Source organism: Bradyrhizobium ganzhouense, from assembly GCF_049949285.1.
GTDB lineage: Bacteria > Pseudomonadota > Alphaproteobacteria > Rhizobiales > Xanthobacteraceae > Bradyrhizobium > Bradyrhizobium ganzhouense.
In genome coordinates, this window is record NZ_CP181318.1 from 8,701,180 (window position 1) to 8,756,291 (window position 55,112).

General features: G+C 64.2%; 55 protein-coding genes (2 of these 55 only partly in view). 26 read left to right on the forward strand and 29 right to left on the reverse strand.

The window, feature by feature from the left end:
* The 6 genes in view from cyoB to ACLFLU_RS40525 are tightly spaced (each overlapping or abutting the next) and all read left to right on the forward strand, a layout consistent with a single transcriptional unit that may run on beyond the window.
* On the forward strand, positions 1 to 161 hold the 3' portion of the coding sequence (gene cyoB / locus ACLFLU_RS40500; RefSeq protein ID WP_426410206.1) for a cytochrome o ubiquinol oxidase subunit I. 1,837 nt of this gene lie to the left of the window's left edge; only the last 161 of its 1,998 coding nucleotides appear in the window; its start codon lies beyond the left edge, outside the window; it ends in the stop codon at positions 159 to 161.
* Positions 162 to 791: a cytochrome o ubiquinol oxidase subunit III gene (cyoC, locus tag ACLFLU_RS40505; protein ID WP_426410207.1), complete on the forward strand. Its 630-nt coding sequence runs from the start codon at positions 162 to 164 to the stop codon at positions 789 to 791.
* A complete protein-coding gene (gene cyoD, locus ACLFLU_RS40510; RefSeq protein ID WP_426410208.1) occupies positions 788 to 1,168 on the forward strand; it encodes a cytochrome o ubiquinol oxidase subunit IV in 381 nt (126 codons plus the stop codon). Before cyoC ends, cyoD begins: the two co-directional genes overlap by 4 nt.
* Positions 1,165 to 2,013 carry an SURF1 family protein gene (locus ACLFLU_RS40515; RefSeq protein WP_426410209.1) on the forward strand — a complete coding sequence of 283 codons (849 nt, stop codon included), beginning with the start codon at positions 1,165 to 1,167 and terminating at the stop codon, positions 2,011 to 2,013. The genes cyoD and ACLFLU_RS40515 overlap by 4 nt, the downstream gene beginning before the upstream one ends.
* The gene (locus ACLFLU_RS40520) at positions 1,985 to 3,370 is read left to right on the forward strand and encodes an ATP-binding protein (protein WP_426410210.1); all 1,386 of its coding nucleotides are present in this window, start codon (positions 1,985 to 1,987) and stop codon (positions 3,368 to 3,370) included. Before ACLFLU_RS40515 ends, ACLFLU_RS40520 begins: the two co-directional genes overlap by 29 nt.
* Positions 3,360 to 3,893 (forward strand): response regulator transcription factor, encoded by a 534-nt coding sequence (locus tag ACLFLU_RS40525; protein ID WP_426410211.1) that lies wholly within the window; start codon positions 3,360 to 3,362, stop codon positions 3,891 to 3,893. Before ACLFLU_RS40520 ends, ACLFLU_RS40525 begins: the two co-directional genes overlap by 11 nt.
* A 98-nt stretch (positions 3,894 to 3,991) precedes the next feature.
* Here the strand turns inward: ACLFLU_RS40525 and ACLFLU_RS40530 are convergent, their stop codons facing one another.
* Positions 3,992 to 4,882: a LysR substrate-binding domain-containing protein gene (locus tag ACLFLU_RS40530; protein ID WP_426410212.1), complete on the reverse strand. Its 891-nt coding sequence runs from the start codon at positions 4,880 to 4,882 to the stop codon at positions 3,992 to 3,994.
* Positions 4,883 to 5,009: 127 nt separating this feature from the next.
* Between ACLFLU_RS40530 and ACLFLU_RS40535 the strand changes: the two genes are divergently transcribed.
* On the forward strand, positions 5,010 to 5,681 hold the full coding sequence (locus ACLFLU_RS40535; RefSeq protein ID WP_426410213.1) for a hypothetical protein: 672 nt from the start codon (positions 5,010 to 5,012) through the stop codon (positions 5,679 to 5,681).
* Positions 5,682 to 5,800: 119 nt separating this feature from the next.
* Here the strand turns inward: ACLFLU_RS40535 and ACLFLU_RS40540 are convergent, their stop codons facing one another.
* The 5 genes from ACLFLU_RS40540 to ACLFLU_RS40560 all read right to left on the reverse strand — a co-directional run bounded on the left by ACLFLU_RS40540 (position 5,801) and on the right by ACLFLU_RS40560 (position 12,642).
* On the reverse strand, positions 5,801 to 6,616 hold the full coding sequence (locus ACLFLU_RS40540) for a CarD family transcriptional regulator (RefSeq protein ID WP_426410214.1): 816 nt from the start codon (positions 6,614 to 6,616) through the stop codon (positions 5,801 to 5,803).
* Positions 6,617 to 6,965: 349 nt separating this feature from the next.
* Positions 6,966 to 7,304, reverse strand: coding sequence for a ferredoxin FdxA (gene fdxA, locus ACLFLU_RS40545; protein WP_426410215.1), 339 nt, complete (start codon positions 7,302 to 7,304; stop codon positions 6,966 to 6,968).
* Positions 7,305 to 7,440: 136 nt separating this feature from the next.
* Positions 7,441 to 7,668, reverse strand: a complete 228-nt coding sequence (locus ACLFLU_RS40550; protein ID WP_426410216.1) for a S4 domain-containing protein — start codon at positions 7,666 to 7,668, stop codon at positions 7,441 to 7,443.
* A 111-nt stretch (positions 7,669 to 7,779) separates the two neighbouring features.
* Positions 7,780 to 11,199: a helicase-related protein gene (locus ACLFLU_RS40555; protein WP_426410217.1), complete on the reverse strand. Its 3,420-nt coding sequence runs from the start codon at positions 11,197 to 11,199 to the stop codon at positions 7,780 to 7,782.
* Between the two features lie 633 nt (positions 11,200 to 11,832).
* Entirely contained in the window at positions 11,833 to 12,642 is an 810-nt protein-coding gene (locus ACLFLU_RS40560; RefSeq protein WP_426414176.1) for a DUF3108 domain-containing protein, read from the reverse strand.
* Positions 12,643 to 13,190: 548 nt separating this feature from the next.
* Here ACLFLU_RS40560 and rpmB point away from each other — a divergent pair.
* From rpmB to ACLFLU_RS40575, 3 genes are all read left to right on the forward strand, one after another.
* Complete coding sequence (gene rpmB / locus ACLFLU_RS40565; RefSeq protein WP_148751926.1) at positions 13,191 to 13,496, forward strand: 50S ribosomal protein L28; 306 nt, start codon at positions 13,191 to 13,193, stop codon at positions 13,494 to 13,496.
* 432 nt (positions 13,497 to 13,928) lie between these two features.
* Positions 13,929 to 14,531 (forward strand): hypothetical protein, encoded by a 603-nt coding sequence (locus ACLFLU_RS40570; protein WP_426410218.1) that lies wholly within the window; start codon positions 13,929 to 13,931, stop codon positions 14,529 to 14,531.
* Between the two features lie 18 nt (positions 14,532 to 14,549).
* Complete coding sequence (locus ACLFLU_RS40575; RefSeq protein WP_426410219.1) at positions 14,550 to 15,929, forward strand: hypothetical protein; 1,380 nt, start codon at positions 14,550 to 14,552, stop codon at positions 15,927 to 15,929.
* Between the two features lie 97 nt (positions 15,930 to 16,026).
* Here the strand turns inward: ACLFLU_RS40575 and ACLFLU_RS40580 are convergent, their stop codons facing one another.
* The 3 genes from ACLFLU_RS40580 to ACLFLU_RS40590 form a co-directional block, all read right to left on the reverse strand.
* On the reverse strand, positions 16,027 to 16,305 hold the full coding sequence (locus ACLFLU_RS40580; RefSeq protein ID WP_426410220.1) for a DUF1488 domain-containing protein: 279 nt from the start codon (positions 16,303 to 16,305) through the stop codon (positions 16,027 to 16,029).
* Between the two features lie 260 nt (positions 16,306 to 16,565).
* Positions 16,566 to 16,862, reverse strand: a complete 297-nt coding sequence (locus tag ACLFLU_RS40585; protein ID WP_426410221.1) for a hypothetical protein — start codon at positions 16,860 to 16,862, stop codon at positions 16,566 to 16,568.
* Entirely contained in the window at positions 16,855 to 17,121 is a 267-nt protein-coding gene (locus ACLFLU_RS40590) for a hypothetical protein (protein ID WP_426410222.1), read from the reverse strand. The genes ACLFLU_RS40585 and ACLFLU_RS40590 overlap by 8 nt, the downstream gene beginning before the upstream one ends.
* Positions 17,122 to 17,274: 153 nt before the next feature.
* Here ACLFLU_RS40590 and ACLFLU_RS40595 point away from each other — a divergent pair, with 153 nt between their 5' ends.
* The 3 genes from ACLFLU_RS40595 to ACLFLU_RS40605 all read left to right on the forward strand — a co-directional run bounded on the left by ACLFLU_RS40595 (position 17,275) and on the right by ACLFLU_RS40605 (position 19,650).
* Positions 17,275 to 17,490 carry a hypothetical protein gene (locus ACLFLU_RS40595; protein ID WP_426410223.1) on the forward strand — a complete coding sequence of 72 codons (216 nt, stop codon included), beginning with the start codon at positions 17,275 to 17,277 and terminating at the stop codon, positions 17,488 to 17,490.
* Between the two features lie 264 nt (positions 17,491 to 17,754).
* Positions 17,755 to 19,077 (forward strand): DUF2235 domain-containing protein, encoded by a 1,323-nt coding sequence (locus ACLFLU_RS40600; RefSeq protein ID WP_426410224.1) that lies wholly within the window; start codon positions 17,755 to 17,757, stop codon positions 19,075 to 19,077.
* Between the two features lie 327 nt (positions 19,078 to 19,404).
* On the forward strand, positions 19,405 to 19,650 hold the full coding sequence (locus ACLFLU_RS40605) for a PilZ domain-containing protein (RefSeq protein WP_187437594.1): 246 nt from the start codon (positions 19,405 to 19,407) through the stop codon (positions 19,648 to 19,650).
* Positions 19,651 to 19,834: 184 nt separating this feature from the next.
* On the opposite strand, the gene ACLFLU_RS40610 is transcribed toward ACLFLU_RS40605, so the two are convergent.
* From ACLFLU_RS40610 to cobS, 6 genes are all read right to left on the reverse strand, one after another.
* Positions 19,835 to 20,245: a hypothetical protein gene (locus tag ACLFLU_RS40610; RefSeq protein ID WP_426410225.1), complete on the reverse strand. Its 411-nt coding sequence runs from the start codon at positions 20,243 to 20,245 to the stop codon at positions 19,835 to 19,837.
* Positions 20,246 to 20,486: 241 nt separating this feature from the next.
* The gene (locus ACLFLU_RS40615; protein WP_426410226.1) at positions 20,487 to 21,599 is read right to left on the reverse strand and encodes an NADH:flavin oxidoreductase/NADH oxidase; all 1,113 of its coding nucleotides are present in this window, start codon (positions 21,597 to 21,599) and stop codon (positions 20,487 to 20,489) included.
* A gap of 315 nt (positions 21,600 to 21,914) precedes the next feature.
* Positions 21,915 to 22,610, reverse strand: a complete 696-nt coding sequence (locus tag ACLFLU_RS40620) for a hypothetical protein (protein ID WP_426410227.1) — start codon at positions 22,608 to 22,610, stop codon at positions 21,915 to 21,917.
* A gap of 36 nt (positions 22,611 to 22,646) precedes the next feature.
* Positions 22,647 to 23,726: an esterase-like activity of phytase family protein gene (locus ACLFLU_RS40625; protein WP_426410228.1), complete on the reverse strand. Its 1,080-nt coding sequence runs from the start codon at positions 23,724 to 23,726 to the stop codon at positions 22,647 to 22,649.
* Complete coding sequence (gene cobT, locus ACLFLU_RS40630) at positions 23,723 to 25,627, reverse strand: cobaltochelatase subunit CobT (RefSeq protein ID WP_426410229.1); 1,905 nt, start codon at positions 25,625 to 25,627, stop codon at positions 23,723 to 23,725. Before cobT ends, ACLFLU_RS40625 begins: the two co-directional genes overlap by 4 nt.
* 162 nt (positions 25,628 to 25,789) lie before the next feature.
* A complete protein-coding gene (gene cobS, locus ACLFLU_RS40635) occupies positions 25,790 to 26,788 on the reverse strand; it encodes a cobaltochelatase subunit CobS (RefSeq protein WP_091966104.1) in 999 nt (332 codons plus the stop codon).
* A 297-nt stretch (positions 26,789 to 27,085) separates the two neighbouring features.
* Here cobS and ACLFLU_RS40640 point away from each other — a divergent pair, with 297 nt between their 5' ends.
* Positions 27,086 to 27,742, forward strand: coding sequence for a DedA family protein (locus tag ACLFLU_RS40640; RefSeq protein WP_426410230.1), 657 nt, complete (start codon positions 27,086 to 27,088; stop codon positions 27,740 to 27,742).
* Here the strand turns inward: ACLFLU_RS40640 and ACLFLU_RS40645 are convergent.
* A complete protein-coding gene (locus ACLFLU_RS40645) occupies positions 27,726 to 28,967 on the reverse strand; it encodes a citrate/2-methylcitrate synthase (protein WP_426410231.1) in 1,242 nt (413 codons plus the stop codon). The two genes, ACLFLU_RS40640 and ACLFLU_RS40645, sit on opposite strands and share 17 nt — an antisense overlap.
* A gap of 80 nt (positions 28,968 to 29,047) precedes the next feature.
* On the opposite strand from ACLFLU_RS40645, the gene ACLFLU_RS40650 reads away from it, so the two are divergent.
* The gene (locus ACLFLU_RS40650) at positions 29,048 to 30,142 is read left to right on the forward strand and encodes a citrate synthase/methylcitrate synthase (protein ID WP_426410232.1); all 1,095 of its coding nucleotides are present in this window, start codon (positions 29,048 to 29,050) and stop codon (positions 30,140 to 30,142) included.
* A 112-nt stretch (positions 30,143 to 30,254) separates the two neighbouring features.
* Here ACLFLU_RS40650 and ACLFLU_RS40655 read toward each other — a convergent pair whose 3' ends face one another.
* A complete protein-coding gene (locus tag ACLFLU_RS40655) occupies positions 30,255 to 30,890 on the reverse strand; it encodes a J domain-containing protein (protein WP_426410233.1) in 636 nt (211 codons plus the stop codon).
* On the opposite strand from ACLFLU_RS40655, the gene ACLFLU_RS40660 reads away from it, so the two are divergent.
* Positions 30,889 to 31,047, forward strand: coding sequence for a hypothetical protein (locus ACLFLU_RS40660; RefSeq protein ID WP_426410234.1), 159 nt, complete (start codon positions 30,889 to 30,891; stop codon positions 31,045 to 31,047). The genes ACLFLU_RS40655 and ACLFLU_RS40660 overlap by 2 nt on opposite strands.
* Before the next feature lie 8 nt (positions 31,048 to 31,055).
* Positions 31,056 to 31,325 carry a BolA family protein gene (locus ACLFLU_RS40665; protein ID WP_426410235.1) on the forward strand — a complete coding sequence of 90 codons (270 nt, stop codon included), beginning with the start codon at positions 31,056 to 31,058 and terminating at the stop codon, positions 31,323 to 31,325.
* 137 nt (positions 31,326 to 31,462) lie between these two features.
* On the opposite strand, the gene ACLFLU_RS40670 is transcribed toward ACLFLU_RS40665, so the two are convergent.
* From ACLFLU_RS40670 to ACLFLU_RS40680, 3 genes are read right to left on the reverse strand one after another with little or no spacing between them, the layout of a single operon-like run.
* A complete protein-coding gene (locus ACLFLU_RS40670) occupies positions 31,463 to 32,767 on the reverse strand; it encodes an HlyC/CorC family transporter (RefSeq protein ID WP_426410236.1) in 1,305 nt (434 codons plus the stop codon).
* Between the two features lie 42 nt (positions 32,768 to 32,809).
* Positions 32,810 to 33,958, reverse strand: coding sequence for a 3-dehydroquinate synthase (aroB, locus tag ACLFLU_RS40675; RefSeq protein ID WP_426410237.1), 1,149 nt, complete (start codon positions 33,956 to 33,958; stop codon positions 32,810 to 32,812).
* Positions 33,955 to 34,566 carry a shikimate kinase gene (locus tag ACLFLU_RS40680; RefSeq protein ID WP_426410238.1) on the reverse strand — a complete coding sequence of 204 codons (612 nt, stop codon included), beginning with the start codon at positions 34,564 to 34,566 and terminating at the stop codon, positions 33,955 to 33,957. Before ACLFLU_RS40680 ends, aroB begins: the two co-directional genes overlap by 4 nt.
* A gap of 169 nt (positions 34,567 to 34,735) precedes the next feature.
* Here ACLFLU_RS40680 and ACLFLU_RS40685 point away from each other — a divergent pair, with 169 nt between their 5' ends.
* From ACLFLU_RS40685 to ACLFLU_RS40700, 4 genes are all read left to right on the forward strand, one after another.
* Positions 34,736 to 34,882, forward strand: coding sequence for a histidine kinase (locus ACLFLU_RS40685; protein WP_426410239.1), 147 nt, complete (start codon positions 34,736 to 34,738; stop codon positions 34,880 to 34,882).
* 17 nt (positions 34,883 to 34,899) lie between these two features.
* Entirely contained in the window at positions 34,900 to 35,868 is a 969-nt protein-coding gene (xerD, locus tag ACLFLU_RS40690) for a site-specific tyrosine recombinase XerD (protein WP_426410240.1), read from the forward strand.
* Between the two features lie 188 nt (positions 35,869 to 36,056).
* Positions 36,057 to 37,019: an acetyl-CoA carboxylase carboxyltransferase subunit alpha gene (locus tag ACLFLU_RS40695; protein WP_426410241.1), complete on the forward strand. Its 963-nt coding sequence runs from the start codon at positions 36,057 to 36,059 to the stop codon at positions 37,017 to 37,019.
* A 452-nt stretch (positions 37,020 to 37,471) separates the two neighbouring features.
* Positions 37,472 to 38,965: a L,D-transpeptidase family protein gene (locus ACLFLU_RS40700; protein WP_426410242.1), complete on the forward strand. Its 1,494-nt coding sequence runs from the start codon at positions 37,472 to 37,474 to the stop codon at positions 38,963 to 38,965.
* Positions 38,966 to 38,991: 26 nt separating this feature from the next.
* Here the strand turns inward: ACLFLU_RS40700 and ACLFLU_RS40705 are convergent, their stop codons facing one another.
* From ACLFLU_RS40705 to ACLFLU_RS40735, 7 genes are all read right to left on the reverse strand, one after another.
* Positions 38,992 to 39,687: an ABC transporter ATP-binding protein gene (locus tag ACLFLU_RS40705; protein ID WP_426410243.1), complete on the reverse strand. Its 696-nt coding sequence runs from the start codon at positions 39,685 to 39,687 to the stop codon at positions 38,992 to 38,994.
* Positions 39,680 to 40,411: an ABC transporter ATP-binding protein gene (locus tag ACLFLU_RS40710; protein WP_426410244.1), complete on the reverse strand. Its 732-nt coding sequence runs from the start codon at positions 40,409 to 40,411 to the stop codon at positions 39,680 to 39,682. The genes ACLFLU_RS40705 and ACLFLU_RS40710 overlap by 8 nt, the downstream gene beginning before the upstream one ends.
* Positions 40,401 to 41,504: a branched-chain amino acid ABC transporter permease gene (locus ACLFLU_RS40715; protein ID WP_426410245.1), complete on the reverse strand. Its 1,104-nt coding sequence runs from the start codon at positions 41,502 to 41,504 to the stop codon at positions 40,401 to 40,403. Before ACLFLU_RS40715 ends, ACLFLU_RS40710 begins: the two co-directional genes overlap by 11 nt.
* Positions 41,505 to 41,510: 6 nt before the next feature.
* Positions 41,511 to 42,725 carry a substrate-binding protein gene (locus ACLFLU_RS40720; protein WP_426410246.1) on the reverse strand — a complete coding sequence of 405 codons (1,215 nt, stop codon included), beginning with the start codon at positions 42,723 to 42,725 and terminating at the stop codon, positions 41,511 to 41,513.
* A 4-nt stretch (positions 42,726 to 42,729) separates the two neighbouring features.
* Positions 42,730 to 43,587 carry a branched-chain amino acid ABC transporter permease gene (locus tag ACLFLU_RS40725; protein ID WP_426410247.1) on the reverse strand — a complete coding sequence of 286 codons (858 nt, stop codon included), beginning with the start codon at positions 43,585 to 43,587 and terminating at the stop codon, positions 42,730 to 42,732.
* Positions 43,588 to 43,686: 99 nt separating this feature from the next.
* Positions 43,687 to 45,201: an amidase gene (locus tag ACLFLU_RS40730; protein ID WP_426410248.1), complete on the reverse strand. Its 1,515-nt coding sequence runs from the start codon at positions 45,199 to 45,201 to the stop codon at positions 43,687 to 43,689.
* Between the two features lie 176 nt (positions 45,202 to 45,377).
* The gene (locus ACLFLU_RS40735; protein ID WP_426410249.1) at positions 45,378 to 46,562 is read right to left on the reverse strand and encodes a substrate-binding domain-containing protein; all 1,185 of its coding nucleotides are present in this window, start codon (positions 46,560 to 46,562) and stop codon (positions 45,378 to 45,380) included.
* A 179-nt stretch (positions 46,563 to 46,741) separates the two neighbouring features.
* Here ACLFLU_RS40735 and ACLFLU_RS40740 point away from each other — a divergent pair, with 179 nt between their 5' ends.
* Positions 46,742 to 47,176 carry a MarR family winged helix-turn-helix transcriptional regulator gene (locus tag ACLFLU_RS40740; RefSeq protein ID WP_234684745.1) on the forward strand — a complete coding sequence of 145 codons (435 nt, stop codon included), beginning with the start codon at positions 46,742 to 46,744 and terminating at the stop codon, positions 47,174 to 47,176.
* 384 nt (positions 47,177 to 47,560) lie between these two features.
* Here ACLFLU_RS40740 and secA read toward each other — a convergent pair whose 3' ends face one another.
* Entirely contained in the window at positions 47,561 to 50,401 is a 2,841-nt protein-coding gene (gene secA, locus ACLFLU_RS40745) for a preprotein translocase subunit SecA (protein ID WP_426410250.1), read from the reverse strand.
* Positions 50,402 to 50,754: 353 nt separating this feature from the next.
* Here secA and ACLFLU_RS40750 point away from each other — a divergent pair, with 353 nt between their 5' ends.
* From ACLFLU_RS40750 to ACLFLU_RS40760, 3 genes are all read left to right on the forward strand, one after another.
* Positions 50,755 to 51,696, forward strand: a complete 942-nt coding sequence (locus ACLFLU_RS40750; RefSeq protein WP_426410251.1) for a peptidylprolyl isomerase — start codon at positions 50,755 to 50,757, stop codon at positions 51,694 to 51,696.
* A gap of 114 nt (positions 51,697 to 51,810) precedes the next feature.
* The gene (gene argJ / locus ACLFLU_RS40755; RefSeq protein ID WP_426410252.1) at positions 51,811 to 53,052 is read left to right on the forward strand and encodes a bifunctional glutamate N-acetyltransferase/amino-acid acetyltransferase ArgJ; all 1,242 of its coding nucleotides are present in this window, start codon (positions 51,811 to 51,813) and stop codon (positions 53,050 to 53,052) included.
* A 5-nt stretch (positions 53,053 to 53,057) separates the two neighbouring features.
* Positions 53,058 to 53,468 carry a (deoxy)nucleoside triphosphate pyrophosphohydrolase gene (locus ACLFLU_RS40760; protein WP_426410253.1) on the forward strand — a complete coding sequence of 137 codons (411 nt, stop codon included), beginning with the start codon at positions 53,058 to 53,060 and terminating at the stop codon, positions 53,466 to 53,468.
* 27 nt (positions 53,469 to 53,495) lie between these two features.
* Here the strand turns inward: ACLFLU_RS40760 and ACLFLU_RS40765 are convergent, their stop codons facing one another.
* Positions 53,496 to 54,344: a methyltransferase domain-containing protein gene (locus ACLFLU_RS40765; RefSeq protein WP_426414177.1), complete on the reverse strand. Its 849-nt coding sequence runs from the start codon at positions 54,342 to 54,344 to the stop codon at positions 53,496 to 53,498.
* Positions 54,345 to 54,408: 64 nt separating this feature from the next.
* Between ACLFLU_RS40765 and ACLFLU_RS40770 the strand changes: the two genes are divergently transcribed.
* A protein-coding gene (locus ACLFLU_RS40770) for a ComF family protein (protein ID WP_426410254.1) crosses the window boundary here: on the forward strand, positions 54,409 to 55,112 show its 5' portion. It continues 94 nt past the right edge of the window; only the first 704 of its 798 coding nucleotides appear in the window; its start codon is at positions 54,409 to 54,411; its stop codon lies off the right edge, out of view.

Below are 55,112 nucleotides of genomic sequence, written 5' to 3' on the forward strand. Positions count from 1 at the left end.
TGATCTGGTACATCTGGTGGCTGGCAGCTGCGAGCTTCATCGCGATGCTCGCCGTCGGGATCGGTCACACCTTCAACTATCACCGCGACTTCGACATTCCGGCTGACGACGTCATCCGGACCGAGGACGCGCGCACCAAACTGCTCGCCGGAGCCAAGTAAATGACTGTCGCTGTCAATCCCGCACAAACCGGCGAGCCGGTCTTCTACCTCGCCGACGAACATCCGCATCCGGAAGGCTACAGCACCTCGCTCGGCTTCTGGATCTACCTGATGAGCGACTGCCTCATCTTCGCGATGCTGTTCGCCGCCTTCGGCGTGCTCGGCGCCAACTACGCCGCCGGGCCCGCGCCGAAGGACCTGTTCGACCTCAACCTGGTCGCGGTGAACACCTCGATGCTGCTGCTGTCGTCGATCACCTATGGTTTTGCGATGCTGACGATGCAGCAGAACAAAATCGCGCAGACCCAGATGTGGCTGGCGATCACCGGCCTGTTCGGCATCGCCTTCATCAGCATCGAGCTCACCGAGTTCGCCCACATGATCCATGAGGGCGCCACGCCGCAGCGCAGCGCCTTCCTGTCCTCCTTCTTCACCCTGGTCGGCACCCACGGCCTGCACGTCTCCTGCGGCCTGATCTGGCTGGTGACCTTGATGGTGCAGGTCTGGCGCTTCGGCCTGATCGAGGCCAACCGCCGTCGCCTGATGTGCCTGTCGATGTTCTGGCACTTCCTCGACGTGGTCTGGATCGGCGTCTTCACCTTCGTCTATCTCCTGGGAGTTCTGCGATGAACACCGACACCCACGCCGCCCACGCGCACGATCATCACCACGACGACGGCCACGCCCACAGCACGTTCTCGGGCTACATGCTCGGCTTCGTGCTCTCGGTGGTGCTCACCGCGATCCCGTTCTGGCTGGTGATGAGCGGCACGCTGCCGAGCAAGCAGATCACCGCGCTGGTCATCATGGCCTTCGCGGTCGTGCAGATCGTCGTGCACATGATCTACTTCCTGCACATGAGCCCCAAATCCGAGAACGGCTGGAGCATGATGGCGCTGATCTTCACCATCGTGATGGTGGTGATCGCGCTGTCCGGTTCGCTGTGGGTGATGAACCACCTCAACAGCAACATGATGCCGATCCACGAGATGACGGGAATGAAGTGAGCGATCTCGCGAGCCCAAAGGATAACGAAGCGCGCAGCCCCGCGAGGGCTGCGCGTCCGTCCCTGTGGCTCACGATCCTTTCACTCGCCGCCTTCGTCGTTCTGATCGGCCTCGGCGTCTGGCAGGTCGAGCGCCGCACCTGGAAGCTCGCCTTGATCGACCGCGTCGAGCAGCGCATTCATGCCCCGGCACAACAGATCCCCGCGCGCGCAGCTTGGCCCACGATCTCCGCCGCAGGCGACGAATACCGGCATGTCAGCGTCTCCGGCCGCTTCCTGCACGACCGAGAGACCCTGGTTCAGGCCGTCACGGAAGAAGGCCCCGGCTATTGGGTGCTGACGCCGCTTCAGCGCGCCGACGGCACAACGATCCTGATTAACCGCGGCTTCGTGCCGTCCGAGCGGCGCGATCCATCGACGCGCAAGGCCGGCAATCCGGACGGCCAGGTCGAGGTCACCGGGCTCCTGCGCATCACCGAGCCGAAGGGCGGATTTCTCAGGGACAACGTCCCCCAGCACAACCGCTGGTATTCGCGGGATGTCGCCGCGATCGCGGCCGCGCGTGATCTCCAGAACGTTGCGCCCTTCTTCGTCGATGCCGATGCCGGATCACAATCCGGTAGCGGTCCCATCGGCGGATTGACCGTGGTCCGCTTTCCCAATAACCACCTGATCTACGCGCTGACGTGGTTTGCCCTGGCTTTCATGCTGGCCGGTAGACTTTTCGTCACATTCCGCGGCGGACTGTTCCGCCGCACACGCTTCGTCCACGAACCGGCCGGGGGCTCGGCTGCCTCCGCCCGCAGGACGGGATCAGATGCTGGAACGATCGTCGAACCGACCTGACGACGGGAACACTTACGGCGAGCTCGCCGTCACGCTGCAATCGCAGGCGGACGCGCGCAGCGAGCTGATCGGCGCTGCCCCCACCGACGACGAGACCAACCGCAAGAACATGGCGCTGCTGATCCAGCTGCGCTGGACCGCGGTGGTCGGCCAGATCGTGACCATCGGCGGCGTGCATTTCTGGCTTGGCATTCCCCTGCCCCTCACCCGCATGGGCGCGGTGATCGGCGCGCTGGTGCTGCTCAATGTCTCGAGCCTGGTCTGGGTGCGCCACCGCGCCGCGATCACCAACAACGAGCTGCTGGTTGCGCTGATGCTCGATGTCGCCGCACTGACCGCGCAGCTCTATCTCAGTGGCGGCGCCACCAATCCGTTCACCTCGCTGTTCCTGCTCCAGGTCACGCTCGGTGCGGTACTCCTCGATGCCCGCTCGACCTGGTCGCTGGTGGCGCTGAGCTGCGCGAGCTTCGTGTGGCTGACCATGGCCTACCGGCCGCTCGACCTGCCGCCCAATCCGCTGAGCGAGACCTACACGCTCACCGTGACCGGCATGCTGCTGGGCTTCATCCTCAACGCCGTGCTGCTGGTCGTGTTCGTCACCCGGATCAACAGGAATTTGCGCGAGCGCGACGCGCATCTGGCGGCGCTGCGCCAGCACGCTGCCGAGCAGGATCACATCGTCCGCATGGGCCTGCTCGCCTCCGGCGCGGCGCATGAGCTCGGCACGCCGCTGGCCTCGCTCTCGGTCATCCTCAGCGACTGGCGCCGCATGCCGGATCTCGCCGCCGATCAGGAGCTCGCCGAGGACCTCACGGAGATGGAAACCTCGCTGCAACGCTGCAAGACCATCGTGACGGGCATCCTGGTGTCGGCCGGCGAAGCGCGCGGCGAAGGATCCTCGCCGACGACGGTGACCGCCTTCGTCACCGCGCTGGTCGAGGAGTGGCGCGACGCCCGCTCGGCGCGGACGCTCTATTTCGTCAACACCTTTGGCGAGGACGTCGCGATCGTCTCGGATATCGCACTGAAGCAGGTGATCTTCAACGTCCTCGACAACGCCTATGAAGTCTCTCGCGAGTGGGTCGAGCTGCTCGCCGAACGCGAGGGCGACAATCTAGTGCTCTCGATCAGCGACCGCGGCCCGGGCTTCGCACCGGAAATGCTGGCGCAGCTCGGAAAGCCCTATCAGTCGAGCAAGGGCCGCGCCGGCGGCGGGCTCGGCCTGTTCCTGGTGGTCAACGTGGTGCGCAAGCTGGGTGGCAGCGTGACGGCCGAGAACCACAGGAAACGCGGCGCCACCGTGCGCCTGACGCTGCCGCTTGCGACACTCGCGATCGGAGGCAGCTTTGACGCCTGACCGTTCGCTCATCGTCGTCGAGGACGACGATGGTTTTGCGCGCACGCTGAAGCGTTCGTTCGAGCGCCGCGGCTACGAGGTCGTGCTCGCCGCCTCGATCGAAGACGTCCGGAAGGTTCTGGAGGAACGATCCTTCGGCTATGCCGTGGTCGACCTCAAGCTCGGCGGCGCCTCCGGCCTTGCCTGTGTCGAGCTGCTGCATGCTCATGACGAGGAGATGCTGATCGTGGTGCTGACCGGCTTTGCCAGCATCTCGACCGCCGTCGAGGCCATCAAGCTCGGCGCCTGCCACTACCTCGCAAAACCCTCCAACACGGACGACATCGAAGCCGCCTTCAACAAGGCCGAAGGCAACGCCGAGGTCGCGCTGGACGTGCGGCCCACCTCGATCAAGACGCTGGAATGGGAGCGCATCCACCAGACGCTGATCGAGACGGATTTCAACATCTCGGAAGCGGCAAGACGGCTGGGCATGCACCGGCGCACGCTGGCGCGAAAGCTCGAGAAGCGGCCGGTGAAGTAAGCCTAGAGCGTTTTCGAGCGAAGTGGGTACCGGTTCGCGTAAAGAAAACGCGTCAAAACAAGAATCTAGGGCCCCGTTCCGATTCCATCGGAGCGGATCTAGGACGACACCGTCGCGAGCTTGCCGACCTCGGAGAGAAGCAACTTCAGGATCGGGGATTTGTTCGCCTTGTGATAGGCGACGACGAGATCGAGCTTGGGTGCTTCTCCCCGCACCGGCCGGGTGGTGATCGTCTCCGGCAGATATCGCTTCGTGTAGGCCGGCAGCATCATGACGCCGCGCATGGACGCGATCATGGAGATCGCGTGGACGACGTTGTGCACTTCGCGGTCGGGCTTGAGGTCGATTCCGGCCCGGCTGAAATAATCCAGAACGATACGGCGAACCGCGGGAGCGGATTTGGACGGTAGGTAGAAGGTCTCGTCCCTGATCTCCTCGGGCGCCACCGTGGCTTGCGATGCCAGCCGATGGTCGCTCGGAAAGACGAAGACCAGCGGATCGGTGCGCACGCGCCGGTAGACCAGATCTTCCATGTGCTCTTCCGGCCGGATAAAGGCAGCATCGAGCTTCCGCCGCATCAGGGCCTTGGCAAGCGAGGGCGAGTAATCGCTCGACAGGCGGATGTCGATGCCGGGAAATGCGTCGCGCAGAACGCGATCCACCTCGGGCAGCAGGTCGATTTCGGCGCCCGACAGAAAGCCCAACGAGAAAGCGGGCTGCGGGGGCTGCGCGGCACGAAGCGCCGCTTCCTTGGCAGCCTCCGCCTGAAGCAGCGCCATCCTGGCGTGCTCGATAAAGGCCCTGCCGGCTGCCGTCAGCGCGATGCCTTGGGCGCTGCGGTTCATCAAGGGAACGCCGACCTCCCGTTCGAGGTCCCGGATTTGCCGGCTGAGCGACGGCTGCGACGTGTGCAGCTTCTGCTCGGCCGCGACAGTCAAACTGCCTGCATCGGCAACGGCCACGAAATAGCGGAGATGACGAAGCTCCATCACGATCTCCCATATCTCGCAAGCATGGGGCCAGCTTACAAAGTCTTTTTCCGGGCGACCAGCTGCCTCTATAGCGGGCGTGAAGAGGTCTGCCTGGCAAGCAGGGGCGCACGGGAGCGAGCTTCACATGCTCAAGAGCATTCAAACATCGCTGCTGATCCTCGCGCTGGCGGGATCTGGCGAAGCGGCTGCGCAATCCTCCAACACGCAAGCGAAGGCGAACAGCATGGAACTGGATGTGACAGGACTGAAGCAGGCGTTGCTCGGCGACTGGGAAAGCATCGCACCGGAGGTGCGCCCGAGCGCGGCGAAGAACGCCGATGGCACGCTCAAGCCGTTCTATCTCAAGCGGGCCTTCAAATATCTCCCCTCCGACCGTTTCGAGCTCGATATCGTCAACTCGGCCGATCCCTATGGGGCCGTGCCGCTCGCGCGGATCAGGATCGGCGGGCACATGCAGTGGCAGGGTGCGCACCCGATCGCGCCGGGCGCGCAGAAGGTCGACTTCGTCGCGGACGAGGCCTACGAGGTCACGCCGCTGGCGCAGGGATTTGCCGATGTACTCAACAAGGTTGCGGCCGCCGGGTACGCGCCTTGGGCCGTCAACGCGCCCCAAAGCATCTTTGGCAAAAGCTTCGTCCCGTTCGGTCTCAAGGAAGGGACGAACTTCATGGAATACGACTTGGTCTATCTCAGGGGCGATCTCCTGTTCTGGGGCGCCCGCAATATCGATGGCCGCGGCTTCGATACCGAGCAGAACCGCCCGACCAATTTGCAGATTCCGCTGGTCAGGAAATAACTTGGGGCAAGCCGTGCGAACGCATGGGTCACACCGTCGCAAAGCTTGATCCACCCACAACAAAAAGCCCGGCCAACGGCCGGGCTTTTGATTGCTTGCGATAGATAGACGCGAGACGCTTACGCGGCCTCGTCGGCAACGGTGGTGTCGTCGCCATCGGTGTCGTCGGTATCACCCTCGGCATCCGCCTCGCCTTCGCCCTCGGCGGCTTCCGCCTTGGCGTTACGGCGCGGGCTCTTGGCGAGTTGGGCTTCGATCTCCTTGACCGCTTCGGTCTCGGTCGAGTGCTGCACCACGGCGATCTCGCGGGACAGACGATCGAGCGCCGCTTCATAGAGCTGACGTTCGCTGTAGGACTGCTCCGGCTGCGACTCCGAGCGATAGAGGTCGCGCACGACTTCCGCGATCGCGACGATATCGCCCGAGTTGATCTTCGCTTCGTATTCCTGGGCGCGGCGCGACCACATGGTGCGCTTGACGCGGGCGCGGCCCTTGAGGGTCTCAAGCGCCTTCTTCACGAGCGCGGGCTCGGACAGCTTGCGCATGCCGACGTTGGCGACCTTGGCGGTCGGCACGCGCAGCGTCATCTTGTCCTTGATGAAGTTGATGACGAACAGCTCGAGCTTCGCGCCGGCGATCTCCTGCTCCTCGATGGCCAGGATCTGGCCGACGCCGTGAGCGGGATAGACGACGAATTCATTGGCCTTGAAGCCCTGACGCTGGGTCACGACCTTCTTTTCCTCGACCTTCGGCGCAGGTGCAGCGGCCTTCACGGCCGGCTTGGCAGCAGCAACGGGAGCCTTGGCAGGGGCGGCAGCAACAGGGGCCTTCGGAGCAACAGGCTTGGCAGCGGGAGCCTTGGCTGCGGGAGCCTTGGCAGCAGCAGGCTTGGCAACGGTCGCTTTCACGGCCGGTTTGGCAGTCTTGTTAGGCATTGCGCTTCTTTTGTTCTTCGAGGACTTTGCAGCCGGCGGCGCCTTGGCAGCGGCCCGACCCTTGGATGCGCTACGGCTGGCCGCGGCGACTTTTTTGGCCTCCTTATGGGAAGCCCTCGCTGAAGTACTCTTTTTACGCGTTTTCTGTGACACAGCCTGCGCGCGGAAACTGCCACGCCCCTGTTCGACATTTGGTTTCACGGGAACCCAACGGGGCCAACTGGGCTGACGGGGGTTCAGCTTAATGTGCCCAATATAGCACATTTCCCGCAAAAATCAATGATTTAGGGGTCTTCAGGGCTGGTTTTCGACGCTGACGAAGGTATTAGGGTTAAGTTTGCGCCGGAATTTAGTCCCCGGAGCCGGGGGTCGGAGAAAAATATTTCTCGAACTTCCCTTCCATCCCGTCGAATTCCTTCGCGTCTTCGGGTGATTCTTTCTTCTGGGTGATGTTCGGCCAGCTCTTGGCGTAGTCAGCGTTGACCTGGAGCCACTTTTCGAGGCCCGGTTCCGTGTCCGGCTTGATGGCGTCGGCGGGGCATTCCGGCTCGCACACGCCGCAATCGATGCACTCGTCAGGATGGATGACGAGCATGTTCTCGCCCTCGTAGAAACAATCGACCGGGCAGACCTCGACGCAGTCGGTGTACTTGCACTTGATGCACGCTTCAGTGACGACGTAAGTCATCCAACGCTCCGAAAAGCTCTTTTAAAAGTCGCGGCTTGCGTAGCGCGGATGGCCCGGCGCTGCAAGATCAGGAACGGCCGATCATGACGGCTTTATGCGGTTGATCGACCAAGAAATGAACTCAGAGCGCAATTAATTACTCTTTGCGTTCACCGAGCTCCTCGTAGAGCACGCGCGCCGAGGCTGAATCGCCGCGGCGCTCGTTGAAGCCGGTCACCTTCAACACGCGGACGGTGCGATCGAGCGCGACGGTGATGACGTCGCCGATCTTGATCGCGTGGCCCGGCGATTTCTCGCGCGTGCCGTTGATGCGGACGTGACCGGACTCGACGAGCTCCGCCGCGGAGGTGCGCGCCTTCACCACCCGCGCGTGCCACAGCCATTTGTCGAGGCGCTGCCGCTCGGTCGTGGCTCTATTCCTTCTGACGCGTTTTCTTCACGCCAACCGCTCCGCACTTCGCTCGAAAACGCTATGTTACTCCTTGCGACCGGACAGCTGCTCCTTCAGCGCGGCGAGCTTTGCGAAGGGCGAGTTCGGATCGACCGGGCGATCGCGCTCGCGCGGGTTCGCGCTCGACGCGTAGGGACGCAGCGACGGACCACCCTGGCGGTCGCGACCCTTGTCGCGGTCCCGGCCGCGATTGTCGCGGCCCTTGTCACGATCGCCGCCGAACTTCTTGTTGTCGCGGTTGCGATCCTTGTTGTCGCGGTCCTTGCCCTCGAAGCGACGGTTCCTGTCGTCGCGCCCTTCCTGACGCGGCGCGCCCTCGGCGCCACCTTCGCGCGGCTTGCGGAAGTCCTTAGCCCCATCACGACGATGACCGCCGTGACGATGACGCTCGCCGCGCTTCTCGCCGTCGGCGGCTTGCGCCGCTTCGCCTTCTGCCGGCGCTGCGGCGCCAGCTTCAGCGCCGGCCTGCGGACGCTGGTTGTTGTGACGTTGATGACGATGGCGCTCGTGGCGCGGCTTGCGATCGTCGTGACGGCCACCGGGACGCCAGACTTCGACGAGCTCAGGCTCGGCGGGCGCGGCCGCAGCCTCGGACGCAACAGTATCGGGCGCAGCAGCATCGGGCGATGCGGCAGCTTCGGTTGCAGCGGTCTCGGCGGGAGCGGCTTCAGCAGAAGCCTCTTCAGCGGCAGCAGCAGCAGCAGCCTCGTCGGGAGCAGCAGCCTCTTCAGCCGGCGGCGCGATGCCGGGAGCGTCTTCGGGCGTGACGGGCGCTTCAGGCGAGGCCTCGAGCGCCGGCTCTTCGTGAGAGGGCTCGTCGTGCAGTTCCATGCCGGGTGCGTCTTCGACGGTGACGGCTTCGATCGCGGTATCCGCGGGCGTAGCCGCCTCCTCGGCCGCAGGCGTCTCGGCGGACGCTTCAGCGGCCGGCGTCTCGGCAGCGGGCGCGACCGGCTTCGGCGGCAGCGGCGCACGCTTCTCCATGCGATAGCCGAGCGCGCGCAGCACGGACGCAAAATCCTCGCCGGCGGAGCCGGTGAGCGAGGTCATCGCCTGCGTCACCACGAAACCGCGGCCGTCGAACGCGCCGGCGGGCTTTTCGCCGGGCGCGTTGTCGCGCCAGGCCAGCGCCGGGCGGATCAGGTCGGCCAGGCGCTCCAGGATATCGACGCGGACAGCGCGCTCGCCGGCCTGCTTGTAGCCGAGCACGCGATAGGCATCGCGCGGCAGCTGCTCGTCGACCGGGAACGAGGTGCGGCCCGACGATGCCAGATGCTGCGCACCCGACAGTGCCGAGAGATCAACATTGTCCTGCTTCAGCGCCCACAGCAGCGCAGCCAGCGCACGCGCGGCGGGCTTCAGAATGCCGGGGAAATAGATGTGATAGGCGCCGAAGCGGACGCCGTATTTGCGCAAGGTCGCGCGCGAGGGCTGGTCGAGATCCTTCAGCTCGTTGGCGATCTTCGGCCGTTCCAGCACGCCGAGCGCCTCGACGAGCTGGTAGGCGATGCCGCGGGCAATGCCGGTGACGTCCTCGGCCTTCGACAGCTCGAACATCGGCCCAAGCAGCTTTTCGATATGCGTCTTGAGCCAGAGGTCGAGCCGCGCCTGCACCTTCTCACGGGGCGCACCCGTCAAACGCTCATCCGAGATGATGCGGATGCGCGGGTGCAGCGCCTCCTCTGCGGCGGTCAGCCGCGCCACCGCATCGCCGGTCCAGCGGATGGTGCCGTCCGAGGTCAGCACGAACTGATCGTCCGGCGCGTTGCCGAGCCGTTCGGCGCGCGTGGTGATCTCGCCGGCGAGCACCGCTTGCGCGGCAGCCTGCAAGGCTTTCGCATCGGAGCCGGCTTCCGCCGCATCCGGTGCAAAGGTGAAGCCGTCGAGGCGGCCGATGACATGGCCTTCGACGATGACTTCGCCGGTCTTGCCGATTTCCGTATTCAAGCTCGTGTTCTCCCGCAGGCGGCGCATCAATACACTGGTCCGGCGATCAACGAAACGCTCAGTCAAGCGTTCATGGAGCGCATCCGATAATTTATTTTCGACCTCACGGGCGATCCCCTGCCAGCGTTCGGGGTCTTTCAGCCAGTCCGGGCGGTTGGCGACGAAGGTCCAGGTGCGGATCTGCGCGATCCGGGCCGACAGCGTGTCGATATCGCCGTCGATGCGATCGGCCTGGTCGACCTGGGCCGCGAACCAGGAATCGGGGATGCAGCCCTTCTGCATCAGGAAGCCGTACAGCGTGGTGACGAGCTCGGCATGGGCCGCCGGCGACAGTTTTCGGTAGTCCGGGACCTGACAGGCCTCCCAGAGGCGTTCCACGGCGGCCTTGCCATGCGCGACATCGCGCACCTCGACGTCGCGGGCGGCATGGTCGAGCACGCGCATGTCCTCGGCGATTGGCGCCCGCGTCAGCGCCTCATGGCCGGGACCGAGGTTCAGCGACACCTGGAGCGCGCCGAGGGAGGAGAAATCCAGCCTCGAGTTGCGCCATTGCAGCATCTTCACGGGGTCGAAGATGTGGTTCTGGAGCGCGTTCACCAGCTCAGGCTCGAACGGGCCGCAGCGGCCGGTGGTGCCGAAGGTGCCGTTGCGCGTGGCGCGGCCGGCGCGGCCGGCGATCTGCGCGAACTCGGCCGGCGTCAGGCGGCGGAACTGGTAGCCGTCGAACTTGCGGTCGGAGGCGAAGGCGACGTGGTCGACGTCGAGATTGAGGCCCATGCCGACGGCGTCGGTGGCGACGAGATAGTCGACGTCGCCGTTCTGGAACATCTCGACCTGCGCATTGCGCGTGCGCGGCGACAGCGATCCCAGCACGACGGCGGCGCCGCCGTGCTGGCGCTTGATCAGCTCGGCGATGGCGTAGACCTCGTCGGCCGAGAACGCGACGATCGCGGTCCGGCGCGGCTGGCGCGTGATCTTGCGGTCGCCGGCGAATTCGAGCTGCGACAGCCGCGGCCGGGTGATCATGGAGACGCCGGGCAACAGCCGCTCGATGATGGGGCGCATCGTCGCGGCGCCCAAGAGCAGCGTCTCGTCGCGGCCGCGGCGGTTGAGGATGCGGTCGGTGAAGACGTGGCCGCGTTCGAGATCAGAAGCGATCTGGATCTCGTCGACGGCGAGGAAGGAGACGTCGAGGTCGCGCGGCATTGCCTCGACCGTCGACACCCAATAGCGCGGGTTCTTCGGCTTGATCTTCTCCTCGCCGGTGATGAGCGCGACGGCCTCGGGGCCGACGCGGCCGACGATCTTGTTGTAGACCTCGCGCGCGAGCAGCCGCAGCGGCAGGCCGATCATGCCCGAGGAATGCGCGAGCATCCGTTCGATGGCGAGATGGGTCTTGCCGGTGTTGGTCGGTCCGAGCACCGCAGTGACGCCGGCGCCAGGCGCTCGATCGGACAGCGCGCGCTCGGAGGCGAAAGGGGAGGGAGGAAAGGCCATATCTGAATGATTAGGTAGTGGCGATTGGGGCGAATGTCAGTGCTGTTTGGGGCGGCGGGGTGAGAAGCGCTTGGAAGTCACCTCGCCCCGCTTGCGGGGAGAGGCATCGGCCGCCTACGGCGGCCGCCCTCGAAGTCGCCGAAGCTTCGCTTCGGCGCTGGCAAAGCGCCGGGTGAGGGGGACCCTCCGCGAGTCCATCTGTCACCGCATCCGTGGAAGCAGCCCCTCACCCCAACCCTCTCCCCGTAAGAACGGGGCGAGGGAGACGAGAGAGCCGTGCAAATCCCGCGCAACTGTCTCACTTTGCGACGCTTTTCCTGTCCGCTTTAAGCTTCGGAACGACTCTAGAACGAATCGCGGCCGAATCGCTGACTCCCCGGTGAGTCCTGTTACGTTCACGCAACATGTCGCGGGACTCTTGTTTCCATCGCACTAGATGGAGTTTTGTGACGGCGCACAAGCGACGATTGGGTGACGGATTTCGTTAAGTTGGGGATGGCGCCGAGTCGAATCAGAATCGAGGAGGAGTCAAATGGATTCCCTAAATGACGGCCGCTCACCTCATTTCGCGAAACAACCCCATGCACAGTAGGTAAGTCATTGATATGACTAAGGGGGCCGTAGCAGCGGCGCTTACTGCGTCTTCGCCACCCTTGGCGGCTGGGCGGTGGTGATGAAGCTGGTCGCTTCCAGCATGGCCGGCCCGAGCGGCGTCGGGACCTTCAGCCAGAACGGAACCAAAATCCGCGTGCCCGCGACCGGGGCAAACGCGATCTCGATGTTGCGCTGGGCGGCGAGGTATTTGATCACGGGGCGGTCGGGGATGTAGCCGGCGACGGGCACGAAATAGAGCGCGCAGACCACGACCGGGCCGTGATAGCCCTTCTCCGCCTTCACGGTCTCCATGCGCTTGAAATCGAGCTTCAGCTCGTAGCGCATGCGGCCGTCGAACACGGGCGCGCTGCCGTGGCAGGCCTCCGGCGACAAGGGATCGCCGGTGCCTGATACGCGCACCAGCGAGGCCGTCATCGGATCGAACACGCCGCGGCGATGGGCTTCAGTCACCACGATGCGGTCGGCATCGACCGGCGGCTCCGGAATGATGCCGAACTCCTTCACATTGCCCTTGTCGAGCGTGATGTGGATCTCTTCGGTCTTCTTCGAGGTGGTGGTGGAGGCCTGGTAGGCCGATGCGACCAGCGCGCCGTTGACGACGCGCCCCTGCGAGGCGCCGGTGCCGGACCCGCCGGCAAACGACTTCAAAATGCCCGTGGTGCCGCCGGAGGCCGCCGCGGAAAACACGTCCTCCTGGATATCGATGTTCCAGGCGCCGCGGCCGACCGGAATGCCTGATAGCGTCGCCTCATACTGCGCCTCGAGCTTGCCTTGGGCCGCCGCAGGCTCCGCCGCCCACGCCAGCACCAGCCCGCCAACAGCGGCCAAAGCCAGCCTGCCGGCCGACCGCAGCCGGGGCGGAATGAGGGAGGACGTGTGCACGAAACGATCCAATCGGGAAGCGAGTGGGTGTTACTTAAGCCGAATCCGGCCGCAAGCAATGCATCCCGGCAGCATAAGCCGGGAACTCACCGAACTCTTCGGCGTGGAATGCGCCCTTTATGTGATGGTAAGGCGTTTTAAACATTGCCGTTTTGGTGATTAAGCGGTGACGGCGCCGGCCGCCTCTCCGCTTGCTCCTTTGTCATGCCCCGGCTCGACCGGGGCATCCAGCACGCCGCGGCCCCTCTGGCCCAGCCACGCCGCCGGTGGAATACTGGATCGCCGGGCGATGATGGCTGAATTTGCGGCCTGAGATCCCGGGTTCGGGCTCGCGCCCGACCCGGGGCGACGGGCCAAAAACGGCCCATCGCCTTGACGTCCCGCCCCTTCCCCCCTATACGTCCGCCCGCTCCCTGCAAGGACAGAGAATTTGCCCCCGTGGCGCCCCGAATGGCGGCCGCAACTCGTTGGGGGCTCGAACAAGGATTAGTGAGATGTCTCGCCGCTGCGAACTGACGGCCAAGGGCCCCCTCGTCGGCCACAAGGTCAGCCACTCCAACATCAAGACCAAGCGCCGCTTCCTGCCGAACCTGGTCAACGTGACCTTCATCAGCGAAGCCCTGGAGCGCAACGTGCGCCTGCGCGTCTCCACCAACGCGGTGAAGAGCGTCGACCACAATGGCGGCCTCGATGCCTTCCTGCTCAAGGCCAAGGCCGACGTCCTGTCGCCGCGCGCCCTCGAGCTGAAGCGCGCCATCCAGAAGAAGGTCGGCGACGCGCCGGTCAAGAAGGCCAGCTAAGAGAATTTTGGAATCGGGCGGGGGCTAAGTTGCGTCGCGTGGCGTAGGCTTAGCCAAGTAGAGTTTGCGTTGCGGCCGGATCGAAAGATCCGGCCGTTTTTGTTTTGCGGTGCCACCACTTCAAATTGTGCGGCCTCATACCAAAACTAGTTGCGCAGCGCGGGACAATTTCCTTAGGGAGGGTGAATCCCGCGAACACCTGCTACGTCTGCTCTAGAAAATCCGCCACCGATGGCTTGCTTATCGATGGATCAACATTTCGAAGGCGGCACAAACAAGCCAGAAAAATCTCTCGTCGCTTTGCGAAGACTGTCACAGTGAAAAACACGGCGGCCGCAAGGATCGAAAAAGAGGAACGTCGCTGTTTGCAGTAGATCGAAGATAGTGAGGACGAGGTAAGCCTCAATTTTTCTAGACCGCCTAGAGGTGGACATGCATCGACATCAAATCAAGAGAAACCGCCCAACCTTGGAAACCGCACACGCATTTCACAAGGAAGGCTCGTTTGAAATTAGCTCGCCTCGGCATCAATTGTCTGATGAAGAACGCGAGGCCGAGATTCGAAAAATATCAAACGGTCTAAGCGAAATTGTCAGGCAACAGTTCCCTCGGACTCAAAATCTCGAATACGCGATCCTAAAATCACATCTGATTATCGAGTATGCGCTGGTTCAATACATTCGCTCTTTCGTCGCAATAGCAATCCAGTCAGCCGATATCCGCTTTAGCTTCAGTCAGAAACTCGAGTTCGCTTATTTATTAGGCTTTGGAGCAAACGATCCTCTCCTTCTTCCAACCATTGAACGATTGAACAAGGTGCGAAATCAAGTAGCTCATACGTTTTTCCTTGATCGTCGGCTAGTCGATGAACTCTTGCAAATAAACCACGAAGACCACAGGGCCTTCAAACCCAAGAACGACAGAGAGCGCATCCGAGGCCTCCGTTATATTTGTGCAGCAGTTTGCGGACGTGTCGCTGGCGAGATCGAGGTCAAATATTGGTTGTTGGTCAACCCCGGCGTAGAACTCCGTTAGGTAGCAGGAGTCATATGGATGAAGCCGATATCTCCGCTCCGATTCGACGCGATCGCTGGCTACGCTCGTGAACCGCAGTCACTCTTCTTTGCGGAAGAAATTGGGTGGTATGAGCATTCGAACGAACGGGTGCTCGGCTTGCTTATCAGGGATCGTACAGACAGCGATTATGGCGGCCTGATTTTTGGCCGAGATCAGAGACTTCGATTTCGATGCGTAGATGTGACCGGATTTGATTCGCGACGCCGACACGCCGAAGTGAACCTTCGGCGTCGCATGGAAAGCGCCGCCGCGCAATCAGATGCGCAGTTTCATCAAGGTGATGAAACTGGTTCTCCGATCGACTTTTTCACATCTGTTGTATCCGACGAGCGTCTAAACAAGAGTTTTGTAAGCTTGCGCAATGAAGAAGTTTTTTCGGCAGCGCGCGGCATTGTTGAACCGATGATGCGTTGGTACGACGACGTGGACGGCAACTTTATCGAGCAATTTCAGACTAGCGGATTCGACGCCCGCATCTGGGAACTCTACCTGTTTGCAGCCTTTCGAGAGATGGGGTACGGCCTAGACCGAGTTCACAAGGCTCCTGACTTCATTTGCGTCAATCCATTTGTAAACTTCGGCGTCGAAGCCACGACAGTGAATCCGACACGAGATGCCAAGGGCAATGTCGTTGCTTCGCCTCCGACCGATACGCCGGATGAGATCCAAGCCTTCCTGACCAACTACATGCCGATCAAATTTGGCAGCGCGTTGACTTCGAAACTTGCCAAACGGTATTGGCAGCAATCTCATATGACGGGGCTGCCCCTTGTCTTTGCTGTTCAGGACTTCTCGGCGCCCCAATCGATGACTTGGACACGCTCAGCATTTGAGAAATACATTTATGGATATGCTCATGATTGGCAGCGTGACGCCAAAGGCAGATTGATCATCCGCCCTCGAAAGATCGTTTCACATCGCTGGGGAAGCAAGGAGATACCTTCCGGCTTTTTTGATCTACCGGACACAGAAAACATTTCCGCAGTCATATTCTCGAATAGCGGCACCATCTCCAAGTTCAATAGGATGGGTGTCTTGGCGGGATTTGGATCAGACCGCCTTCGCCTCACTCGCGTGGGCACTGCGATTTCTCATGATCCAAACGCAAGCGAGCCCCTACGTTTCATCCGAAGAGTAAATGATCCCGAGTATCACGAGACTTGGCGCGAAGGACTAAGCATTTGGCATAATCCTCGAGCAAAATTGCCTCTGCCTCCCGAATTTTTTCCGGGCATTGCTCATCACCGGCTTCTCCCGGACGGGTTGGTACAAAGCATGGTGCCCGAGTGGTACCCGCTCGGATCATTTACTATTCAGACTCTTGAGGACAAATCATCCTCCGGATCTCCCGGTTAAACACTGCTTCTCTTCATGCGGCGCGCTACTTCATGCAGTGCTCGCCCTGGCAGCATCACATGCAGGACCGACCTGCAGAGTTATGGGCCCCCTCCCCCTACCCCCGAAAATCAATGCTCCGCAGCACAATCCCCGGCGGCGTGCCCTCGAACTCCGTCGCGCGGTACTTGCTTGCGGCTCGCGCTTCGATGCGGTCGCGGAGGCGGGTGAACTGGGCTTCGCGCTCGTTAGGGCGGGTGTGCGGGCCGCGTTCGAGATCGTCCATGGCGGAGGTCGAGATGGCGCAGGGGATTTCCTTGGCGCCGTCCTGCATCGAGAACTGGACGATGCCGCGGTCCTGTTCGTGGCCGATGAAACGGCCGCTGGTGAGGGTCATGGGGTGCTCCTGTGACGACGTTGTTCTTGTGATGACCGTTTGATTTCAACGTCCGGCAAACTCCGCACGTCGTCCCGGCCTAGTGCGCGATTGCGCACGAGGGGCCGGGACCCATTACCCCGGTCAGCGCTGTCGAAACACGCTGTGGCCCGGGGTATCTGCAATAACTTGCTGCGGTGGTTATGGGTCCCGGCCTTCGCCGGGACGACACCTGTTTTCAATGCGCGCACCATCGCTGCCGCAGGCGGCCCGCGGCTGCTTCAGTTATCCCCGCCAAGTCTCGCAAAGTCGTCGAACAACGCGGCCACCAGCGCGCGGTGGCGGGTGTCTTCGGTGGGGAGGCTGGCGGCGTAGAGGTTGAGGAGGTAGCGCGCCTTCACTGCGGCCTCGGCCCAGGAGGCGGCGGGCACCGTCATCAGGCGGTTCTCGAGATCCGCCTCGCGCTCGCGCAGCTGCCGGACATTGCTCTCGACCTCGGCCAGCGCACGGCGCAGGTCGGTTGCCTTCTGGGCGGCGAGGCCACGATGCTTGTCGAGTTCGACGGGGGTATCAGTCATTGGCGACGCTCGCGTCGGACGCTACCGCATCGGCAAGGTCGAGCGCGCGGATCGACAGCATCTCCACGGAGCCGGCGACGCCTTCCACGGGCACGATGATCGACGTACCGACGCGGCGCCAGGCCGAAAAGGTTTCGGCCTCGATCGTCTCCTCGTCAGCGACCACGGGATAGCTGCCCGCGGGCAGCAGCCGATCGATGCCGTGGATGCGGAACGGATGCCTGAACGTGACGGTCTCCCGCCGCGTACGGATGGTCATGCACGCCTGCCTTCCTCGCGAGTGCGGCCCCAACCGACGCCAGCCTGGTTCTGACCATGCGCTCAATGCGTCGCAATAGCCAGCGCTATCCTTCCCGCGGCGTGCGCGGCGTTTTAGACCTCGCTTTTGGCCCGACGCAGGCGTACGTCTTGGATGCGCCTGCACGCCAGCGTGGGATGCGTGTTGCCATCGGTCGAACTGAGCGAATTCGAAACTCCAGAGGAGACGAAAATCATGGCCAAGGGACAGCAGCGCAGCAATCGCGAAGCCAAGAAGCCGAAGAAAGACAAGGCCAAGACCATCGCCGCGGCGCCGAGCCGCAAGGACGCGGCGTGGCAGCCGGATTTCGGGCCGGGGAAGAAGAAGTAGGTTCGACAATCTTTCCGCGGAGCCGGTGCTTCTTCACCTCGCCCCGCTTGCGGGGAGAGGTCGGAATTTGCGTAGCAAATTCCGGGTGAGGGGGACTCTCCGCGAGTCCGTCTTTCACCGTGATTGCGGAAACGCCCCTCACCCCACCCTCTCCCCGCGAAGAGCGGGGCGAGGGAGCGCATCGCTGTCGCCGCCCGCTCGTCTCCTCGCCGTCGCGCTTTTTTGCTATGCTCGCCCCGGTAGCATCACCTGGAGGGGCATATCGTGGAGCACTCACCCAAACCAGAGCCGAAGAACCTCGTCATCTGCTGTGACGGCACCGGTAACGAGATCTCGGAAAACATCTCCAACGTCCTGAAGCTCTATCGCTGCCTGCGCAAGACCGACAAGACGCAGCCGCGGCAGATGGTGTTTTACGATCCCGGCGTCGGCACGGTGACGGAGCCGTCGACGTGGAACAAATGGAAGGCCAACATCAAGCTGGTGCTGGGGCTCGCCACCGGCTACGGGCTCGATGACAATGTGCTGTCAGCCTATTGCTTCCTGGTCGCGCACTACGCGCCGGGCGACCGCATCTATCTGTTCGGCTTCTCGCGCGGCGCCTATACCGTGCGGGTGCTGGCGGGGCTGATCCACAAGGTCGGCCTGATCTCGCCCGAGCAGGCGAACCTCGCAGGCTCCGGCCTCGTCGCCTACAAGCAATATTCCGGGACCGGGCACGGCAACGACATCGAGGACCTCACAGAGAGCTTCGACGAAGACGGGCCGATCGCAAAGGACAAGTTCGATCTCGCCGCGCAATTCGCGCGCATCACCTCGTCGCGCTGGCCGACCATCCATTTCATCGGCGTCTGGGACACGGTGGCGAGCGTGATCGTGCCGCGCGCCGACCGGCTGTATTGGCCGAGCCTGGAGGAGCTGGCCTTCACGCTGCGCAATCCGAGCGTACAGATTTTCCGCCAGGCGATCGCGATCGACGAGCGGCGCTGCATGTTCCGCCTGAAAGAGTACGAGGAGCCGCAGGAGTACTGGAGCAACCGCTACGTGCCCGACGAGAAGAAGGAGCCGCAGGACATCCTGCAGGTGTGGTTCGCCGGCGTGCATTGCGACGTCGGCGGCGGCTATCCCGAAGTCGAGAGCGCGGAATCGAAATATCCGCTGATCTGGATGATCGGCGAGGCGGCAAAGGCGGGGCTGAACTTCAACCCGCGCACCGTGAACCAGCTCGCCTGGGGAGTCCCTCGCAAGAACTCGCCGTTCCAATATGTCGCGCCGGCTTTCACCGGCAAGGCGGGCGTGCTGCACAATTCGATGAGTCCGGCCTGGCGCGTGCTGGAATACCTGCCGAAGAGCGCGAAGTACAAGGAATGGCCGGAGCGGAAGGTGTTTCTCGGCTTCTACATCCCCGATTGCGAACCGCGGCTGATCCCCGAGGGCGCGCATGTGCATGAGAGCGTGCTGAAGCGGATAGCGGTGGAGCCGGATTATCGGCCGGTGAATATGCCGAAGGAATTTGTGACGGTGCCGATGCCGGTGGGGCCGGGCCCCGGTGTTGAGGCGGAGGCGGGGGAGATCGTGACGGGGTGAGAGAGTGTAAGCTGGCGCTACACCAATGGTGTCGTCCCGGCGAAGGCCGGGACCCATAACCACAGGGAGCGGTTTGGCGAAGACTCGTCGTTGGTACTTCTATCTTCAGCAATCGAAAGATCACGCGGTATGGGTCCCGGCCTTCGCCGGGACGACAATGGAACTTGACGCACCGGCCCGGCCCCACCCCGCTACCGTAACTTTCCCCAATCGCCGCTACTTTTCATTAAAATTCTCCGCCCCGCCTTAGCTTCATCGCATCAACTCCTCCGCCATCATTCCTCCCCAAGCCCACCGCGTTGTCCGCGGTATTGGAGGAGAGTGCCAATGCATCCGCGTCGACATGCCCGTGTGAAGCCCTCCGGCCTGGTGTCCCGCCAGGCCAAGATCATCACCGACCCGCGCGCGCCGATCATCGTCTGTACGCTGGTGGACTATTCGCCGGGCGGCGCCTGCATCGATCTCGGCGGACAGGTGAAGATCCCGGATCGCTTCGAGCTGCTGCACGTCAACACCAAGAAGCGCTGCAGGATCGCCTGGAAGCGCGGCACGCGCGTGGGCGTGGTGTTTTGATCTCCCTTGTCGTCCCGGCGAAGGCCGGGACCCATAACCACAGGGCGTGGTTTGGCAAAGACTCGGAGTTCGGTATGCTTGCCGTCCACAATCGATAGATCACGCGGTATGGGTCCCGGCCCCCCGTGCGCAATTGCGCACTAGGCCAGGACGACGGCGGAGGTTGAGGCGCCGCTATCGCCCCTCACACCTTCCGCATCCGCGCTTTCGCGCCCGCCACGATCTGCATCGCGACACCTGCGATCCAGCCCAGCAGCACCAGCCAGCTCGGCGCGCCGTCTGCCTCCAGCCGCAGCACGATGACGGCGACTGACGCCAGGGCTGCGAGCGTGGCGCAGAGGGTGCCGGCGGAGCTCAGGAATTCCGCGGCGTCGATGTGGCTGTGCGCCTCGTCGAACGGCAGCTGCGGCGTGTCGATGCCGAGATAGAAGCCGACGGCACCGAGCAGCATCATCAGCAGCAGAAAGCCCTGCGTGGTGAGCGAAGTGATCGCCGATCCGACATAGGCGCCGACGAACAGCCCGCACGCAGCGCCAGCCATCGCAAGCCCAATCCGTTCCAGCACATGGGCAGTCTTGCGGACACCAAATCGCATGGCGGGCCTCGCGCGGCTTTGACTGCGCCGCAGGTTAGGCCTGTTTTGCCGCGGGTGGAAGGTGAGGAGAGTTACGGATGCGTGAGGTCTGGTTCACTCCCTCTCCCCGTTCTTACGGGGAGAGGGTTGGGGTGAGGGGCCTCTCTCCGCACGTGAGACTGTAAGCCGCACCTGTACCCCCTCACCCGAATTCGATCTGCAATCGAATTCGACCTCTCCCCGCAAGCGGGGAGAGGTGAAGTCACCGCGCCCCGAACGTGGTCCTGCCGAACAGCGCCTTCTGCGTCGACGGCTGCGAGCGCCAGTATTGCGGTGGGGCTTCGACTTCGCCGCCGACTTCCGCTGCGGCGTGCCAGCCCCAGCGGGGGTCGTAGAGCATGCCGCGGGCGAGCGCGACCATGTCGGCCTTGCCGGATGTGACGATCTCCTCGGCGTGCTTGGCTGCCGTGATCAGCCCCACCGCGATGGTCGGCAATCCGGTCTCGCGCTTGATGGCTTCCGCAAACTGCACCTGATAGCCGGGGCCGAGCGTGATCTTCTGCTGCGGTGAAACGCCGCCGGAGGAGGCATCGATCCAGTCGACGCCGCGCGCCTTCAGCGCTTTGGCAAACTCGATGGTCTGCGCCAGATCCCAGCCGCCCTCGACCCAATCGGTCGACGACACCCGCATGCCGACCGGCTTGTCGTGCGGGAACACGGCGCGCACCGCGTCGTAGATCTCGAGCGGGAAGCGCATGCGGTTCTCGAGCGAACCGCCATATTCGTCGGTGCGCTTGTTCGAGATCGGCGACAGGAACTGATGTATGAGATAGCCGTGCGCGCCGTGCAGCTCGATCGCGTCGATGCCGATGCGCTCCGCGCGCTTCGCGCTGTCGACAAAGGCCTCGCGGATGCGCTTCAGCCCCGCGGCATCGAGCGCCACGGGTGCTGCTTCGCCCTCCTTGTGCGGCAGCGCCGAGGGCGCCACCGTCTGCCAGCCGCCCTCGCTGAGCGGGATGAGCTGGCCGCCGTCCCAGGGCCGCGCGCTGCTAGCCTTGCGGCCCGCATGGGCGAGCTGCATCGCGACCGCGGTCGTCGAATGTTTGCGGACGGAAGCGAGTATCTGCTTCAGCGCGGCCTCGGAGGCGTCGCTGTAGAGCCCGAGGCAGCCCGGCGTGATGCGGCCGATCGCCTCGACATGGGTGGCCTCGATGCAGAACATCGACGCGCCCGACAGCGCGAGATTGTTGATGTGGGTGAAATGCCAGTCGGTGGGAACGCCGTCTTCGGCCGAATATTGGCACATCGGCGACACCACGACACGGTTCTTCAACGTCAGGCCGCGCAGCTTGATCGGGGAAAACAGGGCGCTCATACGGGGGTATCCGGGGATGGAGGGATGGAAGCGATTGCATGAAGTTTAGGTGGCGGATCGCAAATTGCCAGTTGCGCGCGGAGCATGGCGGCTCGCGGGGCCATGCATTGCGGGCGTCTTGTGACGGGGTGGGCGCGAGGTGGGGCCACATCCACAACCGTCGTCCCGGCGAAGGCCGGGACCCATAACCACAGGGAGAGGTTTGGCGAAGATTGGTTGTTCGGGATTAACACCATCCGCAATCGATAGATCACGCGGTATGGGTCCCGGCCCCCCGTGCGCAATTGCGCACTAGGCCGGGACGACAGCGGAGAGCTAATCCAGCGCCTCGAACTTCCCCGGCTGCGGCTTGCCCATACGGATCTTGCCGTCGGGCAGGAGCTCGCCATCGGCCTCGGCCGAAAACTGGATCGTATTGCCGCCGCCGTCGCGCTTCGACGCCTTGCCGAGGGGCCCGAGTTTATCGGCGAGCGCAGTGTCGTCTTCCACGAACACACGATACTCGGTGAGGTGGAAGCGGCGCGGCGACAGCCAGGTCAGCGCCGGCACGGAGGTGCGCATGTCGCCGTCATTGGCGCGATCGACGGTGCGGCTGGTCGCGTCGCGGAACAGATCCGGCGCGTCGACGAGCTTCGCGCGATTGCCGTCGATGGCGTAGATGTTCAGCGTGACGATGTGGCGCTCGCTGCGGAAGGAGACCGCGACAAAGCGCGAGTCGCTCGACCATGCCGCGTGGAAGGCATCCGGCGCGGTGTCCAGAATGTTGTCGTCGTTGACATTGTCGAGCGTCATCAGTTTGCGATGGCCCGGCTCCGCCATCAGGTACATGCGAAAACCGTCGCTGCCGGACTCGCCACCGCCGTGCGCGGCGACCGACAGCTTGCCATTCGGCGCGCGGCCGCCCTGGATGATCGCGTATTCGTTCTTGCCATACTGATGCTCGGCCGTGGCCAGGGCTGGCGACACGGCGAAGCTGAGGAGAAGGGCGAGGACGGCGCGGCGGTGGGGCATGGTTGTGTGTCGGCGGAGGGGGAGCCGACGTTCAACCTACTCCACCAGCGTGAACTGCAACAGCAGGGTGCGCTGGAGCAGCGAGAAATTATCGTCCGACACCATGGTCAGCACGGTCTCGCCCTCTGCCGTGACGTGGGCATCGATGCCTTCCATGTTGTCGACCTCGTGGCCGAGATCGGCCTCGAACAGCACGGGGCCATCGACCAATGCGCCGGGCGCGATGGTATTCAACGGGATCGAGCGGATGCGGATGTTGATGCCGGTGAACCAGGAGAATTTGCGCTCGAGGATCAGCAGCTCGCCCGACGGCAGCAGCACGGCGTCGCTGATGAACTGCTTGTCGGTGCGCTTGATGCTGAATTGGCCGGGCGAGGGACCGCCGATCAGAAAGCCGATCAGATTGCCGTCGGCATCGAAGCCGCCTTCCGACATGGCGATCAGCGTGCCCGCGAGCGGCATGCTCGTGTCTTTGCCTTTCGGCACGAACACCAGCGCCTCGAGGCCTTTATTGTAGGGCAGCTTGCGCACGCCAGGCGGCGTCGGCACCACCTCGCCACGGGCGCGCGTACCGCCCTTGGCGAAGTCGAAGCGCATAATCTGGTTGACGCGCTCGAGCCCGACATAGACGAGCGAACCGTCGCGCGCGAGCGACTCGGTGTCGTACCAGAGCCGTTTCTCCGTGATCGGCCGCCCCTCGGCGTTCAGCATCGGTGCGGCCTCGACGTCGTCGAGCCCGGTCATCTTGCCACTGGTGTAGCGGATGCTGCCTGTAAACCAGGTGCCTTGATCCGACAGCGCGAGAAAACGCTCGCCCTTGTCATCGAGGAAACGGAAACCGGACAGGCCGCCAAAGCCGCGATGCGGCGAGGTCAATACAAGTCCGCTGCGATAGACCAGCCGGCCGAAGCGCGTGCGCGAACGGTCGCGCGGCTCGAAATTGGGAATCGGCCGCGCATTGACTTCGATCGAGACAGGCTCGGTGACGGCGTGCTCGGGCTGCGCCGGTTTTGGCGCGGGCTGCGCCTGCGCGTGGGCGAGCCGAGGCGTTAAGAGAGTGGAAAATCCCGCCGCCGCGTGGCCAAGAAAGAAGCGGCGGGACTGATGCGTGCTCACGAATGCAGTTTGCGCCGCGGGCGATTGGCCGGTTGCGTGGGCGCGGCGTTGGTCTCGCTGAAGAGTTCGGCGAGCTTTTCGGTGATGGCGCCGCCGAGCTCTTCGGCGTCCACGATCGTCACCGCGCGGCGGTAGTAGCGCGTCACGTCATGGCCGATGCCGATCGCGATCAGCTCGACCGGCGAGCGGGTCTCGATCTCCTCGATGATGTGGCGCAGGTGCCGCTCGAGATAGTTGCCGGGATTGACCGACAGCGTGGAATCGTCGACCGGCGCACCGTCCGAGATCATCATCAGGATCTTGCGCTGCTCGGGCCGGCCGAGCAGGCGCTTGTGCGCCCAGTCGAGCGCCTCGCCGTCGATATTCTCCTTCAGCAGCCCCTCGCGCATCATCAGGCCAAGGTTTTTCCGCGCACGGCGCCAGGGGGCATCGGCGGACTTGTAGATGATGTGGCGGAGATCGTTGAGGCGACCGGGATTGGCCGGCTTGCCGGCGGCAAGCCACGCCTCGCGCGATTGCCCGCCCTTCCAGGCGCGCGTGGTGAAGCCGAGAATCTCGACCTTGACGCCGCAACGCTCCAGCGTGCGCGCAAGGATGTCGGCGCAGGTCGCGGCCACTGTAATGGGGCGGCCGCGCATCGAGCCGGAATTGTCGAGCAGCAGCGTCACCACGGTGTCGCGGAACGTCGCCTCCTTCTCGTGCATGAAGGACAGCGGGTGATAGGGATCGGTCACTACGCGCGACAGGCGGGCGGGGTCCAGAATGCCCTCTTCGAGGTCGAACTCCCAGGCGCGGTTCTGCTGCGCCATCAGCCGGCGCTGCAGCCGGTTGGCGAGGCGGGCGACGATGCCCTGCAGATGCGCGAGCTGCTTGTCGAGATAGGCGCGCAGGCGCTCCAGCTCGTCATGGTCGCAGAGGTCTTCGGCGGCGATGACTTCGTCGAATTTCGGCGCGAAGGCGTGATATTCCGGCCCGCGCGGCTCGTTCTTGCCGTGCGCGTTCGGACGCGTCGCCTCGCCCGGCGTCTCGTCGTCGCCGAGCTCGCCGTCGTCGAACGTGTCGGAGGTCGAGGCCTGCGCGCTTTCCATCGCGCTGTCGCTCATCTCCTCGCTCGAGGCCTGCGCCTGGTCGGCGCTCATCTCCTGCGCGGCATCGGAATCGGGCGAGCCCTCGGCGCCGGACTGATCGTTATCGCCGTCCTGGTTCTCGTCGTTGTCCTCATTGTCCTCGCTGTCGGCGCTGCGCTCGTCGCCGAGCTCGAGTGCGGTCAAGAGATCATGCACGGCATCGCCGAACCTGGTCTGGTCCTCGACGAGGTTATCCAGCCGGTCGAGTCGCTTGCCGATCTTGTCTTCGAGAATCGGGCGCCAGAGATCGACCATCTTCTTGGCGGCCGTCGGCGGCGCCATGCCGGTCAGGCGCTCGCGCACCAGCATCGCCAGCGCATCGGCCAGCGGCGCATCGGCGCGGTCGGTGATCTCGTCGAACTTGCCGCGATGGAAGTGGTCGTCGAGCATCGCGGTGAGGTTCTTGGCAACGCCCGCCATGCGGCGCGCGCCGATCGCCTCGACGCGGGCCTGCTCGACCGCCTCGAACACGCCGCGCGCCTGCGGATTGCCGGGCATCAGCTTGCGATGCAGCTTTGCATCATGACAGGCGATCTTGAGCGCGATCGAATCGGCGTGGCCGCGTACGATCGCAGCGTCGCGCTTCGTCATCTTGCGCGCCGGCTCGGGCAGCCGCGCCTTGCCGGGCGCGAGGCCCGGGCGCTCGGCCGCGAAGCTCACGTCGAGCTCGGGCGTCTTTGCGATCGCCTTCAGGCAGGACGCCACCGAGCGCTTGAACGGCTCGGTCGGGGCTTCCTTGCTGTTGCGGAATTTGGAGTTGGAGGGTGTGCTCATCTCGCCCTATCCGTCGTCCCGGCGAAGGCCGGGACCCATAACCACCGGCCGTAGTCGGTCAGGGAAATTATCGGCGTCGCTTCAATCGAGACATCACGCGGTATGGGTCCCGGCTCCATGTGCGCAATTGCGCACCAGGCCGGGACGACATCCCGCGAGAGATCAGCTGAGCGCCACGTTGACTGCCGATTCCGGCAGCTCCGCGTTGAAGCAGCGCTGGTAGAACTCGGCAACCAGCGGACGCTCGAGCTCGTCGCACTTGTTGAGGAAGGTGACGCGGAACGCAAAGCCGATATCGCCGAAGATGTCGGCGTTCTCGGCCCAGGTGATCACCGTGCGCGGGCTCATCACCGTCGACAGATCGCCGTTGGCGAACGCGTTACGGGTGAGATCGGCGAGGCGAACCATCTTGTTGACGATGTCGCGGCCTTCCTGGGTGCGATAGTGCTTGGCCTTCGCCAGCACGATCTCCACTTCCTCGTCGTGGCTGAGGTAGTTGAGCGTGGTGACGATCGACCAGCGGTCCATCTGGCCCTGGTTGATCTGCTGGGTGCCGTGATAGAGGCCCGAGGTGTCGCCGAGACCGACCGTATTGGCGGTCGAAAACATGCGGAACGCCGGATGCGGCTTGATCACCTTGTTCTGGTCGAGCAGCGTCAGGCGGCCGGAGACTTCCAGCACGCGCTGGATCACGAACATCACGTCCGGGCGGCCAGCGTCGTATTCGTCGAACACCAGCGCGACGTTGTTCTGGAGCGCCCAGGGCAAAATGCCGTCACGGAATTCGGTGACCTGCTTGCCGTCGCGGACGACGATGGAGTCCTTGCCGACGAGGTCGATACGGCTGATGTGGCTATCGAGGTTGACGCGCACGCAGGGCCAGTTCAGGCGGGCGGCAACCTGCTCGATATGGGTGGATTTACCCGTACCGTGATAACCGGTCACCATCACGCGGCGGTTGCGGGCAAAGCCAGCGAGAATGGCAAGCGTGGTGGCACGGTCGAAACGGTAGTCGGAATCGACTTCAGGAACGTGAGGATCGACTTCGGAATAGGCTGGCACTTCGAGATCGCTGTCGATCCCGAACACCTGGCGCACCGACACCTTCATGTCGGGCAAACCGGAAACTTCCTCAACTTTGGACAGGGCGGCGGTCGTCATCAATCCTCCGAGGCCCCGGGCGGTCCCGAGACCAGTTATTTGCACGTTGGCTGCGGCTGGGTGCGACTGCGAACCTATCAGAGACAACGAGCTGGCAGAAGCCCGCGCGCCAATCAAAGTTCCGTTGTCTTTTCATTTAGATAGGTAAGGAACGCGATTTTTGGAAGGCTGCCCTGCAAATCTCGCCCAAATTTCGCCCCGGATAGGCGCCCTGCCCGGCCGAATGGCACTTTCACCACCTCTCACTACTTGTGTAAGGGTCTGAACCCGAATGCCCCAGCCCGCTACAGAGACGTCGTGACTTCTTTCCTTGATCCCCTGATATCCTTCGTCTCAGTCCATGCGTGGCTGGCTTATCTGACCCTGTTCCTGGCGGCGCTTCTCGAAGCCGTCCCGGTGGTGGGGTCGGTGATCCCCGGCTCGACCATCATCCTGGCGCTGAGCGCCCTGGTTCCCGGCGGCGACCTGAAACTGCAATGGGTCCTGCTCGCGGCCGCCGTTGGCGCCGTGCTGGGCGACGGCTCGGCCTACTGGCTCGGGCACCGGCAGCAGCGCGAAATCCTCAACACCTGGCCGCTGACCAATTATCCGCGCGTGGTCGAGGAAAGCGAGACCTTCTTCCACCGCTTCGGCACCTGGGCGGTGTTCTTCGCCCGCTTCGTGCCGCCGATCCGCGCCTTCGTGCCCGTGACGGCCGGCGCACTCGGCATGGCGCCGGCAAGGTTCTACGCGGTGAACATCCCCGCAATCCTGGTCTGGGCGCCGGCCCATGTGCTGCCGGGCGTGCTCGCGGTATCGGCCTTCCACCAATATTTCGGGGTGCACCATGGGCATATCGGCAAGCACATCTGGATTTTGAGCGTGGTGGCCGTGGCGATCGTGCTGGGCGTGACGATTTGGGTCTATCGTCGGCGGAATGGCGGTGGCATGGCTGAGGCTAAGCCGCCGGCTTAGACGTCGTCCCGGCGACGACAGTCCTCCTTCCCGGCGCCGGTCCCACATATCTTGCCCGCGGCCGGATCAGCTTGCCGAACTGCAATTGCTCGCTCGCATGTGCGATCCAGCCGACGCTGCGGGCCATGGCGAAAAGAGCGAGCTCGCTGCCTCCCGGCAGGCGCAGCGCGTGCACCAGCACGGCGAGCACATAATCGATGTTGACGAACTCGCCGGTCGCCTCCGCGATCCGCTCAGGCACCTCGCGGGTGAATTTGCGTGGCGCGCCGGCGCGCGCCAAGGCGTTCAGCAGCGATTGCGCGCGGGGATCGCCGCGCTTGTAGACGCCGTGGCCGAAGCCCGGAAAACGCTCGCCGAGCGCAACGCGCTCGCGCACCATCGGTTCGACGTCGCGGTCGACCAGCGTCTTGACGAGCTGCGAGGCCAGCACGCCGGCGCCGCCATGTTTTGGGCCTTTCAGCGCGGCAAGGCCGGCGATGACGGCGTCGTAGAGATTGAGCCCGGTCGACGCCGCGCAGCGCGCGGTGAAAGTCGAGGCGTTCAGCTCGTGATCGGCCAGCAGCACCAGTGCGCGGCGGATGAGATCGGGCGCATGCTTGTTCTCGGGAGCCCAGATACGCGCGATCTGCTGATGCAGCGGCTCGGGTGACGACTCGGCATTGAGCATGGTCGCGACCAGCAGGCGGACGATGCGCGCGCCGACCATCGCGCGGCCATCGGGCGCACGGGTGAAAGCGCGCGAATCCGCGCTGGCCGCGAGTGCGAGCACCGCGATGGCGCGATCGATCGGAGCTGCCCGGCGCGCGGCTTCCGCAATCGCACGCATCTCGTCGGACATCGCAGGCTGATTGTCCGGCGCGAACGGATCGACGTCGGAGACGTCCCAGAGCAGCGTTGCGGTGTGCTCCAGCGTGTCGCTCTCGGCGAGATCGATGCAGTTGACGCCGCGGTAGATCGCGCCCTCCTCGGTGATGGTCGAGATCTCCGTGTCCATCACAGGCAGATCGGCATCGAAGCTGCGCAGGCCGCGCGGCTCCGGCGACGGCACCCGGCGCTCCTTCAGGGCGCGGACGTCCTCGGCGCGGTAGCGGTTCTTGCGCGAATCCGGCGTCGGCTCGGAGCGGATCAGGCCGCGGCTGACATAGGCGTAGAGAGTCGCCGGCGAGATCGCGAGCTCGGCCGCGGCTTCCCGGGCGGAGAGATAGAGACCTTCCGAATTTTTCATATTGATTGATGTAATCAAGATTGATCAATCTGTCGAGAGACCTGATTTTCTCCTGGTGCAGTGCAAAGGAGATTTGGGCCATGAACATCCACCTCACCAAAAGCCAGATCGGGCTGGACGGCGTTCCCGCCGCCGAGACCGTGTTGAGCCATGTCGACGGCGAGCGCGGCGAGCTGATCATCGCCGGCGAGCATGTCGGCCGCCTCGCCGCCAAATCGAGCTTCGAGGGCGTCACCGCCCGGCTCTGGAACGGCGCCAGCAAGACCACCCTCACCGAAGCCAATGTCCGGTCGAGCCTGGGCGCGGCGCGCGAACGTGCCTTCGCGCGGCTCTCCGACCTGCTGCCGGCGACGCAAGGCATGGGCATCGTCGACGGGTTTCGTGCAGCGGTCGCGGGCCTGCGTGCCGAGCACGGGCTGGAGCACGAGGCAACGATCGTCGGCGCGTTTCCGGTGATTGCGGGCGCACTGGTCCGGCGCGCCAAGGGGCTCGACCCGATCGCGCCCGATCCGACCATGAGCCATGCCGCCGATACGTTGCGCATGCTGCTTGGGCGCGCGCCAGCAGCCCGGGAGGTCACTGCGTTAGATGCCTATCTCGTTACCGCCAGCGACCATGGCATGAACGCCTCGACCTTCACCGCGCGCGTGGTGGCCTCGACACAAGCCGATCTGTTCGCCGCCGTCACCGCCGGCTATTGCGCGCTCACCGGCCCGCTGCATGGCGGCGCACCGGAGCCGGTGCTGGAAATGCTCGATGCGATCGGCTCGCGCGAACGGATCCAGCCCTGGGTGGATGCGGCGCTGGCGCGCGGCGAGCGGATGATGGGCTTTGGCCACCGCGTCTATCGGGTGCGCGATCCGCGCGCGGACGTGCTGAAGACCGCAGTCGAGGCGCTGGCGTCCAACGGCACCGACCTGCCGTTTGCCGGCGAGGTCGAGGCCTATATCCGCGCAGCTCTGCGCAAGAAGAATCCGGAGCGGCCGCTGGAGACCAATGTGGAATTCTTCACCGCGATCCTGCTCGATGCCTTGGCGATCCCAAGGCAGGCGTTCACACCGATCTTCGCGGTGGCGCGCGCAGCCGGATGGACCGCGCATGCGCGCGAGCAGCAGCGGACAGGACGGTTGATCCGGCCGAGCTCATCATATGTGGGGGCGATGCCGGAGGTGTAGGGAATGCGTAGCCCGGATGGAGCGGAGCGCAATCCGGGAAAGTTGCGTCGTTGTGGGAGAAAGTCCCGGATTACGCTTGCGCTCCATCCGGGCTACGGACCAACGAGAGGCCTTACGCCTCCCGCACCACGGTCTTCAGATAATTATACGCCTTGATGATCTCGATCAGGCGATCCTCGGTCGAGCGGTCGCCGCCATTGGCGTCGGGGTGGTGCTGCTTCACCAGCGCCTTGTACTTGGTCTTGACGTCGGCGAGCGTGGAGTCGGGGCCGAGACCCATCACCTGGAGCGCCTTGCGCTCGGCGTTCATCACCTTGCGCGTCTCGGCCTTGGGGGCCGCGTCCGGGCCCTTACGCCAGTTGGCGCGGCCGTTGATCTCGGAGAACATGCTGAAGGGATCGAACGCGCCGTCGATCTCGGCTTCCGCACCCTTCTTGACGCCGCCATTGGCGCCCATCTTCCAGGTCGGACGATGGCCGGTCAGCGCATCCTTCTGATAGCGCGCGACTGCGTCGGCATTCATGCCGGAGAAGAAATTGTAGTTCTGGTTGTACTCACGCACGTGGTTCAGACAGAAGTGCCAGTACTCGCGCGAGTTCTCGCGGCCCTTAGGTGCGCGATGCGCACCCTTGTTCTGGCACCCGGTCCATTCGCAATTGACCACGGTGTCGCGCGGCTTCACCTCCGGCTGCTTGCCTCGCGGCTTGACCCGGATGGAGTCGAAGAACTTTGATGAATCGATCGGCATGACCAACTTTGACTACGCAATGCAAAAACCTTCAAGTCTTGACATTGCAATTAGGACAAAACCCGTTCTCAAGAACGGCCGCCAAGGCGGCCTGTCGCTCAAGAACGGCCGCCAAGTCGGCCTATCGGCGTTGACGGAGCGCGATCGCGTACCTTAATGGCAAACATGGCTACCAAAGACATTATCAGCAACAAGTTGCAGGAAGCTTTCACGCCTGAAAGCCTGCAAGTCGTCGACGAGTCACATTTGCATGAGGGCCACGCGGGCCATCGGCCGAGCGGCGAGACGCACTTTCGTGTTTATATCGTGTCTCAGGCGTTCAAAGGGAAGAGCCGGGTCGACCGCCATCGCATGATAAATGCGGCGCTGGCTGCGGAACTTTCGGGCAGCGTGCATGCGCTAGCGATCCACGCGCAGGCGCCGGGGGAAGGGTGAATCTCGCATTCTCCCTCGGTCGTCATGCCCGGGCTTGTCCCGGGCATCCACGTTCTTAGCGCAGCCAGCAAGACGTGGATGGCCGGGTCAAGCCCGGCCATGACGATGTGGAAGCTTCAGAGCCTAAAGCTGCTGCGTCAAAACGACGTCCCTGCTCGCTTCGGCCTCGCCTCTTCCATGTCCGCATCGCGCGGGACCGGTGAAATACGGAGCGCGGTGATGCGGTTGCGTTCGCGGCGAAGCACGCGGAAGCGGAAGCCGTGGAACGTAAAGCTCTGGCCGCGGTCGGGGATCGAGCGCGCCTCGTGAATGACGAGGCCGGCAACCGTGGTTGCCTCGCCATCGGGCAGGCGCCAGTCCATGGCGCGGTTGAGGTCACGGATCGGCACGGAGCCGTCGACCACGACGGAGCCATCCGGCTGGGCGCGCACGCCGGCGACCACGACGTCGTGCTCGTCGGAGATGTCACCGACGATCTCCTCCAGAATGTCTTCCAACGTCACGAGACCTTCAACTTCGCCGTACTCGTCGACGACGAGCGCGAAATGGGTTTTCCGACGCCGGAACGCCTTCAGCTGCTCCGACACCGGGCGCATCTCCGGCACGAACCAGGGCGGCAGCGCGATGGTGGAAACGTCGATGCGCGAGGTGTCGCCGTCGGCGGCGCGGATCGCGCGCAAGAGATCCTTGGCGTGGAGCACGCCGATGATGTTTTCCGGCTTCTCGCGCCACAGCGGGATACGGGTGTATTCGGTCGCCAGCACCTCACGCACCAGATCCTCCGGCGGCAGATCGGCGTTGATCATCATCATCTCGGTGCGATGGATCATGACGTCGGAAACCTGGAGCTCACGCAAATCAAGCAGGCCGCCGAGCATGTCGCGGTCCTGCTTCTCGACCTTGCCCTCATGGTGCAGGAGATCGACCGCACCGCGCAGGCGCTCGGTCGGCGACAGGATCGCCTGGTGCTCGCGGGCCAAGCCGAACAGGCGCATCAGCACGCGGACGATGACTTCGACCACGCGCAGCAGCGGCCCAAGCACGTACATGGTCAGCCGCATCGGGCGCGCGACCGCGAGCGCCATCCGGTCCGGCGCATTGATGGCGATGGTCTTGGGCAGCACTTCCGCGAAAATCACGACCAGCGCCGTCATCACGCCGGTGGCATAGAGCACGCCGACATCGCCGAACCAGGCGGTGAAGATGGAGGTCGCCAGTGCCGAAGCGCTGATATTGGCGATGTTGTTGCCGAGCAGCAGCGCGCCGATCAGGCGCTCGCGCATGTCGAGCAGTTGCGAGACCACGTCGGCGTCGCGATTACCCTGCTTGGACAGCCGCAGCATGCTGGCGCGCGAGGCGCCGGTCAGCGCGGTCTCGCTCGCGGCGAAGAAACCGGACACGAGCAGGCAGAGAATGACGATGGTGAAGCCGAGCCAGTCCATGAACCACTCTGGTTTCTAGTTTTAGCGCCGTTCAGTCGCGTCTCACGCCTTGAGGGCGAGCTTGTCCTTCAGGAAATCGCGCACCGGCGCCGGCTCGACATCCTTGGCGATGACGGCGCGCCCCACGGCCTCCAGCAGGATGAAGGTGAGCTTGCCGCGCTTGACCTTCTTGTCCTGCGCCATCAAGGCCATCAGCGCGTCGGCATCGGCGAGGCCTTCCTGCGCAAAACCTGCAATGTCCTGCAAACGCGTCGGAAGTCCCGCTTCGATGAGATGGCGCTCGATGCGGGCCGCATCAGACTCGCCAATCATGCCGAGCTTTGCGGAAAACTGCGCCGCCAGCGTCATGCCGATCGAAACGCCCTCGCCGTGGAACAGACGATCCGAGAAGCCGGTCGCAGCTTCCAGCGCGTGGCCAAAAGTGTGGCCAAGATTGAGCAGCGCGCGCTCGCCGGTCTCACGCTCGTCGCGCGAGACGACACCCGCCTTGGCGCGGCAGGAGGTGGCGATGGCGTGCTCGCGGGCCGAGCCGCCCTTGAAGATGTCCGCGTGGTTCTTCTCCAGCCAGGTGAAGAACGCCTCGTCGCCGAGCACGCCGTATTTGGCGACCTCGGCATAGCCGGCGCGGAACTGCCGCGGCGAGAGCGTGTCGAGCACGGCCGTGTCGGCAATCACCAGCACCGGCTGGTGGAAGGCGCCGAGCAAATTCTTGCCCTGCGGCGAGTTGATGCCGGTCTTGCCGCCAACCGAGGAATCGACCTGCGCCAGCAGCGAGGTGGGGACCTGCACGAAATCGACGCCACGGCGCAGGATCGCGGCGGCAAAGCCGGCGAGATCACCGACCACGCCGCCACCGAGCGCGATGACGAGATCGTTGCGCTCGATCTTTGCCGCGATCAGGGCCTCGCTGACCTTTTCCAGCCCCGCATAGGTTTTTGAAATCTCGCCTTCCTCGACGACGACGCGCGAGGTCGGAATGCCGGCGGCGGCGAGCGAGGCTTCAGCCGGCTCGAGCCAGTATTTTGCAACGGTGCGGTCGGTGACGATTGCGGTGCGCACGCCGGGGCGCAAGGCGGCAACCCGTTCGCCGAGCGAGGACAGCACGCCGCGGCCGATGACGATGTTGTAGGCGCGATTTTCCAGCGCGACGTCGACGTTGACGGGATCGGAATGTTTCATGGGCGCAGTCATCGAACGGCACTCGCGAGGTCGGCTGGTGGTTGGCCGCAGAGATGCGCATGCAGCGTCTCGATCGTCTCATCGACGATCCTGTCGTGCGGCACATCGCGCGAGGCAATCGTGAGGTCGGCTTTGCCATAGACCGGCTCGCGCTCGGTGAGCAGGCGCGTCACAGTGCCTTCGGGATCGGGGGTCTGCAGCAAAGGCCGGTCGGCGCGGCGGCGCACACGGCGCATGATGACGTCGTGGTCGGCCCTGAGCCAGATCGAGATCGCCCTGGCTGCGATGCGGCTCCGCGTCTCCTCGCGCATGAAGGCGCCGCCGCCGGTCGCCAGCACCACCGGCCCGCCGTCCAGCAGGCGCGCAATCACCCGCGCCTCGCCGTCGCGGAAATGCGGTTCGCCATGGCGCTCGAAAATCTCCGGTATCGTCATGCCGGCCGCCGCCTCGATCTCGGTGTCGGCGTCGACGAAGGGCAGCTTGAGCCGCGCCGCCATGCGGCGGCCGATGGTCGACTTGCCGACGCCCATCATGCCGACCAGCACGATCGAACGCGCGCCCAGCGCCGACAGGATGTCGGCCTCAGGGCTCGCTTGTGCTGGCAACGCGGCGTCGGACATTGGATCTTGCTCTGGATCTCGCTCAATCTGCCGCCAAAGGCGGCATCACGGCCACCTATACGACCCCGTCGGGGCCCTCGCCAGAGGACTCTTGCCACGAAACGGCGAACATGTTGGATGATTTCATTGGTTAATTTGCCTGTTCGCGACCCTCGCCGAGACCTTGCCGATGCCCAGCCTGTTCCGCTTCCTGACGGTCGTCGCCGTGCTCGCCGGCATCGCCTATGGCGTGGTGTTCGTGCTGGCCAACTTCGTCAATCCGAAGCCGCGGGAAATGACGGTGACGATCCCGCCGGATAAATTTCTCAAGAAATAGCAGCTAGCCTCCGGGGCATGCGCAAATCCTCCGCCAGCGAACCCTCCGACGCCAAGCTCACCGGCCTGTTCCTCGACATGCTCGCCGCGGAACAGGGCGCCGGCCCCAACACGCTCGATGCCTATCGCCGCGACCTCACCGATTTCTCCGAGTTTCTCGGCCGCGTCGGCCACAGCTTTGTGGACGCGGAGACGCAAACGCTGCGCGACTATCTTGGCGACCTCGATGCGCGCGGCTTCAAATCCTCCAGTGTCGCGCGGCGGCTGTCGGCGATGCGGCACCTGTTCCGCTTTCTCCTGAACGAGCGCATCCGCAGCGAAGATCCCGCGGCGATCCTGTCCGGCCCCAAGCGCGGCCGCGGCCTGCCGAAGGTGCTCTCGATCGCCGATGTCGACCGCATGCTTCGCCGCGCCAAGGAGATGAGCGAGGCGGCGGACGCCTCGCCGTCACAGCGGCTGCGGAGCTTGCGATTCTATTGCCTGCTGGAGGTGCTCTACGCGACAGGCCTGCGCGTCTCCGAGCTGGTGGCGCTGCCGCGCACGGCCGCAAAGCGCGACGCCCGCATGATCGTGGTGCGCGGCAAGGGCGACAAGGAACGCCTGGTGCCGCTCAACGAGGCCTCGCGGCAGGCGATGGCGGATTATCTCGGCGCGACGGAGGCGGCGAAAGCCGACAAGAAGAACAGCCTCGCCGCCTCGAAATGGCTGTTCCCCTCGTTCGGCGAGAGCGGGCATCTGACGCGGCAGCATTTTGCCCGCGACCTCAAGGAGCTCGCGGTCGCCTCGGGGCTGCAGGCACGCCTGGTCTCCCCGCACGTGCTACGGCATGCGTTCGCCAGCCACCTCCTGCACAACGGCGCCGACTTGCGCATCGTGCAGACCCTGCTCGGCCACACCGACATCTCGACGACCCAGATCTACACCCACGTGGTCGAGGAGCGTCTGAAGAGCCTGGTGCGCGACCTGCATCCGCTGGCGGAGAAGTAGCCCCAGCCGCGCGGCGGCAGCCGAAACCGCCTTGACTTCGGCCACATCTCCGCAGAAAGAGCCGTGGCCTCATTCGTGATTTGGTGCGCTTCTGGGAGCGCACAGGTCAAGCCTTTGAAGAAGCTACACTTCTTTGACTGAAGCCAACCTCGCTTCGCCTCTCCGCCCCGTCCCCCTATACTGAGTTGATGCCAGACCAGATGCGCAGCTATCTCGACTTCGAAAAGCCGGTCGCCGAGCTCGACTCCAAGGTCGACGAGCTCAGGACGTTAGCGGCCTCCGGCACCGACATCGCCGAGGAGATCGGACGGATCGAGGACAAGGCGGCGCAGGCGCTGGCCGACCTCTATCAGAACCTGACGCCGTGGCAGAAGACGCTGGTCGCGCGGCATCCGCAGCGGCCGCATTTCAACGATTTCATCAAGGGCCTGATCACGGAATTCACCCCGCTGGCCGGCGACCGCAAATTCGGCGAGGACGAGGCGCTGGTCGCGGGCTTCGGCCGCTTCCGCGGCGAGGCCATCTGCGTGATGGGCCAGGAAAAGGGCGATTCCACCGAGAGCCGCATCAAGCACAATTTCGGCATGGCGCGCCCCGAGGGCTACCGCAAATGCGTGCGGCTGATGGAGATGGCCGAGCGGTTCGGCCTGCCGGTGCTGTCGCTCGCCGATTCCGCCGGCGCCTATCCCGGCATCGGCGCCGAGGAGCGGGGACAAGCTGAGGCGATCGCGCGCTCGACCGATGCCTGCATGGCGCTGACCGTGCCGAACGTTGCCATCATCACCGGCGAGGGCATGTCGGGCGGCGCGATTGCGATCACCACCGCCAACAAGGTGCTGATGCTGGAGCACGCGATCTACAGCGTGATCTCGCCGGAAGCCGCCTCCTCCATCCTCTGGCGCGACGGCAGCAAGGCGCAGGAAGCCGCCAACAACATGAAAATCACCGCCCAGGACATGCTGCGCTTCGGGGTGATCGACAGCATTCTGAAGGAGCCGGTCGGCGGCGCCCATCGCGACGCCGCCGCCATGATCGCCACCACGGGCGACGCCATCGCGAAGGCCTTCGACGAGCTGCGCGGCCTCGACGGCGACGCCATCCGCAAGCAGCGCCGGCAGAAATTCCTCGATATCGGCCGGAAACTGGGCTGATTCGGGTTGCTTCCCGTGTCCCGGACGCGGTGCGGCACGAAGTGACGCCCGCAGAGCCGGGACCCAGCTCCTTCCTGGGCCCCGGCTCTGCGGAGCACCGCTTCGCGCTGCGCCGCGTCCGGGGCACGAGAGACCTCTCCGGAGCGCCCCGGTAACCCCGCATTAACCCTTCTTTTGCCCAAATCGGCGATCTCAGTGGCGGTTTGGCTGCAAAGCCCAAAATCGTCCCAAGTTACGGCCCAGTTTAAGTCTCTGTTGACCACACCGCCTCGCCAACGGGCTCGTGATCCCCGGTCGGGTTGCGACCATCAGGCGCGGAGGTTAGAATTTTAATCAATGGCTTCAGGGCATAAGCGCTGGGGCTTGGTCTGAATCAAGTCCGGAGATCCGGTCAGGCCATGCTCCAAAGATCGGGGTTCGCGCTGCTTGCCCGGCACGTTGTGGGGTCCATCTTGAATTCTCGTTCGCTTGCCCGTGCGCTTTTGGCTTCGGTCGCGCTTGCCGCCAGCATTCTGCTGGCCGGCTGCGACACCGACCAGGTCTCGCTCGCGACCAACGCCAAGGCCAACCAGCCGGTTTCGCCAAAGCTCGTCGCCGCGATGGGCGAGAAGGACATGGATCTGCAATCGCCGATCCTGATCCGCCTGTTCAAGTCGGAGGCCGAGCTCGAGATCTGGAAGCAGACCCGCTCCGGCCAGTTCGCGCTGCTCAAGACCTATCCGATCTGCCGCTGGTCGGGCGACCTCGGTCCGAAGGTGCGCGAAGGCGATCGCCAGGCGCCGGAAGGATTCTACTCGATCAATCCGAGCCAGATGAATCCGCAGTCGGCCTATTACCTCTCGTTCAACACCGGCTTCCCCAACGCATTCGACAAGGCGCTCGGCCGCACCGGCTCGCAGCTGATGGTGCATGGCGATTGCTCGTCGCGCGGCTGCTACGCGATGACAGACGAGCAGATCGCGGAGATCTATTCGCTCGGGCGCGAGTCCTTCTTCGGCGGCCAGAAGGCGTTCCAGTTCCAGGCGTATCCGTTTCGGATGACGCCGGTGAACATGGCCAAGCACCGCAACAATCCGAACATGGCCTTCTGGAAGATGATCAAGGAAGGCTATGATCATTTCGAGGTGACGCGGCAGGAGCCGAAGGTCGACTTCTGCGAGAAGAAATACGTGTTTGACGCTGCGAAGGCACCAGACGCCAAGCGCGATCCCGTGTTCGACGCCTCCGCCAAGTGCCCGGCCTATGTGATCCCCGAGGACATCGCCAGCGCGGTGCGCGAGAAAGAGCAGCGCGACGAGGCCGAGTACAACAAGCTCGTCGCCAAGGGCACGCCGGTGGCGCGCATGAACACTGGCATCGACGGCGGCATGAACAAGATCTTTGCCTCCAAGATTCCCGAAGGCTCGACCGGCCTGTCGGAAAGCGCCGAAGGCAATACGTTGCAGATGCTGGCGATGTCGAAGGCGCCGGGCACGATCCCCGGCACCGTCAACCCGCCGAAGCCGAATCTGGAGCCGGCCGCAGCCGCGCCGCAGGAAGAGCCGGTCGTTGCAGTCGCCGCACCCGCGACCAACACCCGCGTCGCCTCGGCCGACAAATCCGGCGGCTTCTTCTCCAACCTCGGCCGCAAGATGGGCCTTGGCGCCGCCGACACGACGGCGACCACGCCACCGCCGCAAGCGACCGCATCGGTGGCCCCCGCGCCGGCAGCACCGAGCACGGCCTCGAAGCTGAAAGCGGCAGTGACCCGCTTCGTGCCCGGCCACGATAAGTCGAAGGACGCCCCGGCGGTTGCCGCAAAGCCCGCCGAGACCAAGGTCGCAGCAACGCGGCCCGCGCTGAAGCCATCGGTGAGCGATGGTGCGACTGACGGCGCGCAGTTCGCCGGCGCCGCGCCGGTGGTGTCGTCGAACTCGTTCGACAGCCGGTTTGGCGCGGTGAAGTAGGCGCGGCAGCGTACCGCGCTCAGTTCTTACGGCGCCAGGTACCGCATCAGCTCCGGATTGCCCCTCACCTCGCCCGCCGCGCCTTGCAGCGCGACTCTTCCGCGATCCAGCACGTAGGCATAATCGGCGACGCGGAGCGCGAGGTCGAGGTGCTGCTCGACAATGATGACGGCGATCTCCTTGGCAAGCTCGATCAAGCGCTCGGTGATCTCCTCGATCACGCCGATCCAGACGCCTTCGGTCGGCTCGTCCAGCAGCAGCAATTTTGGATCGCCGAGCATGGCGCGGCCGATGGCGAGCATCTTGCGCTCGCCGCCGGAGAGCGTGCCGGCGGGTTGGTCGAGGCGCTGGCCGAGTTTCGGGAAGATGGCCAGCACGCGGTCGACCGCGGTGGCATCCTTGTTGAAGAGCGAGCCGACCGCGAGATTGTCGCGCACCGACAGGCGCGCGAACACCGAATGCTCTTGCGGCACATAGCCGATGCCGGCGCGGACGCGCTCCTCCGGCCGCCGGCGGCTGATGTCGCGGCCATCGAAGCCGACCTCGCCCTTCCATGCCGGCAATTCGCCGACGATGGTCTTCATCAGCGTGGTCTTGCCCGCGCCATTGCGCCCGAGCACCGCGACGCCGCCGCGCCAGGGGATGCCGAGATTGACGTCGAACAGGACCTGGCTGCGGCCATAACCGGCGTCGAGATGCTTGATGTCCAAAAATTCAGGCACGGCGCAGATAGATCTCCTGGACGGATTTGTTGGCCTGGATCTCGGACACGGTGCCCGACGCCAGCACCTTGCCCTGGTCGAGCACGGTGAGCCGATCGCAGATGTCGCGGATGAAATCGAGGTCGTGCTCGACGATGACGAGCGAGCAATGCTGCTTGATCGGCTGCAGCAATTCGCCGGTGACGCGGCGCTCCTCCAGGCTCATGCCGCCGGTCGGCTCGTCCAGCAAAAGGAGTTTTGGCTTGCCCGCGAGCGCCATCGCGATCTCCAGCCATTGCTGCTGGCCGTGCGACAGCGCCGCCGCCGCATCGAAGGCGCGGTCGGCGAGACGGAATTGCGTCAGCATGGTCATGACCTGATCGTGCAGCGCGCTCCTGGTGCGGGAGAACACGAGGTCGAGCAGCGAGGACTGCGCCTGCAGCGCGAGCAGGATATTGTCGTACAGCGTCAGCGACGGCAGCACGCTGGTGATCTGGAATTTCAGGCTCATGCCGGCGCGCGCCCGCTCGGTCGGCGTGAAGGCGGTGATGTCGGTGTTGACGAAGCTCACCTTGCCCTGCGTCGGGACCTCGGCGCCGGCGATGCATTTCATCAGCGTGCTCTTGCCCGAGCCGTTGGGGCCGATCAGGCCGTGAAACTCGTTCTCGCCGACGGTGAGTGCTGCGCCATCGAGCGCGGTAAGCTTGCCGAATATTTTTGAGATGCCCGCAGCTTCAAGGAGCATTGTGCTTCTCCTTGACGCCTTCCTTGGCCTTGGCCCCGAAGCTGCCGACACGCTCACGCTCGCCGAGGACAAAACTGATCAGGCCGAGCGGCCGGAACAGGATCACGAGCAACAGCAACAATCCCAAGATGATCGGCCAGATGTCGCGATAATTGTCCGACAGCCAGAAGCTGACGCCCTCGACGATGACGGTGCCGATGACAGCGCCGATCAGCGTGCCCGAGCCGCCGAACAGCACGTAGAGCACCACCTGCGTCGAAACCACAACGCCGACCATGTTGGGCCACACAAAGCCTTCGTGGAAGGCATAAAGGCTCCCAGCGAGCCCAGCGATGGCGCCGCCGATCGCAAAGATGATCGCTTTCAGATGCTGCGCCTTGTAGCCGAAGAAGGCGATGCGCTGCTCGTTCTCGCGCAGGCCGGCCAGCGCGAGGCCAAACTGCGAGCGCACCAGGAAGCGGCAGAGCAGGTAAACGACGATGAGGATGCCGAGGACAAGGTAGTAGAACGCGGGCCCTTCCAAGAATTCGTAGCCACCGAGCGTCATCGATGAAATCGAGGGGATGCCGTTCTGGCCGCCGAGATAATACCAGCCGCGCGCGAGGCGATCGGCGGCGTAGGAGCCGGTGAGCGTGCCGAGCGACACGAAGATCACGCTGGAGGGATGTCGGCCCAGCAGCAGGAAGCCGCCAAGCAAAAGCGAAAAGATGAGACCGATGATCGTTCCCGCCGGCAACACCAGGAAGATGTTAGTGATATCGAGATCACGCGCGAGCAGCGCGACGCCATAGCCGGCCGAGCCGAAGAACAGGGCCTGGCCAAAGCTCATGATGCCGGCGTAGCCCCAGACCAGATCGAACGACAATGCGAACAGCGCGAGGATGATTACGCGCGTTGCGAACACCGTGAGGTAATCCTGCAGCACCAGCGGCGCGACGAGCGCGGCGACGAGCACCACGCCCTCCACGATCGGCAGAATCTTTCGTCCCGCGGCGGCTTGCACCGCCGTCCCGCTAGTACCCATTGCGACGTCCGTCTCCCCGCCGATCTCGGCGGGGATCGCCCGTTTCACTGCGCCCATCGACTTCGGCATTTGACCTTAGCATTCCTTGGGATCGACGAGACCGTCGCTGCGTCCGACGATCTCGTAGTTACCGGCCTTGGCGACGGCGGTGTACATCTTCATCTTGCAGTGACGCTTGCCCGGCACCATCTCGGCCGGTCCGCCCGGCCCTTCCGCGATCTTGGCGTGATCGAGCGCGGCCGCAACCGAGTCACGGTCGACCTTGCCCGCCTCCTTGACGGCCGCTTCCCACAGCTTGAGGCCGCGATAGGTGCCGGTCGCAGCACTGCCGGCGGCGAACAGGAAATTGCCCGGAAAGTCCTTCTCGTAGGCCGCCTGGATTTTTGCGTCGAACGGGTTCTCCTTGGTCAGCACCTTGAAATAGTCGAGGCAGCTCGCGAGGCCCTCGATCTCAGCGGCCTGGTTGATGTTGAGCGTGTTCTCGTCGTAGTAGACGCAGGCCAGACGGCCGCCGTTCTTGAGGAAGCCCGCTTCATAGAGCTGCTTGAAGAACGGGCCGACGCCGGGCGGAATGACGGTGTTGAAGACGACGTCGACCTTGTTGGAGATGATGCGGTTGACGGTCGCGGAGAAGTCGACCTGGTCGAGCGGGTAATACTCTTCGAACACGACCTCGCCGCCGTTGGCTTCGATCACCTTGCGGGCATAGACGTTGAGCGTGTGCGGCCAGACATAATTGGCGCTCGGCAGCGCGAACTTCTTGCCGCCGTTCTTGATCAGCCAGGGGATGAACTCGTCGCACTGCTGCGCCGGCGTCGGACCGGTGCAGAACAGGTAGGGCGTGCACTCCTTGCCTTCGTAGAGCTGCGGATAGATGTAGAGCGTCTTGCCGCGCGCCACGATCGGGTCCTTGATCGCGTTGCGCATCGACGAGGTGATGCCGCCCAGCACCATGTCGACCTTGTCGCGCTGGATCAGCTTTCGGACGTTGCCGACGGCAACCGATTCGTTCGAGGCGGTATCCTCGATGTAGAGCTCGAGCGGACGGCCGAGCAGGCCACCGCCCGCGTTGATCTCCTTGATCACCATCTTTGCGACGTTGGCGTCGGCATTGCCGGCATACGCAATCGGGCCGGTGAGATCGGTCGCGATGCCGACCTTGATCGGGGCTTCGGCCGCATTGGCCCATGGCGCCGGGATCACCCAGCTGCCGACGCCGGTCGCGACCGCACCCGACGCGAAGGCGAAATTGGACATAAAGCGGCGGCGTGAGAGTTGACGATCGAACATAAGACTAAACCCCTTTTCCAGCGATGAGGCCCTGCGGCCGGAATTTGATGAAGGCAATGGCGAGAACGAAGACGAGGACATCGGCGACCACAGGCGCCATGACCCAGGGCAGCGCGGCGCTGAGCGTGCCGATCACGCCGGCGCCGGCGACCGGACCGATGAAGGACCCGACACCGCCGACCATGACCGCAACAAAGCCCTGGATCAGGAAGCGGATGCCGAGATCGGCATAAAGGCTGAACACCGGCACGATCAGCGCGCCGGCAAGGCCGGCAAGTGCCGATCCAAAGGCGAACGTGGCGCCGTACATCAAAGGCGTCGAAATGCCCGACGCGCGCGCCAGCGACGGGTTCTCCAGCGTGGCGCGCATCCGCAGACCAAAATTCGTGCGCGACAGCAGAAGATAGCAGCCCACCATGACCAGCAGCGTGATGATGATGATGGTGAAGCGCCACGCCGAAATGTGCATGGTGCCGATGTCGATCGATCCGCCGATCGGCTCGGGTACGGTGAGATAGAAGCCGCCGATCAGGCCGCGCACGGATTCACGGATGATCAAGCCGAGCGCGTAGGTGCCGAGCATGGCGACGATCGGCGCGGCATAGAAGCGGCGGATGATCAGCGCCTCCAGCACGAAGCCGAGGGCACCGACAAGGAAGGGCGCGGCGACCATGCCGGCCCAGATCGGCATGCCCTTGGCGTAAGCGAGATAGGTGATGTAGGCCCCGAGCAGGACGAACTCGCCCTGCGCGAAGTTGAAGATGCCCATCATGCTGGCGATGATGCCGAGCCCCAGCACGATCAGGACGATGATCGCGCCGAAGCTCAGGATCTCGAACGCCGCGACGAACGCGTTAGCCATTTGATAGATTCTTGTTTTGACGCGTTTTCTTGACGCGAGCCGGCATCCACTTCGCTCGAAAACGCTCTGGTCTTCCGTCCGTCTGCATGAATTCCACTCTCACATCTTCTTCCAGTCGCCGATCTGCTCAAAGGCGTGCGCGGCGCGATAAATGGTGGATTCCTCGAACATGCGGCCGACCAGCATCAGGCCGACGGGCAGGCCGTCGACCATCCCGCAGGGCAGCGACATCGCGGGATGATGGGTGATGTCGAACGGCGCTGTGTTGGAGATCATCTCCAGCGCGCGGGCGACGTAGTCCTCGCGGCTAGCGGTGGGCTCCGGCAGCTTGGTCGCCTTCATCGGTGTCGTCGGCAGCAAGAGCAGATCGTAGTCCTTGAAGGCTTTGTCATAGGCCGCGGTCAGGCGCCGCGAGATGTTGAGCGCCTTGCCGTAATAGCGGGGGCCGAAGGTGTTGTTGATGTAGGTGCCGAGCATCAGGAACAGCTTTGTGGTCTCGGACAGCGAGTCTGCCTGCCGCCGCCAACCGCGGTGGAAATCCATCAGCGAGGTCGAGTAGAGGTCGGCGCGGGACAGGCCATAGCCGTCGCCATACATCATGGTCTGCGTCATGCCCTCCGTGCCGATCGGGGTCCAGATCGCGGGACCGACGAGGTGCATCGGAATCGAAACGGTCTCGACCGTCGCACCCAGATCCTTGAAGCGCTTGGCGGCCTCGCGCACGCTTTCGTTGACGGCGGCCTCGGCAGTTGCCTGCTCAAAACCTTCCTTCAAGATGCCGATCTTCAAGCCCTTGACGCCCTGGCCGAGCGCCTTGGTGTATTCCTCGACCTTCGGCGCCTTGATGCGCGGATCGTAGCCGTCATCGCCGGCAAGCACCTCGAGCAGCAGCGCGTTGTCGGCGACGGTCGCCGTCATCGGGCCGGTGTGGTCGACGAAGATCTCGATCGGCATGATGCCGGTATAGGGCACGAGGCCCCAGGTCGGCTTCATGCCGTAGGTGCCGCAGAACGAGGATGGCATGCGGATCGAGCCGCCCTGGTCGCCGCCCATCGCCATGTCGACTTCACCGAGCGCAACGACGACGCCGCTGCCCGAGGAGGAGCCGCCGGCCGAATAGCCCATCTTGTAGGGATTATGGACGGCCCCAACCGCGTTGGTGTGGCTGCCGCCGGACATGCAGAAGGATTCGCAGTGTGTCTTGCCGAGGATTTCCCCACCGGCGTCCAGGATGCGCGTGACGACGGTGGCGTCGAAATCGGGAACATAGCCTTCGAGCGTGGTCGAGCCGTTCATCATGGGCACGCCGGCCAGCATGATGTTGTCCTTCAGCGCGACGGTCTTGCCCTTGAGCTTGCCGCTGCCGGCGCCTTTGACCGTCGATTTGCGATACCAGGCGTTGCGCGGGTTCTCTTCGGCCGACGGCTGGTAGCCCGGCGTGCGCGGATATTTGACCTCCGGCACCTCGTCCGGCATGGCGCCGACGAGATTGTAGGCATCGATCGAGCCTTGCATCAGGCCGCGGAACGAGGCGACATCGTCGTCGGTCAGTGCGAGGCCGCACTGCTCGGCGACGCTGCGAAGTTGGGCTGGCGTGGGAAGGACAACTGTCACGGCGCTCTCCTGAAGTTTCTTGAAACGGTCTCTTGAAACGCTCTCTTGGAACGTTGGGCGCGGCCGCCCGGGCACGACGCAGGCACCACCGGCCTCGCCGAAACATTCAAAACGGAAATATTTTCCTTTTCAAGTATTATTTTGCGTTTGCGCGTGTCCAGATTGCCGCTGGCGTCTCAGATCGGCTTGATCAGCTTGAAGTCGAGACCGTCGGCCTCGGCGAGATGCATCGGCATCCGAGCGTGCCCGTTGCGGACGGTGACCGGACCGCGGGCGCCGCTGTAGACGATGTTGCGGCCGGCTGCGAGCATCGGCGCCATCGCCAATGTGCCCGCCTTGTTGGCGACCGCCTCGAGAAAGCGCAGGCCTTCGTAGCTGGACTGTCCGACCGAGCCGATCGGCGGCGCATTGGGTCCGAACATGGCGCGATAGTGGCTCTGGAAGTCGTCATTGGCGCGCGCGCCGGTGCCGGTGAAATAGCCGGAGGCGCAGAACATGTTCTCGCTGTTGTCGGCGCCGATGCCGAGCAGCACGGTGTCGTCCATGGCGCCCGCAAACCGCAGCGTGGTGGCACCCAAGCCGCATTCGCCGAAGGCACGGTTGAAGGTGCTGCTGTCAGTGCCAATCAGCGAGATGAGCACGACGTCGGGTCTCGCGGCACGGATGCGCGCCAGATGCGGCTCGTGATTGTCCTCGCCGAGGGGAACGAACTCCTCGCCGACGACGTGGCCGCCGGTTTCCCTGATGTAGTTCTTCACGGCGCGGTGCGACTGCCAGGGCCAGACGTAATCACTGCCGATCAGGTACCAGCGCTGCGCCTTCTTGACATCGGCAAGCCAGTGGATCGACGGCCGGCTCTGCCAGCGCGGCGTCTCGCCGATCGCCATCACGCCCGGCGTCCGCTCGCCGCCTTCATAGACCGGCGTGTAGATGTAGGGGATGCGATGCCGCCGGGTGACGTCGCGCAAGCCGACACGGACCGCGCTGGTGTGCAAGCCGACGATGAGATCGATCTCGTCGAAGGCGATCGCCTGCTCGGCGAGGTTCAGGACCTCATCAAGCGGACCGCCGGCGTCGTAGATGGACAACTCGATCTCGCGGCCCAGAATGCCGCCGCGCTTGTTGATCTCAGCGACCGCGAGCTGCGCGCTATTGGTCGCGCAGGGACCCCAGACCCCGGGTGAACCGGTGCAGCAGATGAAGCCGCCGACGCGCAGCTTGTTCGCGCCACGACGCCTGAGAAAAGCATGATCGCTTGGCGACAGCGCACCATCGGCCGCCGATGACGACAGATTCCTGAACAGCAAGGACGGCGGCAACGCCGGACCGCCGTGAGCCGGGAAGTTTACCGTCGCGCGCACGCCAACTCCTGTCTGGCACCAGACCTGAAAGCACATTGAGCAGGCGGCCGCGGCTTCCGCCCTTTTGTTGTGCAATCATCCTATTTTGAAAATATTGAATATTCAAGAATTGAAGTGCATATAGAAGCAGCATTGATTGCAAGACATTCACTCATTTGGGTCAAGACGAAGTCTTAGCCGTGGCAAAATCGAACGCTCCAATCACCGAACACCTCGCTTATCTGCTCGCGCAAGCCAACCGGGAGATCAACCGGCAGCTCGAACTGCGGTTGAGCAAGGAGGGGGTTCCCGTCGAGCAGTGGCGCATCCTGAAAGTGCTGTCGGACGGCGACGGCCATTCGATGGGCGAGCTTGCCGACGCCGTGCTGCTCAACCATCCGACGCTGACCAAGATGATCGACCGCATGGTCTCCGACACGCTGGTCTATCGCGTGCAGGACCCGAACGACCGCCGCAAGGTGCTGATGTTCATCTCCGACCGCGGCAAGGTGCTGTGCAGGAAGCTCAACTCGCTCGCGGTCGACCAGGAAGAGCATATTTTGGAGAGCTACGGCGACAAGTCGACGAGCGAGCTGAAGCGGCTGCTGGAGAGCTTGATCGACAGCTCGAATTGAGGGTTGGCGCATATCGCGAGAGTTGCGACGAAGCCCGCCCAACAAAGATTGTCGTCCCGGGCGAACGCCGGGACCCATAGCCACAGGACGTTATTATTTCAAAGACTGGTCGTTGCGCTGTTTCGCGCGGTACGACGACTGTGCACCGTCGATAGATTCCGCGGTATGGGTCCCGGCGTTCGCCGGGACGACGACGTGGGTAGAGCCGCGCACCATAGGCACAATTGTCATCGCCCGATTCAATCGGACGATCCAGTATTCCAGAGACGATCTTGATTGAACCGAGAAGCCGCGGCGTACTGCGTCGCCCGGTCGAGCCGGGCGACGACAGTGGAAGTTGAGGCGCGCGTTTCGCGCCTCACACGCATGACAGAGAGCCAGCGGTTACGCGTACCGCCCGTGGCAGTGCTTGTACTTCTTGCCTGAGCCGCAGGGGCAGTCCTCGTTGCGGCCGATCTTGCCCCAGCTTGCCGGGTTCTTGGGATCGCGCAGCGCGGCGTCGGTGGCCTGCGGGGCCAGCGTGACGCTGGCGAGCGCCATTTCGTCTTCGCCCGTGTCCGGATTGAGCTTGTGCGCTTCCATCTGCGGCAGCACAGGAGCTTCCTGCTCCGGCGGGACGATCTCGACCCGCATCAGCTGCGCGGTGACGGCCTCGCGCAGATGCGCGCTCATCTCCTGGAACAGGTTGAAGGCCTCGGTCTTGTACTCCTGCAACGGATCGCGCTGGCCGTAGCCGCGCAGGCCGATGACCTGGCGCAGATGGTCGAGCATGATCAGGTGCTCGCGCCAGAGATGGTCGAGCGTCTGGAGCAGAATGGTCTTCTCGACGTAACGCATCACGTCGGGGCCCCATTGCCCGACCTTGGCCGCCATGTGCTCGTCGGCGCGGGTCTCGATGCGCTTGAGCAGCTCCTCGTCGGCGATGCCCTCTTCCTTGGCCCAGTCCGCGACCGGCAGGTCGAGATCGAGCACGCGCTTGAGTTCTTCCTTCAACCCGGCGACGTCCCACTGCTCGGCATAGGCATGCTCGGGCACGTGCTTGGCGACGAGGTCGTCGATGAAGGCGTGGCGCATGTCGGTGACGGTCTCGGCAACGCTGTCGTCCTTCATCAGGTCGACGCGCTGGTCGAAGATCACCTTGCGCTGGTCGTTCTGGACGTTGTCGAACTTGAGCAGGTTCTTGCGGATATCGAAGTTGCGGGCTTCGACCTTCTGCTGCGCCTTCTCTAGGGCCTTGTTGATCCAGGGATGGATGATCGCCTCGCCCTCTTGCAGGCCGAGACGCTGGAGCATGCTGTCGAGGCGATCCGAGCCGAAGATGCGCATCAGATCGTCTTCCAGCGACAGGAAGAATTTTGAGCGGCCGGGGTCGCCCTGACGGCCGGAACGGCCGCGCAGCTGGTTGTCGATGCGGCGGGATTCGTGCCGCTCCGAGCCGATGATGTAGAGGCCGCCCGGCTTCTTCACGGTCTTGGCCGGCTTGCTGCCCTTCGCCGGCTCGATCTCGACGGTCTCTTCGGCCTTCAGCACGATCTCGCGGAAGTGCTCGATGTCGGCCTTGATCTGCTCGATCTTTTTGGCCTTCTCGGCCTCGTCCTCGATGCCAGCGGTCTCCTGCTGGATGCGCATTTCGAGCGAGCCGCCGAGCTTGATGTCGGTACCGCGGCCGGCCATGTTGGTCGCGATCGTGATCGCGCCGGGAACGCCGGCCTCGGCGACGATGTAGGCTTCCTGCTCGTGGAAGCGCGCGTTCAGCACCGCGAACAGCTTGGCCGGCTTGTTGGCGCGCGCCGCGGCGTACAGCTTCTGCATCGAGTTCTCGTTGCCGAAGTCGATCTGCCGGTAGCCGTGCTTCTTGAGATACTCGGCAATCACTTCCGATTTCTCGATCGAGGCGGTGCCAACCAGCACCGGCTGCAGCCGCGCATTGGCGCGCTCGATCTCGGCCAGGATCGCGGCGTATTTCTCGTTCTGGGTGCGATAGACCTCGTCGTCCTCGTCCAGACGGGCGACCGCCAGATTGGTCGGGATTTCCACGACCTCGAGCTTGTAGATGTCGAACAGTTCGTCGGCTTCCGTCAGCGCCGTGCCGGTCATGCCGGCGAGCTTCTCGTACATGCGGAAGTAGTTCTGGAAGGTGATCGAGGCCAGCGTCTGGTTCTCGGGCTGGACCTGAACGTGCTCCTTGGCTTCCAGCGCCTGGTGCAGGCCTTCGGAATAGCGGCGGCCCTGCATCATGCGGCCGGTGAACTCGTCGATGATCACGACCTCGTCGTCGCGGACGATGTAGTCCTTGTCGCGGGTGAAGAGGGTGTGGGCGCGCAAGGCCTGGTTGATGTGATGCACGACGGAGACGTTCTCGACGTCGTAGAGCGACTCGCCCTTGAGCTGGCCGGCATCGCGCAGCAGCCGCTCGATCTTCTCCATGCCGGCTTCGGTCAGCGTCACCGTGCGCTGCTTCTCGTCGACGTCGTAGTCGCTCTTGTCGAGCTTGGGCAGGAAGCCGTCGATGGTGTTGTAGAAATCCGAACGGTCGTCGAGCGGGCCGGAGATGATCAGCGGCGTCCGCGCTTCGTCGATCAGGATGGAGTCGACTTCGTCGACGATGGCGTAGAAGTGCGGCCGCTGGACCATGTCCTCGAGCCGGTACTTCATGTTGTCGCGCAGATAGTCGAAGCCGTATTCGTTGTTGGTGCCGTAGGTGATGTCGCAGGCATAGGCCGCCTTGCGCTCGGCATCGTCGAGACCGTGGACGATGACGCCGGTGGTCAGGCCGAGGAAGCCGTAGATCTGGCCCATCCAGCCGGAGTCGCGGCGGGCGAGGTAGTCGTTGACGGTGACGACGTGGACGCCCTTGCCGGCGAGCGCATTCAGGTAGACCGCGAGCGTTGCGACCAGCGTCTTGCCTTCGCCGGTCTTCATCTCGGCGATGTCGCCCTCGTGCAGCACCATGCCGCCGATCAGCTGGACGTCGAAATGGCGCTGGCCGAGCGTGCGCTTGGCGGCCTCGCGCACGGTGGCGAAGGCGGGCACCAGCAGGTCATCCAGCGTCTTGCCCTCGGCAAGCTGCTTCTTGAACTCGGCGGTACGGGCCTTGAGCGCCTCGTCGGAGAGTTTCGAGACCTCGGGCTCCAGCGCGTTGATCGCGTTGACGCGGGATTGATATCCCTTCACCCGCCGGTCGTTGGCGGAGCCGAAAAACTTGCGGGCGAGCGCGCCGATCATGCCTAGTTCCTGTGTTCGCGATTTAACCGCGTTGCAGCCAAGAAGTTGTCACCCGTCTGCCTATCAACTCACCGTGACGCCTGTTGGCGTCAGAGCCCGGACTGCGGGGGGTCATCCGCCATATGGGTGGGAATTGGGCTAGTCTGGGTTCAACGGCCAAAAACGCAGCAAAATAAACGCCATCGCCATGGTCGCGACCGCGCAGAGATATGGCCCGGTCAGGGCCTTGTCAACGGCGGGCGCATTGCGGCTAATTCATCATTTTGACAGACTTTTCGCGTTGCCAAGCCCCCCTGAATTGGGCGAGTGTCCGCCCCGCTTAAGCAGCCCCTGCTTCAACATAAGGATTTTGCATGACCACCTCGTTCCCGGTAACCACCGGACTGCGTTTCCGCCACGCGTCCGCCCTGGCTGGCTGCTTTGCCCTGGCGCTGTCCCTGGCGGTCGCCGGCCCGCTCCGGGCGGCCGACGATCCGGTCCTGGCGAAGGTCAACGGCGTTGAGATCAAGAAGAGCGACGTCGCCATGGCCGAGGAGGAACTCGGACCGAGCCTCGCCCAGATGGATCCGGCGACCAAGGACGAGAACGTCCTGTCCTTCCTGATCGACATGAAGATCGTGGCCAAGGCCGCCGAGGACAAGAAGGTCGCCGACGGCGAGGAATTCAAGAAGCGGATGGCGTTCGCCCGCAACCGCCTGCTGATGGACAGCCTGCTGGCCCAGGAAGGCAAGGCCGCGACCAACGACGACGCCATGAAGAAGGTCTATGAGGAGGCCTCTAAGCAGATCACCGGCGAGCAGGAAGTGCGCGCCCGCCACATCCTGGTCGAGACCGAGGACGAGGCCAAGGCGGTGAAGGCCGAGCTCGACAAGGGCGCCGATTTCGCCGAGCTGGCCAAGAAGAAGTCCAAGGATCCGGGCTCCGCCGACGGCGGTGACCTCGGCTTCTTCACCAAGGAACAGATGGTGCCCGAATTCTCGGCCGTCGCGTTCGCGCTGGAGCCGGGCAAGATCTCCGACCCCGTGAAGTCGCAGTTCGGCTGGCACATCATCAAGGTCGAGGAAAAGCGCAACCGCAAGGCGCCGGATTTCGACCAGGTCAAGGCCCAGATCGAGCAGTACGTCACCCGCAAGGCCCAGGCCGACTACGTCGCCAAGCTCCGCGCCGAAGCCAAGGTCGAGCGGATGGACCAGCCGGCAGCCGACGCGTCGAAGGACGCCAAGCCGGCCGACGCGGCCAAGCCTTCCGATGCGAAACCCGCCGACAGCAAGATGGCGCCCCCCGCCAAGAAGTAAAAATTTGCTGTCACTTCGGTGACGCCAAGAGTATCTAAGCATCGCAATGGCCGGGCATCGCCCGGCCATCTGCATATCCAGACCTCACCAAGGCACAAGCCAAGGCGCCCCGCGATGTCCTCAACCGTCTCCCCGCTCGCCCCGAAGAACGTTCCCGACATGCCCGTGATCGCGGGCGTCCGTCTCGCGACGGCCGAGGCCGGCATCCGCTACAAGAACCGCACCGACGTGCTGCTGGCGATCATGGACAAGGGCACGGCGGTCGCCGGCGTCTTCACCAAATCGAAGTGCCCGTCCGCGCCGGTCGAATGGTGCCGCGCCAAGCTGAAGGGCGGCAAGGCCCGCGCGCTGGTCGTCAATTCCGGCAATGCCAACGCCTTCACCGGCAAGACCGGCCGCAGTTCAACCGCTCTGACCGCGAAGATCGCGGCCAAGGCCGTCGGCTGCAGCGAGAGCGAGATCTTTCTGGCCTCGACCGGCGTGATCGGCGAGCCGCTGGACGCGACCAAGTTCGACGGCGTGCTGGGACGCCTCGCCGAGACCGCCGAGGCCGGCGACTACCTCGCTGCCGCCAAGGCGATCATGACCACCGACACCTTCCCCAAGGTCGCGACCGCGACCGTGAAGCTCGGCAAGGCCAAGGTCACCATCAACGGCATGGCCAAGGGCGCCGGCATGATCGCCCCCGACATGGCGACGATGCTGTCCTTCATCTTCACCGACGCGCCGATCGCGCCGGCCGCGCTGCAGGCGCTGCTCAAGGCCGGCGTCGAGGACACTTTCAATGCGGTCACGATCGACGGCGACACCTCGACCTCGGACACGCTGCTGGCGTTCGCGACGGGCGCCGCTGCCGAGCATGGTGCACCGAAAATCAGCCGCGCCAGCGATCCGCGCCTGAAGGCCTTCACCAAGGCCTTCAACCAGATCCTCGCCAACCTCTCCGAGCAGATCGCCCGTGACGGCGAAGGTGCACGCAAGCTGGTCGAGATCACCGTCGAGGGCGCCAAGACCAAGGCCTCCGCACGCAAGATCGCGATGTCGATTGCCAACTCGCCGCTGGTGAAGACCGCAATCGCCGGCGAGGACGCCAATTGGGGCCGCGTGGTCATGGCCGTGGGCAAGGCCGGGGAGCCGGCCGACCGCGACAAGCTCTCGATCTCCTTCAACGGCATCCGCGTCGCCAAGAGCGGCGCGCGCGATCCGTCCTATGACGAAGCGCAGGTGTCGGACGCAATGAAGGCGCCGGAGATCGCGATCAAGGTCTCGCTCGGCCTCGGCAAGGGCCGCGACCGCGTGCTGACCTGCGACCTCACCAAGGAATATGTCGCGATCAACGGGGATTACAGGTCGTAATCCCCATGGCCGATCTCAAGCTCACACTGGTGGTGGCTTGCGCGCTTGTCGACGCCGACAAGCGCGTCCTGATCGCGCAGCGCCCCGAAAGCAAGACGCTGGCCGGCCTCTGGGAATTTCCCGGCGGCAAGCTGGAGCCCGGCGAGCGGCCGGAACAGAGCCTGATCCGCGAGCTCAGTGAGGAGCTCGGCATTACCGTCGCCGAACCATGCCTCGCGCCACTGACCTTTGCGAGCTACGCCTACGAGACGTTTCATCTCCTGATGCCGCTCTACATCTGCCGGCGCTGGGAGGGGATCGTCGAAGCCCGCGAAGGCCAGAAGCTGGCGTGGGTCCGCGCCAACAAATTGCGCGATTATCCGATGCCGCCCGCGGACATTCCGCTGATCCCGCATTTGATTGATTTGCTGATGTGAGGCGCGGTGTGCCGCGTCCAGGACACGCTAGTCCCGTTTGGCCTTCTTCACCGCCTCCGCGAGGCTCGCTTTCGCCGAGCCCGGCTTCAGCGGCTGCTGCTGGCTTGCATGCGGGGCCCAGCCGGAGAGCCAGATGATATCGAACGTCACGCGGATGCGGCCGTCGGGATCGGCAAACCGCTCGGCATAGATTTCGGCCATGCGCAGCAGCGTCGCGCGCCGGCTCGGCGTGCGCCGCCGCTCGATCAGCACATTGGCCGCGCCCATGCGGCGGAGATCCTGCATCAGTGCGAACGCATTGCCATAGCGCACCACGACGCGGTCGACGTCGGTAACCGGCAACGCAAAGCCCGCCCGCTGCAACAGTGCGCCGATGTCCCTGAGATCGGCGAACGGTGCCACCCGCGGCGACACGCCGCCCTCGCATTCGGCTTCCGCCGCGGCAAAGGCCTGCCGCAACTCGGTCAGGCTGTCGCCACCGATCATCGCGGCGAGCAGCAGCCCGTCGGGCCTCAACGCGCGACGGATCTGCGCGAGCACGCCTGGAAGATCGTTGACGAATTGCAGCGCCAGCGCGGAGACAACGAGATCGAGGCTTTCCGGCGCAAAGGGCAATTTCTCCGAGCCCGCCGCATCGAGCGCGATCCGTTCGATGGACGGCAGCCGAGCGCGCAGCGCTGCGAGCCCCTCGCCTGGCGTCCAGAGATCAGCCGGCGCGTGAAATTCACGCATCACCGCGGCCAGCCGGTCGGACATGTCCTCGGCGACCCGATCGAGCAGGAAGGAGGCGGGCCCCTGCGCCTGCACACGCTGCTGCCGCGCATGCAGCAATGCGCGATCAAACAAGGCCGGCGGGGTCTGCGGGTTCTGAGCCATGCCGCTGGTTACGCCGATCCAAGTCGTTCTGGCAATCCGTTGCATGGAACGCTAGCCTCCCCTCATGGACGCCGACGCCGCCCCGACCCGCTCCATCGCCGCACCCTTGCGTGCCGCATGGACGGCTGGCCGGCACGTGGTGTCGCGCGCCGCGCGGCTTGTGCTCGACATTGCGTTGCCGACCTTGTGCGTGTCCTGCCGCGAGCCGGTCGATGGCGAGGGCGTTTGCGCGGCGTGCTGGGCAAAGCTGTCCTTCATCGAGCGGCCTTACTGCCCGCGGCTCGGTATTCCCTTTGTCTATGATCCCGGCCCCGACATGCTGTCGATGGAGGCGATCGCGAGTCCGCCCGCCTATCAGCGGGCACGCGCGGCGGTGCGTTATGACGATGTCGCGCGCACGCTGGTGCATGCGCTAAAATACCAGGACCGCACCGATCTCGCGCCCGCCATGGGCCGCTGGATGGCGCGCGCGGGCGGCGAGCTGCTTGCCGGCGCCGACATGCTGGTGCCGGTGCCCCTGCATTGGCGCCGGGCCTGGCGCCGCCGCTACAACCAGTCCGGTGCGCTGGCGCACGTCATCGCACGGCAGAGCGGGGTGAAGGTGCGAGGCGAGGTGCTGCGCCGGGTCCGCGCCACCGAGCAGCAGATCGGCCTGTCGCGGGCCCAGCGTGCCACCAATGTGCAGGGCGCATTCCAGGTATCCCCAGACCGTCAGGCCGAGGTCCAGGGCCGGCGCATCATCCTTATCGACGATGTCCTGACATCAGG

What these genes read in the sequence shown, in the direction of transcription:
- fdxA (WP_426410215.1), bottom strand. Translation starts at nt 7,304, where the DNA reads ATGACTTACGTCGTCACTGAAGCGTGCATCAAGTGCAAGTACACCGAC.
- ACLFLU_RS40720 (WP_426410246.1), bottom strand. Translation starts at nt 42,725, where the DNA reads ATGTTCGATCGTCAACTCTCACGCCGCCGCTTTATGTCCAATTTCGCC.
- ACLFLU_RS40670 (WP_426410236.1), bottom strand. Translation starts at nt 32,767, where the DNA reads ATGGACTGGCTCGGCTTCACCATCGTCATTCTCTGCCTGCTCGTGTCC.
- ACLFLU_RS40715 (WP_426410245.1), bottom strand. Translation starts at nt 41,504, where the DNA reads ATGCCGAAGTCGATGGGCGCAGTGAAACGGGCGATCCCCGCCGAGATC.
- cobS (WP_091966104.1), bottom strand. Translation starts at nt 26,788, where the DNA reads ATGACGACCGCCGCCCTGTCCAAAGTTGAGGAAGTTTCCGGTTTGCCC.
- aroB (WP_426410237.1), bottom strand. Translation starts at nt 33,958, where the DNA reads ATGACTGCGCCCATGAAACATTCCGATCCCGTCAACGTCGACGTCGCG.
- argJ (WP_426410252.1), top strand. Translation starts at nt 51,811, where the DNA reads ATGTCCTCAACCGTCTCCCCGCTCGCCCCGAAGAACGTTCCCGACATG.
- xerD (WP_426410240.1), top strand. Translation starts at nt 34,900, where the DNA reads ATGCGCAAATCCTCCGCCAGCGAACCCTCCGACGCCAAGCTCACCGGC.
- ACLFLU_RS40645 (WP_426410231.1), bottom strand. Translation starts at nt 28,967, where the DNA reads ATGAAAAATTCGGAAGGTCTCTATCTCTCCGCCCGGGAAGCCGCGGCC.
- secA (WP_426410250.1), bottom strand. Translation starts at nt 50,401, where the DNA reads ATGATCGGCGCGCTCGCCCGCAAGTTTTTCGGCTCCGCCAACGACCGG.
- ACLFLU_RS40680 (WP_426410238.1), bottom strand. Translation starts at nt 34,566, where the DNA reads ATGTCCGACGCCGCGTTGCCAGCACAAGCGAGCCCTGAGGCCGACATC.
- ACLFLU_RS40605 (WP_187437594.1), top strand. Translation starts at nt 19,405, where the DNA reads ATGCATCCGCGTCGACATGCCCGTGTGAAGCCCTCCGGCCTGGTGTCC.
- ACLFLU_RS40615 (WP_426410226.1), bottom strand. Translation starts at nt 21,599, where the DNA reads ATGAGCGCCCTGTTTTCCCCGATCAAGCTGCGCGGCCTGACGTTGAAG.
- ACLFLU_RS40655 (WP_426410233.1), bottom strand. Translation starts at nt 30,890, where the DNA reads ATGCCGATCGATTCATCAAAGTTCTTCGACTCCATCCGGGTCAAGCCG.
- ACLFLU_RS40575 (WP_426410219.1), top strand. Translation starts at nt 14,550, where the DNA reads ATGAAGCCGATATCTCCGCTCCGATTCGACGCGATCGCTGGCTACGCT.
- ACLFLU_RS40710 (WP_426410244.1), bottom strand. Translation starts at nt 40,411, where the DNA reads ATGCTCCTTGAAGCTGCGGGCATCTCAAAAATATTCGGCAAGCTTACC.
- ACLFLU_RS40610 (WP_426410225.1), bottom strand. Translation starts at nt 20,245, where the DNA reads ATGCGATTTGGTGTCCGCAAGACTGCCCATGTGCTGGAACGGATTGGG.
- ACLFLU_RS40535 (WP_426410213.1), top strand. Translation starts at nt 5,010, where the DNA reads ATGCTCAAGAGCATTCAAACATCGCTGCTGATCCTCGCGCTGGCGGGA.
- ACLFLU_RS40530 (WP_426410212.1), bottom strand. Translation starts at nt 4,882, where the DNA reads ATGGAGCTTCGTCATCTCCGCTATTTCGTGGCCGTTGCCGATGCAGGC.
- ACLFLU_RS40750 (WP_426410251.1), top strand. Translation starts at nt 50,755, where the DNA reads ATGACCACCTCGTTCCCGGTAACCACCGGACTGCGTTTCCGCCACGCG.
- ACLFLU_RS40695 (WP_426410241.1), top strand. Translation starts at nt 36,057, where the DNA reads ATGCCAGACCAGATGCGCAGCTATCTCGACTTCGAAAAGCCGGTCGCC.
- ACLFLU_RS40760 (WP_426410253.1), top strand. Translation starts at nt 53,058, where the DNA reads ATGGCCGATCTCAAGCTCACACTGGTGGTGGCTTGCGCGCTTGTCGAC.
- ACLFLU_RS40620 (WP_426410227.1), bottom strand. Translation starts at nt 22,610, where the DNA reads ATGCCCCACCGCCGCGCCGTCCTCGCCCTTCTCCTCAGCTTCGCCGTG.
- ACLFLU_RS40765 (WP_426414177.1), bottom strand. Translation starts at nt 54,344, where the DNA reads ATGGCTCAGAACCCGCAGACCCCGCCGGCCTTGTTTGATCGCGCATTG.
- cyoC (WP_426410207.1), top strand. Translation starts at nt 162, where the DNA reads ATGACTGTCGCTGTCAATCCCGCACAAACCGGCGAGCCGGTCTTCTAC.
- ACLFLU_RS40650 (WP_426410232.1), top strand. Translation starts at nt 29,048, where the DNA reads ATGAACATCCACCTCACCAAAAGCCAGATCGGGCTGGACGGCGTTCCC.
- cyoD (WP_426410208.1), top strand. Translation starts at nt 788, where the DNA reads ATGAACACCGACACCCACGCCGCCCACGCGCACGATCATCACCACGAC.
- ACLFLU_RS40570 (WP_426410218.1), top strand. Translation starts at nt 13,929, where the DNA reads ATGCATCGACATCAAATCAAGAGAAACCGCCCAACCTTGGAAACCGCA.
- ACLFLU_RS40520 (WP_426410210.1), top strand. Translation starts at nt 1,985, where the DNA reads ATGCTGGAACGATCGTCGAACCGACCTGACGACGGGAACACTTACGGC.
- ACLFLU_RS40685 (WP_426410239.1), top strand. Translation starts at nt 34,736, where the DNA reads ATGCCCAGCCTGTTCCGCTTCCTGACGGTCGTCGCCGTGCTCGCCGGC.
- ACLFLU_RS40590 (WP_426410222.1), bottom strand. Translation starts at nt 17,121, where the DNA reads ATGACCATCCGTACGCGGCGGGAGACCGTCACGTTCAGGCATCCGTTC.
- ACLFLU_RS40665 (WP_426410235.1), top strand. Translation starts at nt 31,056, where the DNA reads ATGGCTACCAAAGACATTATCAGCAACAAGTTGCAGGAAGCTTTCACG.
- ACLFLU_RS40725 (WP_426410247.1), bottom strand. Translation starts at nt 43,587, where the DNA reads ATGGCTAACGCGTTCGTCGCGGCGTTCGAGATCCTGAGCTTCGGCGCG.
- ACLFLU_RS40580 (WP_426410220.1), bottom strand. Translation starts at nt 16,305, where the DNA reads ATGACCCTCACCAGCGGCCGTTTCATCGGCCACGAACAGGACCGCGGC.
- rpmB (WP_148751926.1), top strand. Translation starts at nt 13,191, where the DNA reads ATGTCTCGCCGCTGCGAACTGACGGCCAAGGGCCCCCTCGTCGGCCAC.
- cobT (WP_426410229.1), bottom strand. Translation starts at nt 25,627, where the DNA reads ATGAGCACACCCTCCAACTCCAAATTCCGCAACAGCAAGGAAGCCCCG.
- ACLFLU_RS40660 (WP_426410234.1), top strand. Translation starts at nt 30,889, where the DNA reads ATGACCAACTTTGACTACGCAATGCAAAAACCTTCAAGTCTTGACATT.
- ACLFLU_RS40540 (WP_426410214.1), bottom strand. Translation starts at nt 6,616, where the DNA reads ATGCCTAACAAGACTGCCAAACCGGCCGTGAAAGCGACCGTTGCCAAG.
- ACLFLU_RS40595 (WP_426410223.1), top strand. Translation starts at nt 17,275, where the DNA reads ATGCGCCTGCACGCCAGCGTGGGATGCGTGTTGCCATCGGTCGAACTG.
- ACLFLU_RS40585 (WP_426410221.1), bottom strand. Translation starts at nt 16,862, where the DNA reads ATGACTGATACCCCCGTCGAACTCGACAAGCATCGTGGCCTCGCCGCC.
- ACLFLU_RS40555 (WP_426410217.1), bottom strand. Translation starts at nt 11,199, where the DNA reads ATGGCCTTTCCTCCCTCCCCTTTCGCCTCCGAGCGCGCGCTGTCCGAT.